Below are 56,261 nucleotides of genomic sequence, written 5' to 3'. Positions count from 1 at the left end.
TCGACCGGCTCACCGGCACGCTCGCCCGCATGGGGTACGTACGCCTCGACGGCCGGGACGTCTTTCTCGCGCCCCGGCTCATGGAGCTCGGCAACGCCTATCTCGCCGCCCTGCGCCTGCCCGGCCTGCTCGGTCCCCACGCCGACGCCCTCGCCGAGAAGCTCGACGAGTCGGTCTCGCTCGCGGTGGGGGACGGCGACGCCATCCGCTTCGTCCACCAGTCCACACGCCGACGCGCGATGTCCCTGAGCTTCCGCATCGGCGATCCGCTGCCCGCCGAACGCACCGCCCCCGGCGCCCTCCTCGCCGCCCGCTGGACCGCGGCCGACTGGGAGCGCTGGCGGGCACGCCGCCACAGGGGTCCCTCGGCCGCCGGACCGTCCGGGACCGGGCCGGGCAGCGGCCCGGACCGCCCGGAGCCACGAGGCGGGGACCGGGACCGCGAGGACTTCGCCGCCCGGGCGGCGCTCGCAGGGGAGCGGGGCTGGGCCCTCGACGACCAGCTCATCGAACCCGGCCTGGTCGCGCTCGCCCTGCCCGTACGGGACACCGACGGCGCCGTCGCCTGTGTGGCGAGCGTCGTGAGCCACACCAGCCGCCACACCGCCGCCTCCCTGCGGGACGCGATGCTGCCCCGGCTGAGCGCGGCGGTCTCCACCTGGGAGGAGCTGCTGCGGCAGCCGCCGTACCCGCGGGACGCGGCGCCGCCGCCGCGGCCCGTGGGTCTCGCGGCATGGACCCGCGCCTCCAAGCAGGAGGGCGGACGCGCCTTCGTCGAGTCGCTGGCCCGCGGACTCACGGTCCTGACCGCATTCGGAGAGGGCCGCGGGGCGCTGCCCCTGAGCACCGTCGCCGAGACCACCGGCCTCGCCCGCGCCACCGCCCGGCGCGCCCTGATCACCCTGGAACACCTCGGATACGTCCGGGCCGAGGGCCGCCTCTTCAGCCCCACCGCCCGGGTGCTGGCCCTCGGCTACCCCTCCCTGTCCCGTATGCCGCTGCCGCAGATCGCGGCCCCGCACCTGGCCGCGCTCTCCCGACGGGTGCACGACTCGGCCTCCCTGGCCGTCCTCGACGGAGCGGACATCCGCTACACCGCCCGGGTCGCCACCCGGCGCATCATGAGCGTCCACATCACCGTCGGCACCCGCTTCCCCGCCCACGCCACCTCCATGGGCCGGGTGATGCTGGCCGGCCTCCCCGCGGAGGAGCGCCAGGCCTGGCTGGCCGCCGGGGAACCGCGGGCCCTCACCCCGCACACGGTCACCGGGCGCCCGGAACTCGCCGCCCTGCTGGCACGCGTACGGGAACAGGGGTACGCCCTCGTCGACGAGGAGCTGGAACAGGGCCTCAGGTCGATCGCCGTACCGGTGCGCGACCGGGCAGGCGCGGTCGTGGCGGCGGTCAACGTGGCCATGCACAGCAGCCGGCGTACGGCCGAGGAGTGCGTCGGGGACGTCCTCCCCGAGCTGCGCGCCACCGCCGCGGGCATCGAGGAGGACCTGCGCACGGCGGGACGCTTCGCGCCCGTACCGGCGGTCTGACCGCGCCTGGAACCGGCGACCGCCCGTCGGGCCCCTCCGCGCGATGACAATCGCTCCCGCCCGCCGGGCCCCTCCGCGCGAGGACAATCGCTTCCGCTCGCCCGCCCCGGCGCGTTCCCGGCGTGCGCCGCGGGCACGGCGGGCGGAGCATGAACGTGGGGAGGAAGCGGTAAGCGGGGGCGGTGACCCTGGAGGGTGCCATGCCCGTCCCGGTAGGCGGCGACGCGCTTGTCGTCCTGAGCAACGTCGACAAGCACTTCGGCGCGCTCCACGTGCTCCAGTCCATCGATCTGACCGTCGGCCGCGGCGAGGTCGTCGTCGTCATCGGCCCCTCCGGCGGCGGCAAGTCCACGCTCTGCCGGGCCATCAACCGGCTGGAGACCATCGACTCCGGCGAGATCGTCATCGACGGCAAGCCCCTGCCCGCCGAGGGCCGGGAGCTGGCCGCGCTGCGCGCCGACGTCGGCATGGTGTTCCAGTCCTTCAACCTCTTCGCCCACAAGACCGTGCTCGAGAACGTCACTCTCGGCCAGATCAAGGTCCGCAAGAAGGACAAGAAGGAGGCCGATCGACGGGCCAGGGAACTCCTCGACCGGGTGGGCGTCGGCTCCCAGGCCGACAAGTACCCCGCCCAGCTCTCCGGCGGCCAGCAGCAGCGCGTGGCGATCGCGCGCGCCCTGGCCATGGAACCGAAGGTGATGCTCTTCGACGAGCCCACCTCGGCCCTCGACCCCGAGATGATCAACGAGGTGCTGGAGGTCATGCAGCAGCTCGCCAGGGACGGGATGACCATGGTCGTCGTCACCCACGAGATGGGCTTCGCCCGCTCCGCTGCGAACCGTGTGGTGTTCATGGCGGACGGCCGGATCGTGGAGGAGACGACACCGGACCAGTTCTTCAACAACCCGCGCAGCGACCGTGCCAAGGACTTCCTGTCGAAGATCCTGCACCACTGAGCCTCGGCTCGACCGGACCCGGACCGGACCACGGCACGACCGGGCCGCGGAACCACCACCGCGGCCGCCGCCCGCACAGGAGCCCCCAGGGGTGTGAAGGCCATGAACCCGCGCAAGCTCACCAAAGCCGCTCTCGCCGCCGCCGCGGCGGCCGTCCTCACCGTCACCGCCGCCGGCTGCGGCGACGACGGAGGGAACGGCGGATCCGGCTCCGCCGCCACCGACGACGAGAAGATCACCGTCGGCATCAAGTTCGACCAGCCCGGCGTCGGGCTGAAGACACCGGACGGGACCTACACCGGCTTCGACGTCGACGTGGCCACGTACGTCGCCAAGCAACTCGGCCACGATCCCGCCGACATCGAGTGGAAGGAAGCCAAGAGCGCCGACCGCGAGACGCTGCTCCAGCGCGGCGACGTCGACTTCATCGCCGCCTCGTACTCGATCAACAACGAACGCGCCAAGAAGGTCGACTTCGCCGGGCCGTACCTCCTGGCCCACCAGGACGTGCTGGTCCGGGCGGACGACGACTCCATCACCAAGCCGTCCGACCTCAACAACAAGAAGCTCTGCTCGGTGACCGGTTCCACCTCCGCGCAGAACGTCAAGACGAAGCTCGCCCCGCAGGCCCAGCTGCAGGAGTACGGCGGCTACTCCGAGTGCCTGACCGGTCTGGAGAACGGCGTCATCGACGCCGTCACCACCGACGACTCGATCCTCGCCGGCTACGCCGCGCAGGACGAGTTCAAGGACAAGTTCAAGCTCGCCGGCTTCAAGATGAGCAACGAGAACTACGGCATCGGCGTCCAGAAGGGCAGCGAACTCAAGGCGCAGATCAACACCGCGCTGGAGAAGATGGTCGCCGACGGCTCCTGGCAGGCGGCCGTGGACAAGAACTTCGGCCCGGCCGGCTACCAGAACGAACCAGCCCCGACGATCGGGACCGTCGTGAAGTGAGCGGGCCGCCGTGTTCGACTTCCTCGAAGGGTACGACCTGCTGGGAGCCTTCTGGGTGACGGTGCAGCTCACCGTCTACTCGGCGATCGGCTCCCTGATCTGGGGGACGCTGCTGGCCGCCATGCGCGTCAGCCCCGTCCCCCTGATGCGGGGCTTCGGCACCGCCTACGTCAACATCGTCCGGAACATCCCCCTCACCGTCATCATCGTCTTCACCTCGCTCGGCCTGTTCCAGACCCTCGGCGTCGACATGGGCGCCAAGGATTTCACCACCATCAACTTCCGGCTCGCCGTGCTCGGTCTGATCGCCTACACCTCGGCCTTCGTCTGCGAGGCGCTGCGCTCCGGCATCAACACCGTCCCCGTCGGCCAGGTCGAGGCCGCCCGAGCCCTCGGGCTCGGCTTCCCCCAGGTCCTGCGCCTCATCGTGCTGCCGCAGGCCTTCCGCTCGGTCGTCGGGCCGCTTGCCAACGTGCTGATCGCCCTCACCAAGAACACCACCGTGGCCGCCGCCATCGGCGTCGCCGAAGCGGCCCTGCTGATGCGGGAGATGATCGAGAACGAGGCCCAGCTGATCCTCATCTCGGCGATCTTCGCGGCCGGCTTCATCTGCCTCACGCTCCCCACCGGGCTCTTCCTCGGCTGGCTGGCCAAGAAGGTGGCGGTGAAGCGATGAAGCGCCCCGGCACCACCCCGTCCGCCGGCCCCACCACGGCACGGCGCACCACCACCGCCCGCCCGCCCGCAGTCCTGTACGACGTCCCGGGGCCCCGCGCCCGGCGCCGCAACGTCCTCTACACCGTCCTGTTCGTGCTGGCCCTCGCCGCGCTGGTCTGGTGGGTGGTCATGGCCCTCGCCGAGAAGAACCAGCTCACCGCCGCGAAGTGGGAGCCGTTCTTCACGGACTCCCGCACCTGGACGACGTACCTTCTGCCCGCCCTGGAGAACACCCTCATCGCCGCGGCGCTCTCCATGGCCATCGCCCTGCCCCTCGGCGCCCTGTTCGGCATCGCCCGGCTCTCCGACCACCGGTGGGTGCGGGGCGCGGCCGGAACGGTCGTGGAGTTCTTCCGCGCCATCCCGGTGCTGATCCTGATGCTCTTCGCCAACGCGGCCTACTCCGAGTTCACCGACATCAGCCCGGAGACCCGCCCGCTGTACGCCGTCGTCACCGGGCTCGTCCTCTACAACGCCTCCGTCCTCGCGGAGATCGTCCGGGCCGGCATCCTTGCCCTGCCCCGCGGCCAGACCGACGCCGCCCAGGCGATCGGCATGCGCAAAGGCCAGACGATGACGAACGTCCTGCTCCCGCAGTCCGTCACGGCCATGCTCCCCGCGCTCGTCAGCCAGCTCGTCGTCATCGTGAAGGACACCGCGCTCGGCGGCGCGATGCTCGGCTTCTCCGAACTCCTGGCCTCCGTCCGGCCCATGAGCGCCAACTACGGCGCCAACACCATCGCGAGCTTCACGATCGTCGCCGTGATCTTCGTGATCCTCAACTTCGCGCTCACCACCCTCGCCGGCCGGCTCGAACGCCGGCTGCGGCGCGCCAAGAAGTCGACGGGCGCGGTCGTCGGCGCCGAGGCGGTGGAGGAACTCGCCCGGCCCGGCGAGCACATCGGACCGGCCGACGGCCCGAAATGAGACGCTCTCCCGGGTGAATCGGCCCATCCACGAGGGCCGCGGTGCCGAAGGGAAGGACATGACCCCTTCCGATCCCCCGCGCGACCCCACCCGCACCGACCGTCTCCTGGCCGGACTCGGCGGACTCCTCGCCGGGTACGCCTCCCTCGGCGTCGCCGAACTCGCCGCCGCGGCGGTCCGCCCCGAGGCGGGGCCCGTCACGGCGGTCGGCGGCGCGGCCATCGACGTCACCCCCGCCGCGGTCAAGAACTGGGCCATCACCGCCTTCGGCGAGAGCGACAAGATCGTCCTCCAGCTGGGCATCCTCGCCGTGCTCGCCGCCCTGGCCGTGGCCCTCGGCCTGCTGGCCCTCAGCCACCGCCGGGCCGGTGCGGCCGGAGTACTCGCCTTCGGCGTCGTCGGCGCGCTCGCCGCCGTCACCCGGCCCGACTCGGACTCGGCCGCGGACGCACTGCCCTCCCTGGCCGGCGCCGTCGCGGGCGCCCTGCTCCTGTACGTCCTGATCGGCCGGCTCCTCACCGCCCGGACCGGGCCGGGACCCTCGGCCGTACCGGAGACGGCCGCCGCCGCGGGCCGCCGGAGCTTCCTGGTGATCGCCGGTGCGAGCGCCGTCGGCGCGACGGCAGCAGCGGTCCTCGGCCGCGCCCTCGGCGGCACCCGCGCCCAGGACGCCGTGGCCTCCAGGACGGCCCTGCGGCTGCCCCGCCCCGCGTCCCCCGCCCCCGCCGTACCCCCGGGGGCCCAGCTGCCGGTCCCCGGGATCAGCCCCTTCGTCACGCCGAACCGGGACTTCTACCGCGTCGACACGGCGCTCGTCGTCCCCAAGACCGACGCCACGACCTGGCGCCTGCGCCTGCACGGCCTCGGGGTCGCCCGGGAGCTGCGCCTCACCCTCGCCGACCTGATGGGCCGGGAGGTGGTCGAGCGGGACATCACGCTGGCCTGCGTCTCCAACGAGGTCGGCGGCCCGTACGTCGGCAACGCCCGGTGGCTCGGCGTACGGCTGGCCGACCTCTTGCGCGAGGCCGGGGTGGTCCCGCCGTCCGCCGGGGGACCGGCCGACCAGCTGGTCGCCCGGTCGGTGGACGGGATGACGATCGGCACCCCGGTCGAGCAGGTGATGGACGGCCGCGACGCCCTCCTCGCCTTCGGGATGAACGGCGAACCGCTCCCCTTCGACCACGGGTTCCCGGTCCGTATGCTCGTCCCCGGTCTGTACGGCTACGTCTCCGCCTGCAAGTGGATCGAGGAGATCGAGCTGACCACCTTCGACGCCTACGACGCCTACTGGGTCCCGCGCGGCTGGGCGGCCGAGGCGCCCGTGAAGACGCAGTCACGGATCGACACCCCCCGCTCGTTCGCCCGCCCCGGACCCGGCACCGTCATGATCGCCGGGGTGGCCTGGGCACAGCACCGGGGCGTCGCACGGGTCGAGGTGCGGATCGACGAGGGCCCGTGGCGGGAGGCCCGGCTGGGGGCCGAGGACGGCCGGGACACCTGGCGCCAGTGGATGTACCCCTGGCAGGCGACTCCCGGCCGCCACACGCTCACGGTCCGCGCCACCGACGGGACCGGCGAGGTCCAGACCGAGCGGCGTACGGACACGATGCCCGACGGGGCGAGCGGCCGGCACTCGGTGGTGGTGACGGTCGACTGACCGTCCGCCACCCGCGCCCGGCTACGCCAGATACGGCCCGGCGGCCCCGATCCGGCCGGGACCGTTCAGGACGTACGCCCAGGGAGGGGCCGTGCCCGACGCCCACCTGGCCGTGCGCCCGGCATGCTTGCCCGGGTCATCCCTCCAGATCCTCCGTCACGGGCAGGCACTCGGCGAGCAGGTCGACGATGTCGTGCCAGGCTCGCTGCGCGTGCCGTGGGTGGTAGCCGACGCCGGGGACCACGGGGTGGTCGACCGGCGGGTGGTGGAAGGCGTGCAAGGCGCCGCCGTAGACCACGAGCCGCCAGTCGACGCCTGCGGCCTGCATCTCGGCGGTGAACGCGTCCCGTTGCGCGGGCGGCATGATCGGATCTTCCGACCCGACCCCGGCCCACACCGGGCAGCGAATGCGCGCCGTCTCGCCCGGTCGGCCCGTGGCCAGGCCGTTGACTGTCCCGATCGCACGCAGGTCGACGCCGCCGCGCCCGAGTTCCAGCGCGATAGCGCCCCCGGTGCCGTAGCCGACGGCGGCGATCCGGTCCGGGTCGGTCCGCGGTTCGGCGTGCAACACGTCGAGCGCCGCACGGCCGATGCCCCGCATCCGGTCGGGGTCGCCGAGCAGCGGCATGCACCGGGCCAGCATCTCCTCGGGGTCACCCAGATAGCGCCCGCCGTGGAGGTCGAAGGCCAGCGCTACATATCCCAGCTCGGCGAGGGCATCGGCCCGGCGGCGCTCGACGTCGCTGAGCCCCATACCCTCCGGTCCGAGCAGCACCGCGGGCCGGCGGCCGACACCGGCCGGGAGTGCGAGGTGCCCGATCATCGTCAGACCGTCGGCCGCGTATTCCATCGTGCGCGTTGTCACCGTCGTCATGAGCCTGGACGGTAGTGATCGCCGGGCCCGCTCAGGCCGGTGTTCTGCTGCCAGCAGAAGGCAGGTCTCTGGCGTATCCCGGAGGCGGCGCGTGGAGGCGGCCAAAAATGCGGCCCTTGGGGCCACCGGGATTGACTGACTCTGGCTCCCCGGGTGCCAGCACAGATCGGTCGATGTCTCCGGCATTTCGCACGTGCGGGTAGCTCTCGCTCGTTCCGCAGACGCGCAGTGGTCGCGACGTGGAGGCCCGGTCCGTGCCGCTGCCGGCGGAGGTGACCGGCTTCCTCGACCAGCTGCGGCAGAGCCTGGAGCAGTTGGTCGACGACGCCCCGCTCGCCGCCGGTGAAGGCCGCAGGCCGACTGGAGGCGATGGCCGCCGCGATCGGGTCGCCGGCGGCGTATCCGCGGCCCGCGGTGCGGAGGTGTCCTGGCCACAGGTCGCCGAGGCCCTGGGCACCACCAAGAGGGAGGCCCGTTCCCGGCTCTTGCGCTATGAGTATCGCCGCTGAGCGTCCTCGGCTCGGTTCCCCGAGTCGTTTCCGGCTGATCCGCCTAGCCCTCTGGCCCCGGGACCGTCCGGGGCCAGAGGCGATGGAGGCTAACCCGCCGGGTGTCAGCCGCCCCGCGTACGGTCTGCGCATGGCTACGCATAATCTCTCTGGGCAACCGATAGGTGACTTCGCGACCTGGCAGCCCGTACTGGAGCTCCTGCGGGCCGCCAAGGCGGGCAAGGCCGGTGCCGAGTCCATAAGCGTGGCGGGTCGCATCGGGCGAAGCGGTTGGAGTCTGCCCCTCCCGCACCGGGCACCACCGCCCGGCCGAGCTCTCCAGACCGAGGACATACAGGACGAGCTCGACGCGGTAGAGCGGGTGCGGACCGCGATGACTGAGGTTGATCTCGACGACGTCTCCTTCTCGGCAAGGATCGAGCCGACCGGGGCGACCGTGCTTCGCTTGCTCGGCCCCAGCCCGGCGGTGGAACCTGGGATCGGAAATCCTCATCCCGGCGCACTCATCCTGGTCGAAGACTCTCTTCCCGAGCCCTGGCGCCGCCTCCCCGATCCGACGCACGAAGCGAGGCCGGCCTCCTCAGCGGACCCGGAGTTGCTGGAGCGGACGCTGCGGGAACGGCTACCCGACGCCATCGGCGCGACGGAGGAGGAGATCATCGCCGCCGAAGCACGCCTGGGAGTCTGCCTGCCCGAGGAACTCAAGGTGCTCTACCGGGTGACCCGGGCGCGCTGGGAGGACTGGGGCGACGACTACGCGGCGGCAGAGGGTGTTTTTGAAGCGGTGCGCTGCGAACTCTCCTCCGTGGCCGACCTGTACGCCGCCGAAGCCTCGACCCGCCGCTGCCGCTGGGAGTTCGCGGCCAAGGAGGCGGTCGTCACCCGGCCCGACGCAGCGGTACAAGGCGTCGTCGGATCACCCGGGTGGATCGTATTCGGTGAGAACGGCGGAGGAGACCAACTGGCGGTCGACCTGACACCCGGCCCGCGTGGACACACCGGGCAGATCATCCTCCTCAGCCACGAGGAGAGCGTCGGCGCCGCATTGCTGGCCGACTCGCTCACCGACTGGGTCCTGGACCGGGAGACGCACGAGCGCCGGCACAGCAGCGAGGAGCCACCGCTCGTGGCCCACGTCAACCACGCGAGCATCAAGAGCGTCCGGGAAGCCGCCCACCCCGGCCTGGAAGTCCTCTCGATCGGGGTGTGGGACGGCGCCCCGTTCAGCCTCGCTCCGGTGATCGGGTTGCCCCGCCTGCGCACCCTCGCCGCGTACACCGGTACGCTCGCCGACCCGCTGGAGATCGCCGAGCTCACCAGCCTGGAATTCCTGGAACTCGGCCCGCAGGATTGGCGTGTCCTTCTGGATGCCGGCGCCGTCCCCCGGAGCTTGTCGGCTGCGTCCATCACGGCGTACTACGACGACGACCCCCTGCCCATCGTGGCCATCGCCAACGAGATTCTGGCTCTCTGGGACCGGCCCCAGATCATCCAGACTGTCCTGGAAGGAAACCTCGGACCCTTTGCATAGGCCCGCAAAGGCAGGCTATGTGGCGCGTGTTCATCCTGCGAGGAGCGGTTGGGCTGGAAAAAGCCCGGTGTTGGCTTCGCGCTAGACGGAAGGTTCAATCGCCGGATGGCTGAGACTGACATTGACCTCGGAGTCGTGACGGCGCCGTCGGGAGTCCTCGTGTTGGGGATGGCGTCGTGGATCGACTACTGGCCGCAACTGGGCCGACCGCTGTCCGAGCGCGCAAGCGCCGCGGCATCGATCGGCGGCGGACACGTCCACGACTGGATGTGTGAGATGGCCGCAGTTCGCGCCGGCGATTGCAGGCCGTTGATGGTGCGGGCCAGTACGGCGGCGTCGCCCTTCGACGGAGGACCGACCATCGCGGTCCTTGAGATCGATCTCGGTCTCCCATGGGCCGGCACCGCAGGGGACGAGCCGATCACCCTTGGCGAGCTACCGGTCGACCGTTGCGGCATGGTGCTCGGCGACGCGCTTGCCCTGGACTCCTGGGCGGGGGATGGCCACCCATCAACCGACGGCCTTGCCGATGTCGCCTACTGGGGAGCGTATGCGCAGGCCGCCCATCGTCAGTTCGGCGGAGATCTGATCTTGCGACACGGCAGTCACGTGCGGGGGCGGCTCGATCTCCCGCTCGATGACGCCAAGAAACTCGGCGAAGCCCTCAACAACTGGGAAGGTGACGAACAGGGCCTGGGCGTCACGGTTGCAGTCGACGAGCACACCGACTTCCACCGCTTCAACCGCGCGAGTTGGACCCACCCACTTCGGATCGGCGCCATCGAGGTTGCTGACTGCCCCGTCCTGGGGATCAACTGGGACAGCGGCGACCACTCGATGAGACATCGCGGCGAACGTACCTTCGGACAGGTCTATCCCGTGACTCTTCAGTCTGGCCCCAAGGGCCAGACAACGATGCGCTGGACGATCCCGCCCTACGCGCCCACCACCGATCATTCAGGCTGACCAAACTGGAAACCGCCGGAGGACACGCGACACCTCAACATGCGGGCTTACCAGTCTCAAGCCCTTGACCCAGTCAGCCCATGCAGGAGTGCACCCCTTCCCTTGCCCGGCAGGTGAACCACGGACCGCCCAAGGTGACTTTCGCCGGCATGGGGGCGCCTGCCTTGCCGTCCGTCACGGTCTGGCAGGTGTACTGCGTCTTCCGCTCGATGGGGACGAGAACGGCCTTGGGAATGTTGTTGCAGCGCACGAGGTCGGGCACGTAGTACCCGTAGACGGCGTTGGCTGCACCGTCCCGCGTGAGGACGGCCATGCGGGGTTCAGCGCCCCATTTCAGGTCCTTCGGCGCGTCCCGCTTCGTGTACACGAGGATGTCCCACTCGATCTTCAAGCCCTCGTACGTGCTGACGCACACCGCCTGAGCACGGTCCTTCAGCTTGAGGGATGCAGGGCAGCGGGCTGTCGTCGCCCCGGCTGTGTTGGCCATGTCGAGGACCTTCTCCCGCAGGCCGGAGGCAACGACTTCATGAAATGCGGCCCCGGCCGGCGGCGACGGGTCAGGATCGCCCGTGGGCTCCGGTATCGGATCGACGATCCTCTGGGGTAGTTCGGCAAAGGCGGGCGTCTGCGCGGCATCGTCGTCCGCGCCGCCCCCGCAACCAGTGAGCAGCAGGCCGAGGGCCCATCCAGCCGCGATCATTTTCATGCGCATGACCGGAAACAGTAGTAGGGAGCCTCCCCTCCTTCGGAGGAGGACAGCCACACCCCGTGGCGGGCGCCGCCCCGCCGTGACGGCCGCGAAGACCGGTGACGTACGAATCGCCTACCTGGAAGGTCGCTCCATCGCCGCCCTCGCCCGCGACCACGGCGTCCGGAATACCTCGGCGGCCGAGATCTTCGCCGGTGCGGCGCGGAGGTCACGGACGCCGCCGGGAGGAGCCCGAGGGCAGCCGGTCGCGACGGCCGCGGCCGGGGCGCGTCCGCTCAGTCGGAAGGAGGCGGGAAGTCATCCGCCCCGGACGGGGGCGTCAAGGGTTCGCGCATGGTGGCGGAGGCCATGGGTACGGGCGGGACGAGGGCGGGCGGGCATCCCCTGCCGCCCCAGGCGGCCGGGCGGCCATCGCCTAGAGTCGACCCTGGTCCTGGCCCCCGTCGCCCGGGCCCCGCCGTGACCGTGACCCACCCCGAGGAGCACCCCGTGACCGACCCGGCGTCCATCGCCCTGCAGCAGCAGATCGCCCGGGAACTGGAGGTTTCCGAGACGTTCGACCCAAGCGCCGAGATCGAGCGCCGGGTGGCCTTCCTCGCCGAGCGCCTCACCTCCACGGGGTTGCGCTGCCTCGTGCTCGGGATCAGCGGCGGTGTGGACTCCACCACCGCGGGCCGGCTCTGCCAGCTGGCCGTGGAACGGGCGAGGGCCGCCGGTCACGACGCGACCTTCTACGCCATGCGGCTGCCGTACGGCGTGCAGGCCGACGAGAAGGACGCCCAGCTCGCGCTCGGCTTCATCGCCCCCGACCAGGTCCTCACCGTGGACATCAAGCCGGCGAGCGACGCCGCGCTGGAGGCGTGCGCCGCCGGGGGAGCGGTGTTCCGGGACGACCGCCACCAGGACTTCGTGCAGGGCAACATCAAGGCCCGGCAGCGGATGATCGTGCAGTACGCCGTCGCGGGCGCCCACGACGGCCTGGTCGTCGGCACCGACCACGCCGCCGAGGCGGTCTCCGGCTTCTTCACCAAGTACGGCGACGGCGCCGCCGACGTCGTCCCGCTGACGGGCCTGACCAAGCGCCGGGTCCGCACCGTTGCGGAGCTCCTCGGCGCCCCTTCCGAGCTGGTGTGGAAGGTTCCGACGGCCGACCTGGAGACCCTCGACCCGGGCAAGCCCGACGAGGACGCGCTGGGCGTGACGTACGACGACATCGACGACTTCCTGGAGGGCAAGCCGGTCGGCGAGGCCGCGTTCGCCTCGATCGTCCGCCGCTACGAACTCACCGACCACAAGCGCAAGCTGCCCCTCGCGCCCTGAGCGCGCCCCGGCCGCCGGGCGGGAAGGCGGTGCTGGTCGGGTGATGTGGCGCGACCATCCGGACGCCTCCGCGTGGCGCGCGTCCGGGTGGCCGGGCCCGTGGTGTGCCCTGGGGGGAGCGGAACACCGCCCCACCCCGGAAGGACGACCCCCATGCTCGGACAGTCGGCCGCGTTCAGCGGTTTCTCGGTCAACGATCTCGGCGCCGCCCGGCGTTTCTACGCCGACACGCTCGGCCTCCCCGTCGAGGAGAGCGGCGAGGGGGACATGCGGATGCTCACCCTCAGCCTCGGCAGCGGCGCCAAGGTGCTGGTGTACCCGAAGGACGACCACGCCCCGGCGAGCTTCACGATCCTCAACTTCCCCGTCGACGACGTCGACGCGACCGTCGAGGAGCTCACCCGTCGCGGGGTGACCTTCGAGAAGTACCCGCAGTTCGACGCGGACGAGAAGGGCGTCGTGCGGGGACAGGGTCCCACCATCGCGTGGTTCACCGACCCCGCGGGGAACGTCCTCTCCGTCCTCCAGGAGGACTGAGGCGACAGCTGAGGCCGCACGAGGTCGCCTCGGCGGATCCCCGCCGGGGGCGGGGACGGGCTGCTACTCTCCTACGCACCTATTCAACTAGTTGCTTATGGGGTGGGTCCGCGTGCATCCTTTCCGCAAGGCCGTCGAAGCCGACGACCACGCCGCCGTCGAGGCGCTCCTCGCGGAGGAGGTCGTCTTCACCAGCCCGGTCGCGTTCAAGCCGTACCGGGGCAAGGCGATCACCGCGGCGATCATCCGCGGGGTGAGCCGCGTCTTCACCGACTTCCGCTACGTCCGCGAGATCACCGGCGACGACGGCCGGGACCACGCTCTCGTCTTCACGGCGAAGGTCGGCGACAAGGAGATCAACGGCTGCGACTTCCTGCACATGGACGAGGAGGGCCGGATCGACGACTTCGTCGTCATGGTCCGGCCCCTCTCGGCGGCCATGGCCCTCTCCGAGGCGATGGGCGCGCAGTTCGACCGGATCGCACGCGAGGCGGCGGAGGCGGGGCAGGCCGGCTGACGCCCTGAGCTTGCGAGTACCCGACCCGTAGGCCCCGAGCTTGTTCGACCTGCTCCGGGACCCGCGGGCCCGGCCCTCAGAAGGCGGAGCGCAGCGCCGGCAGCAGTTCCCGTTCCGCCCACTCGATGTACGGCTCCTGGTGCTCGCCGCCGATCTGGACAAGGGCGATGTCGGTGAAACCGGCGTCGGCGTACGGCCGGACCGCCTCCACGAAGGCGTCGACGTCCGGTCCGCAGGGGATCGACTCGGCGACGTCCTCGGGCCGGACGAACTGCGTGGCGCCCGCGAAACCCTCGGGTCCGGGCAGCTCGGAGTTCACCTTCCAGCCGCCGCCGAACCAGCGGAACTGGTCGTGGGCGCGCTTGATCGCCGCGTCCCGGTCGGTGTCGAAGCAGACCGGCAGCTGGCCGATCCGGGGCTTGCCCGCGCCGCCGTGCCGGTCGTAGGCGTCGAGCAGCTCGCTCTTCGGCTCGACGGCGATCACGAGGTCGGCGAGCCGCCCGGCGATCTCGCAGGAGCGCCCGCCCGAGACCGCGACGCCGATCGGCGGTGGCTCGTCGGGCAGGTCCCACAGTCGGGCGTTCTCCACGTCGAAGTGTGTGCCGTGGTGGTTCACGTTGCCGCCCTCGAAGAGCGACCGGATGATGCCGAGGGCCTCCTCCAGCATCTCCAGGCGGACATGGGCCGCGGGCCAGCCCCCGCCCACCACGTGCTCGTTGAGGTTCTCGCCCGAGCCCAGGCCCAGCCGGAAGCGCCCCTCGCTCAGCAGCTGCATCGTCGCGGCCTTCTGCGCCACGACCGCCGGGTGGTACCGGACCGTCGGGCACGTCACGTACGTCATGAGCGGGATCCGCGAGGTGGCCTGCGCGGCCGCCCCGAGCACGCTCCAGGCATACGGTGCGTGACCCTGGCTCTCCAGCCACGGGAAGTAGTGGTCCGAGGTCACGGAGAAGTCGAACCCCGCCTCCTCGGCCCGCACCACGTGTTCCACCAGGTCACGGGGGCCGGCCTGCTCGGTCATCATCGTGTATCCGAAGTTCGCCATGCCCCGCGCGTTGCCGGTCGTCGCGGGAGGGAAACATCCCGGGCCCCGGTCCGCCGGTTTCTCCCCCGAACGGCGGGGGAAGCCGCCGGACGAGGAGGTGCGACGTGACCGGACGTGACGACAGCGCGCACGACCCCGACACGCGCGAGGGCGAAGGCGCCCACGCGCGCGCCGGCTACGAGCGCGACAAGGCCGAGAACCTGCTCCAGCAGGCCCGCCGGAGCACGGACCCCGCGGAGGCCGCCCGCCTGCGCGACCAGGGCGAACAGCTCAAGGGACGCAGCGAACGGGCCCTGCGAGAGGAACCGGCTCCCCCTGCCGACGACCTGCGTGAGGAGTACCCGGGCTAAGGCGTTTCCGGAACGCGGAACGCCTCGCGGCACGGCGCCCGCGGCGCCTCGGTCCGGGGGGCGACGGGCGCGGGGCCTCAGCCGCGGCGCCCCAGGAGTTCCGCGAGGCGGGCGAGTTCGTCGCCGCCGTGGCCGAGGCCGATGGCGCGGCGGGTCAGGCCCTCCGCCGCGCGGATCACGCTCGCGTCGATGCCGTGGGCCTCCGAGGTGTGCACGATGTGGGCCATCGTCGACGCCGCCGAGGTGAGCGGGTTGACCGTGGCCGCGTACCTGCCGGCGTCCACGTCCCGCGCCGCCTCCTCGAACGCGGGTGGCAGGATCTCGCCGATGCCCTTGGCGAACGGGGCCAGCTCCCGCGCGCTGATGCCCTCGGCCCGAGCGAGGGCCAAGGCGTGCATGTAACCGGTCATCGCGGTCCACCAGATGTCGAGCAGCGCGATGTCGTACGCGGCCGCCCGGCCGATGTCCTCGCCGAGGTGGGTGTGGCTGCCGCCGAGCGTGTCGAGCACCGGCTTGTGCTCGGCGTAGAGCTCCTTCGGGCCGCTGTGGAGGAAGACGCCGTGCGGCGTGCCGATGGTCGTGGTCGGCGTCATGATCGCGCCGTCCAGGTACCGGACGCCGTGCTCGCCCGCCCACGCCCCGGCGTCCCGGGCGCGGCCGGGAGTGTCGGCGGACAGGTTGACGACCGTTCGGCCCTTCAGCGCGGCGGTGACCTCAGGGCGTCGCAGTACGGCGTCCGAGGCGTCATAGTTGACCACGCAGACGACCGTCAACTCGCTCGCCAGGACGGCCTCTTCGGCCGATGCGGCGCTCACCGCGCCGCGTGCGACCAACTCCCGGTCTCGCCCCGGGGTGCGATTCCACACCGTGGTGGTCAGCCCGGCGTCCACGAAGGCGCCCGCGAGGGCTCGGCCCATCGGCCCGAGACCGATCACGGTGACGGCAGACTGGGGGGTGCGCTCAGTATGCGCGGACATGATGCAACTCCTGTGTACGAGTGGAAAATTGCGGACGAAGGGGATGGGGGCGACGATGCGGAGCCGGGCGCAGGACCCGAACGTGTGTGGGGTGACGGCCGCGATCGCGGTGATCGACGGCAAATGGAAGACCTATCTGCTCTGGATGCTCGAATCCGGCCCGCGTCGGCCGGGCGAACTGCGCCGTCTGCTGCCGGGCTTGACCGAGAAGGTGCTGACTCAGGCGCTGCGGGAGCTGGAGGCCGACGGCCTCGTCCACCGCGAGGTGCACGATGTGATGCCGCTGAAGACCGAGTACTCCTTGACGGAGTTCGGCCGCGACCTCTCCGAGGCGCTGGCCCCCCTCGCGCACTGGGGCCACCGCCGACTGGACATGCTCGCCGCGGAGCACTCCGTGCCGGCGCGCCCGGGCTCCTGACGCATCTCACCTCTCCTGTCCCGCCTGGATCATTCGGTTCTCGGACCGCGGCCGCGCACCACCAGATTCCCCCGCCCGCCTCCCGCCGCCAAGTACCCACAAAAAAGTGGCTACCGCTCAGGGGCGCCCGTGGCGTGCCGTCTCCCCTCCAGGTCGCGGCCGTCGCGGCCCGACCGACCGGCGAACGGGTGAAAGCGGCCCGGCCTTCGGGTGGATCGGCGCCTCGTACGCGTGTCCACCGCCGTGGAAAGGGCACCCGGGCCCCATGGCCCCCATGACACTCGACAGCACCGCCGCCCTGCTCCTCAAGGGGTACGCCTGGCTGCCCGACAGGCGTCGCCGCACCGGCGGAGCACCCGTGCGGACCCGGCTCCTCGGACAGCCCGTCATCGCGCTGCACGGGCCCGACGCCGTGCGCTTCTTCTACGACGAGGAACACATCCGGCGCCACGACGCCCTGCCCGGGCCCGTCCTGGACACCCTCTTCGGACGCGGCGCCGTCCACACCCTGGACGGCGAGGACCACCGGGTGCGCAAGGCGCTGTTCATGACCGAGCTGACCGGCCCCGCCGCCGTCGCCGAACTCGTCGACATGGTCCGTGCGGAGTGGCAGCGCGTCTTCGCCCCGCCGCACGGCCGCGAGGTCGTCCTCTTCGACGAGGCCGCCCTCGTCCTTGCCCGCGCCGTCTGCGCCTGGACCGGGCTGCCGCTGACCGACGAGCAGATCCTGCGGATGGCCGAGGACTGCGTCGCCATGGTCGACGGCTTCGCCGCCCCGGGGCCGCGCCACCTCAAGGCCAGGCGCGCCCGCGCCCGGCAGGAGGCGGTCCTGGCGGACCTGGTGGAGGAGACCCGGGCCGGTGCCACCCTCGCCCCGGGGACGCCGTTCGACGCGGTCGTGCGCCACCACGACGCGGACGGCACGATCCTGGACCCGCACACCGCGGCCGTCGAGCTGCTCAACATCGTCCGCCCCACCGTCGCCATCGCCTGGTTCGTCACCTTCGCCGCGCACGCGATGCACCGGTGGCCCGACCAGCGCTACCTGCTGCGCGAGGACGACGGCTCGTACGCGGAGCCGTACACCGAGACGTACGCCGAACCCTTCGCCCACGAGGTGCGGCGCTTCTACCCCTTCGCGCCCTTCGTCGGCGGCCTGGCCACCACCGACCTCCGGCTGGACGGCACGGACATCCGCGCCGGCACCCTCGTCCTGCTCGACGTCTACGGCCAGAACCACGACCCCGACCTCTTCGAGGACCCCTACCGCTTCGACCCCGAGCGCTTCCTGAGCCGGCCGCCGCACCGCGACGAGTTGATCCCGCAGGGCGGGGGAGACGCCAAGAACGGCCACCGGTGCCCGGGCGAGGACATCACCGTCGCCGTCCTCGCCGCGCTCTCCACCGAACTGGCCCGGCTCGACTACGCCGTCCCGTGGCAGGACCTGCGGATCCCCCTCCGCCGCGTGCCCACCCGCCCCCGCAGCGGCTTCCTCCTCGTCCCCCACCCGGCCTGAGCCACCGCCCGCGACGCCACCGCCCACCAGGCCACTCCGCCCGCGCCACCACGGCCCACCAGGCCACTCCCCGTGACGCCACCGCCCGCGACGCCACGGCCCGCGATGCCGTGGCGCGGCGGCGGCCCCCGAACGGCCCGGTCCCGCGTGCGTCCGCGTGGGGCCCGGCCTGGAATGGGGTGATGACCGCGCCCCCCGACGACTGCCTCGCGCGCAACGAGTGGATCTGCGGCGCCTATCTCTCCTCGCGGCGGGAGATCCTCACCGACGCCGTCCTCCAGCACCTGCAGCTGGCCTCGGTCTCCCTCGCCCTCGCCGTGCTGCTGGCCGTGCCCCTCGCCGTCGCCGCGCGCCGCTGGCGCTGGACCGCGGGGCCCGTGCTCGGCGTGACCACGATCCTCTACACGATCCCGTCGCTCGCCATGTTCTCGCTGCTCCTGCCGCTCTACGGGCTGAGCGCCTCCCTCGTCGTCGCCGGGCTCGTCCTCTACTCCCTCACCCTGCTCGTACGGAACATCCTCGCCGGGCTCCGCGCGGTCCCCGAGGACACCCGCCAGGCCGCCCGCGGCATGGGGTACGGCCCCGTGCGCCTGCTGCTCGCCGTCGAGCTGCCGCTCGCGCTGCCCGCCGCCATGGCGGGGCTACGGATCGCGACCGTCTCCGCCGTCTCCCTGGTCACGATCGGCGCGATCGTCGGATACGGCGGTCTGGGCAATCTCATCTACTCCGGGATGAACACCTACTTCAAGGCGCAGGTCCTCACCGCCTCCGTCCTGTGCGTGATCATCGCGGTCGTCGCCGATCTGCTGCTCCTGGGCCTGCAACGGCTCCTCACCCCGTGGACCGCGCCGGGCCGGGGGCGGGCCGCGTGAACACCCTCGCCGCCACCTGGGACTGGCTCACCGACGCCGCCAACTGGTCCGGCGAGAACGGTGTCGACCGCCGCCTCGTCGAACACGTCCTCCTCACCGTGGTCTGCCTCGCGATCAGCTGCGTGATCGCCCTGCCGGTCGCCCTGGTCCTCGGCCACCTCGGCAAGGGCGGGGCTCTCGCCGTCAACCTGTCCAACGTCGGCCGGGCGGTGCCCACCTTCGCCGTCCTGGTCCTCCTGCTGCTCAGCCCGATCGGCGGATACGGCTGGTGGCCCACGATCATCGCCCTGGTGCTGTTCGCCGTGCCCCCTCTGCTCACCAACGCGTACGTCGGGATGCGCGGCGTCGACGCCGACGTGGTCCGGGCCGCCCGTGGGATGGGGATGACGGGGAGCCAGACGCTCTTCCGCGTCGAACTCCCGCTCGCGCTGCCCCTCGTCCTCACCGGCGTGCGCATCGCCGCCGTGCAGCTCGTCGCCACCGCGACCGTCGCGGCGCTCGCCGGCGGCGGCGGGCTCGGCCGCATCATCACTGCCGGCTTCAACCTCGCCTCCACCCCGATGGTCGTCGCCGGGGCCGTCCTCGTCGCCCTCCTCGCGCTCCTCGTGGAGGGCGTCTTCGAGGTGACGCAGCGCCTGCTCGCCCCCGCGGGGGCGCGGGAGAGCGCCGGATGAGCCGCCGGAGGCCCGGCGTCCTCGCCGTCCTGACGGTCCTCACGGCCGCCCTGGGCGGCTGTGCCACCGGACCTTCCCTGGAGGACCGGGGCGCCCTCACCGCCCCGCCCGGCGACAGCCGCCACCTCACCATCGGCTCGGCGGGCTTCACCGAGAGCGATCTGCTCGCCCGGATGTACGCGCTGCTCCTGGAGGACGCCGGCTACAGCGCCGAGATCCTCTCCGTCACCAACCGGGAGCTGTACGAACCCGCCCTGGAGAGCGGCCAGATCGATGTCGTACCGGAGTACGCGGCGACGTTCGCCGACTGGCTCAACGCCAAGGTCAACGGCCCCGACGCACCGCCCGTCGGCTCGCCCGACCCGGCCGCCACCATGGCAGGCCTGCGCCGGCTCGCCGCCCCGCGCGGCCTGACCGTCCTCGACCCCGGACGGGCCGTCGACCAGAACGCCTTCGCCGTCACCTCCGCCTTCGCCGCCCGGCACCGGCTGAGGACGCTCAGCGACCTGGGGGCGGCGAAGGTGCCCGTACGGCTCGCGGCGGGCGACGAGTGCGTACGGCGGCCCTACTGCGCGCCCGGACTGAGGGAGACGTACGGGATCGACGTGACGGCCGTCGACCCGAAGGGGGTGGGCACCACCCAGGCCAAGCAGGCGGTGCAGAGCGGTCAGGACCAGATGGTCCTGACGACGACCACCGACGCCACCCTGGACGACTTCGGGCTCGTCCTGCTGGAGGACGACCGGCACCTGCAGAACGCCGACCTCATCGTGCCGGTCGTCAACCGCTCCCGGGCGGGCGGCGAGGGCGTCACCCGGGCCCTCGGCCGCCTCAACACGGTCCTCACCACCGCCGACCTGGCGCGCCTCAACGAAGAGGTGGACAGCTGGCGGCGGCTCCCGGAGGACGTGGCGAGGAACTACCTCCGGGAGAAGGGCCTCCTCCCGGCCGGCGACTGACAACGGGCGACGGCCCGGGTCCGTGTGGATGCCGGGACCTCACCCGCCCTCGCGCCTCCGCGCGGCCGGAGCCCGCTCACCCGCCGTCGCCCGCATGCTCCGGCGCCCTCACGCGCGCCGCGCGGGACCTGGCGAGCCCACGCTCGCCCGCACCACCTCTCCGCCCGCCCGTCCCGCCCCCTCATGCGTCCGCGATGGAGTCGAACTCGACCTCGTCGCGCCCGACGCCCCGGACGTCCGCGTCGACCGAGCGGCGCAGCGCCTCGTGGAGCTTGGCCGGGGTCAGGACGCCGAGGAAGCGCGGGCCGTCCAGGACGGCGACCCAGCCGGCGTCGTGTTGGAGCATCTCGCTGAAGGCCTGCTTCAGCGGCGCGCCGACCGGCACCCACGCCTCCATCCGGCGCGCCAGATCACCGACCGTTCCCTCCTCGCCGGCGAGCGCCAGCGCGTCGGCCGCCACCCATCCGTGCAGCTCCCCGTCGGCCCCGAGGACCACCGCCCAGCGCGCCCCCTCCGGCCGCAGCCGCGCCGCCGCGGCGGACGCAGCCTCGTCCAGGCGGGCGATCGGGGGCTGTTCGAGGTCGTCCGGTTCGATCGTGGTGACCGAGAGCCGTTTCAGGCCGCGGTCGGCGCCGACGAAGGTGGCGACGTACGGTGTGGCGGGTGCGCCGAGGACGGCCGCCGGGGTGTCGAACTGCTCCATGCGCCCCTGGCCGTAGACGGCGATCCGGTCGCCCATCCGGACGGCCTCCTCGATGTCGTGGGTGACCAGGAGGACGGTCTTGCGGACGGTGGCCTGGAGGCTCAGGAACTCGTTCTGCAGGTGCTCGCGGACCACCGGGTCCACCGCGCCGAACGGTTCGTCCATCAGCAGGACCGGCGGGTCGGCGGCGAGCGCCCGGGCCACCCCGACCCGCTGGCGCTGCCCGCCGGAGAGCTGAGCCGGGTACCGCCCGCCGTACGTCTTCGGGTCGAGACCGACGAGGTCGAGGAGTTCCGCCGCGCGGGCCCGGGCTCGGGCCCGCTTCCATCCGAGGAGCGCGGGGACGGTCGCGGTGTTCTCGAGGACCGTGCGGTGTGGGAAGAGCCCGACCTGCTGGATGACGAAGCCGATGCCCCGGCGCAGCGTGACCGGATCGACGGCCGAGATGTCGGCGCCGTTCACCAGGATGCGGCCGGAGGTGGGTTCGATGAGCCGGTTGACCATCATCATCGTGGTCGTCTTGCCGCAGCCGGACGGGCCGACGAGGGTGACCAGTTCGCCCTCGGCGACCTCGAACGACAGGTCGTCGACGGCCGTGGTGCCGTCGGGGTACACCTTGCCGACCTGCTCGAACCGGATCATGGACCCACGCTAGGAGGGGCGCGGCCACCGCGCACGGGGGCCGGGGCCGTCCGGAGGCCCCGGCCGCCCGCCCGCGAGGGCCGGCGCGGGGCGGGCGGGCGCCGGTGGACAGCCCGCTGAACAGCGTCTGTTGTCATGACCCTTGCGGGGCCGCCCGGTGGACTGCTATTCCTTCGTTAGGAAAGTTTCCTTCCAATCAATCGTTCCGTGGAGACCCCATGACATCGGCACGATCGGCACGTCCCCGCCCGCGCTCCCTCGGTGCCGCCGGCACCGCCGTCGCCGCCCTGCTCCTCGGCCTCGCCGCCGCGCCGCAGGCCGCGACCGCCACCCCCGCCCCGCCCCAGGCCCGCACCGCCGCCGCGTCGGCCGCGGCCGACGCCGGCGACCCGGCCGTGGTGAACGGACAGCTCACGGTCTGCGGCACCAAGCTCTGCAACCGCCACGGCAAGCCCGTCCAGCTGCGCGGCATGTCCAGCCACGGCACGCAGTGGTACGGCCAGTGCCTCACCGGCGGCTCGCTCGACGCCCTCGCCAAGGACTGGAAGGCCGACGTCCTGCGCGTCTCCACCTACGTCCAGGAGGGCGGCTACGAGACCGACCCGCGGAAGTACACCGACCTCGCCCACTCGCTCATCGAGCAGGCCACGGCCCGCGGGATGTACGTGATCGTCGACTGGCACATGCTCGACCCCGGCGACCCCCACCACAACCTCGCCCGCGCCAAGACCTTCTTCACCGAGATCGCGCAGCGCCACGGCGCCAAGACCAACCTCCTGTACGAGATCGCCAACGAGCCCAGCGGCGTCGCCTGGTCCCGTATCAAGAGCTACGCCGAGCAGCTCGTCCCCGTCATCCGCGCCAAGGACGCCGAGGCCCCGGTCCTTGTCGGCACGCGCGCGTGGTCCTCGTTCGGCGTCTCGGAGGGCGCGAACGAGTCCGAGGTCGTCACCAACCCGGTGCGGGCCTCCAACATCATGTACACCTTCCACTTCTACGCGTACTCCCACCGCGACGAGTACCTGAACACGCTCTCCCGCGCCGCCGACAAACTGCCCGTCTTCGTCACCGAGTTCGGCACCCAGAACTACGCCGGCGAAGGCGCCGACGACTTCGCCATGAGCCAGCGCTACCTCGACCTGATGGCCGCCAAGAAGATCAGCTGGGTCAACTGGAACTTCTCCGACGACCACCGCAGCGGCGCCGTCTTCCGCACCGGCACCTGCGCGAACAACGGCCCGTGGACCGGCACCAGCGCCCTCAAGCCCGCGGGGAAGTGGATACGGGACCGAATCAGGACCGCCGACGACTTCCCGACCTCCTGACACCCGCCTCCTGACACCGACCCATGGCGCCGGCCCCATGACCTCGTGACGCCGACCTCGTGACGCCGACCTCTGACGGGGCGTCCCTGACGCCCCTCGGCGCGCCCCCGCCCCACGCCCTGTGATCCACTGGGCGGGCGGGGGCGCATCGGAAGAGGAGCAGCGTTGACCAGTTACCGCCAGCCCGGCCTCGTCCTCACCGACCACCGCTTCAGCGTGCCGCTCGACCACGCCGATCCCGAGGGCGAGCGGATCGAGGTCTACGGCCGCGAGGCCGTCGCGAGCGACCAGGCCGGAGCGGACCTCCCCTGGCTGGTGTACCTGGAGGGCGGGCCGGGCTTCGGCGCCCGCCGTTTCGTCGGCCGGCAGGCCTGGCTCGGCCGGGCCGTCCAGGAGTTCCGCGTCCTCCTCCTCGACCAGCGCGGCACCGGCCACTCCACCCCCGCCAACCGCCAGACCCTGCCCCTGCGCGGCGGCCCGAGCCGCCAGGCCGACTACCTCGCCCACTTCCGCGCCGACTCCATCGTCAAGGACTGCGAGCTGATCCGGAAACGGCTCACCGGCGGCGCTCCCTGGACCGTCCTCGGCCAGAGCTTCGGCGGCTTCTGCGCCACCCACTACCTCTCGGCCGCCCCCGAGGGCCTGGCGGCCGTCCTCATCACCGGCGGCCTGCCCTCCCTGCACCACACCGCCGACGACGTCTACCGCGCCGCCTTCCCCCGCATGCGGCGGAAGAGCGAGGCCCACTACGCCCGCTACCCCCAGGACGTCGAGCGCGCCCGCCGGATCGCCGCCCACCTCGTCGAACGCCCGGTCGCCCTGCCCCACGGCGGGCCGCTCACCGCCGCCGCCTTCCAGTCCCTCGGCACCCTCCTCGGCGGCGGCGAGGGCACCCACCAGCTCCACCTCCTCCTGGAGGACGCGTTCGTCCCGACCGCCGAAGGCCCCGCCCTTTCGGACGGCTTCCTGGAGACCGTCCGGAGCCTCCTCTCGTACGCGGGGCACCCGCTGTACGCCGTGCTCCACGAGGCGATCTACGCCCAGGGCCAGGGCCCCACCGCCTGGGCCGCCGACCGGGTCCGCGCCGAGTTCCCCGCCTTCGACGCCGAGAAGGCCCTCGCCGGTGACGGGCCGCTCCTGCTCACCGGCGAGACCGTCCACCCCTGGCACTTCGACACCGACCCGGCGTTGCGCCCGCTGTGCGAGACCGCCCACTTCCTCGCCGAGCGCGCCGACTGGGCGCCCCTCTACGACCCGGCGCGGCTGGCGGCCAACGAGGTGCCCGTCGCCGCGGCCGTCTACCACGACGACCTGTACGTGGACACGGCCCACTCCCTGGAGACCGCCCGCGCCGTCCGGGGCCTGCGGACCTGGGTCACCGACGAGTTCGAGCACGACGGCGTGCGCGCGGGCGGCCCCCGCGTCCTCGACCGGCTCCTCGCCCTGGCGCGGGGCGAGCACTGACCGCCTAGGCCGCCCGGTTCGGGGGCGGGCCGGCCGGGCCCGGCGGCGCCGTGTCCGCTCACGCCCACGGACTCCCCGCCCCCTCTATCCTGCGCTCATGATCGACACCAACGCCCCGCTGCTCGAAGAGATGCCGGACGACTGGACGCGCGCCCTGGCCGTCGTCGCCCACCCCGACGACCTCGAATACGGCTGCGCCGCCGCGGTCGCCGGGTGGACGGACGCCGGCAAGGAGGTCACGTACGTCCTCGCCACCCGCGGCGAGGCCGGGATCGACGCGCTCGCCCCCGGGGTCTGCGGCCCGCTGCGCGAGCAGGAGCAGCGGGACAGCGCGGCCGTCGTCGGCGTGACGACGGTGGAGTTCCTGAACCACCGCGACGGGGTGATCGAGTACGGACCCGGTCTGCGCCGCGACATCGCGGCCGCCGTCCGCCGCCACCGCCCCGAGCTGGTCGTCACCCTCAACCACCGGGACACCTGGGGCCCGGCGGTGGGCGGCGCGTGGAACACCCCCGACCACGTCGCGGTCGGGCGGGCCACGCTCGACGCCGCCGGGGACGCGGGCAACCGCTGGGTCTTCCCCGAGCTGGTCGAGCAGGGCCTGGAGCCCTGGGACGGCGTCCGCTGGGTCGCGGTCGCCGGTACGGACACCCCGACCCACGCCGTCGACGCCACCCCCGGCCGCGAACGCGCCGTCCGGTCCCTGCTCGCCCACCGCGCCTATATCGAGGGGCTGACGGACGAGGACCCGGAGGCGTACGTCCGCGGCTTCCTCGCCGGCAACGACGAGCGCTTCGCCGCCCGGTTCGGCGGCCGTCCGGCCGTCGCGTTCGAGGTCTTCCCGCGCTAACCTGACGCTCCGTCAAATGAGCGGAGGCGCACGGTGATCGACACGCTCGACACGCGGATCCCGGAGGGCGGGGAACGGCTCTCGCTGCACGTCGGGGAGGACGGGATCGGCGTGCTGACCCTGTGCCGCCCCGAGAAGCTGAACGGCTGGAGCTGGGAGGCGAGCCGGCAGCTCGGGATCCTGGCCGACCGGATCCGCTTCGACGAACGGATACGGGTCGTGCTGCTGCGGGCCGAAGGACGGGCGTTCTGCGCCGGGATCGACGTCACCGCCCCCGGCGGCGCGATCACGGGCCGCTCGGCCGCCGAGCGGACCCAGCGCTACGCCGAGGGCATCCGCTGGGTCCACGAGCGTTTCGCGGTCTTCGCCGGGCTCCCGCAGCCCGTCGTGGCCGCCGTCCAGGGCTACTGCCTCGGCTTCGGCTTCGAACTGGCGCTGATGGCCGATGTCCGCATCGCCGCCGACGACGCCGTCTTCGCCCTCCCCGAGGCGGGCATCGGCGTCGCCGTCGACGCCGGCGGGGACCTGCGGATCGCCCGCGAGGCGGGCGCGGGCTGGGCGAAGTACCTCGCCCTCACCGGCGCGCGCCTCGACGCGGCCACCGCCGAACGCCTCGGCCTCGTCCAGCGCGTCACACCGCCCGGTGAACTGGACGCGGCGGCACGCGCGACGGCCGCCGTCATCGCCGCGGCCGCGCCCCTCGCCGTCCGCGCCGTCAAGCGGAACATCGACGCCTACGCCGACCAGGGCCTGGCGGCCGCCCTCGACCGGGCGGCCCTCGCCTCGGCGCTCACCCTCACCTCCGAGGACGCCCGCGAGGGCTACGCGGCGAAGGCGGCGCGCAGGCCCCCGCGGTTCGAAGGCCGCTGACCACCCGGCCTCCCCGGCTCTCCCGCGCGGGCAGGGCCCCGGCCGCGTCCCGTTCGGGCGTAAGCGGCCGGGGTGCGGGTCGGCCCGTGGGGCTACATCCCGGGTGCGGGCTTGAGGACGGCGAAGGCGGCGCCGAAGGGGTCCGCCAGCCACGCGATCCGCCCCACGTCCGGCACGTCCGCCGCCGGCATCAGGACCGATCCGCCGCTGCCCTGGGCCCGGGCGACCGTCTCGTCCGCGTCCGCCACGGCGAAGTACGGGATCCAGCGGGCCTTCTCCCCGCCGTCCTGGAGCGCGGCGACCCCGCCGAAGGAGGTGTCCTGCTGGTCGCCCTCGGCCGTGGACAGCACGCGGTAGGTCATGCCCGGCGCCTCCATGTCCTGCGAGCGCCAGCCGAACAGCGCGCCGTAGAAGTCCACGGCGGCCGCCGCGTCGGGAGCGTGCAGCTCGGCCCAGCACAGGGTGTTGTCCTCGGAGGTCTTCTCCAGACCTCCGAGCCCGGCCGCCTGCCGCACGGCGAACTCAGCGCCGCCCGGGTCGGTCAGCTGGGCGATCCGTCCCCCGTCCGGGAGGTCGAAGGGCTCGGCGCGCACCCGTCCGCCGCGCTGCCGGGTCGTCTTCGCCGCACCGTCCGCGTCGGGGGTCAGGAAGTAGAGGATCCAGGCGGAGTCCGCCCCCTCCTCGGTGAGCGCCCCGAGGGCCGCGACCGTCTTGCCGCCCAGCTGGAAGAAGCCGTAGTCGGCTCCGTCGGGGCCGGCCGGGGTGTGCTCCCAGCCGAAGACGCCGGAGTAGAAGGCGGCGGCGGCCGCCGTGTCGGGGCTGCCCAGGTCGAGCCAGATGGGGGAGCCCGTGGTGAAGTCCGTACCGAGCATGGGGGGTGCCCTGCCTTTCAGCTTCTGGAGGTCGTCCGGCCACCACAGCCGATCCTCGCCGCGCCGCAGGGGTGCCGCAGCCCCGATGCCCCCGGTTTCATCCGCACGGCCCAGCGCGCGGCGGGCCGGTTCCGCGGGGGTCGGAACTGCCACCGCTCGCCCCGGCCGCCGAACCGCCCGCGTCAGCCCGCGAACGGCCCCCGACCCAGTTGTTCGCGCACGGGGACCACCGGGGCGTTGACCACGGTCCTGCGCTGCCAGTTGGCCCCGTCGACCACGAGCGTGTGCCCGCTGACGAACCGGGCGTAGGGGGAGGCGAGGAAGGTGGCCGCCCAGCCCAGCTCGCGCGGCAGGCCGACCCGCAGCGCCGGCTGCCGCCCGGCGGGATCACCGGCCCGGTCGAGGCCGCCGCGGAGGTCGGCGGTCATCTCCTCGTGCGGCATCAGGCCCGGCACCAGGCCGTTGACCTGGATGCCGTACGGGCCCCACTCCACCGCCAGCGTCTCCACCAGGTTCTTCACCCCGGCCTTGGCCGCCGCCGAGTGGGCGAAGCCCGGGCCGCCGGTCCACGCGTACGAGGCGCCGACGTTGACGACGGAGCCCGGGGTCCCGGCGGCGAGATGGCGGCGGGCGAACTCCCGGGTCGTGAACCAGGTCCCGGTCAGTGTGATGTCGACGACGGCGCGCCAGCCGTTCGGCGACAACTCCTCGGCCGGTACGGGGAAGTTGGCGGCCGCGTTGTTCACCAGGACGTGCGGCCGGGAGCCGAGCGCCGCCTCGCAGGCGTCGAAGGCGGCCGTGACGGCCTCGGAATCGCGGATGTCGCAGACGGCGGCCGCCACCCGGGGCCCGCCCGCGCACCCCAGCTCCTCGCGGGCCGCCTCCAGTCGGGCGGCGGTCCGGCCGAGGAGCATCAGCTCCGCCCCGAGGCGGGCGAACTCGGCGGCGATCGCCTTGCCCAGCCCCGAGCCACCGCCGGTCACCAGGACGATCCGTCCGTCGTACGTCCCCGCCGGCAGCGCGCTCGCGCCGAGCGGGGGAGGGGCGGGGAGTCCGGGCGGGTCCGTCGTGTCGTCCGTCATGCCGCATCGATAGCGCGGAACCCCCGAGAACGGAACCCCGCGCCCACCGGGACGTCCCCGAGCCCCGCCGGGGGCTTCGCGCCGCGGAAGGCCCGCGCCCACCCGGATTCCGGGCACCCGGCCCGGTTCCGGCCCCCGGCCCGGCGCTGTACCCCGCCGCCCCCGGCCCCCGGCCTCACTCCCGGCCCCCGGCCTCACCCCCGGTCCAGGGCGGCGGCCTTTCGGTCCAGGTCGGTGAGGATCAGCTCCCCGTTGACCGCCGCACCGGCGCGGTATCCGCCGCTCGCCGCGTTGATCACCTGCTCGGCGGGTCCGACCGCGTTGCCCGCCGCCCAGACGCCCGGGACGCTGGTGCGCCCGGTCGCGTCCACCGTCACGAACGGGCCGAACGGCGTGTCCTGGGTCGCGGCGCCGAGCGCCGTCAGCAGGCCGTCCCGGGGCGAGAGGAGCGTCCCGGCGAAGAGCACCGCCCGCTCCACCACCCGCCCGTCGGCCATGCGTACCCCGGTCAGCCGGTCCTCCTCGACGACCAGGCCGGCCACCTCGCCTGTCACCACCGTGATGCCGGCCGCCGCCACCCGCGCGCGGTCCTCGGGGGACAGCGGCGCGGCCGTGTGGAGGAAGAGCGTCACGTCGTCGGACCACTGGGAGACCATCAGCGCCTGGTGCGCGCCCATCACCGGGTGCGCGAGCACCCCGAACGCCTGGTCGCGGACCTCCCAGCCGTGGCAGTACGGGCAGTGGAGGACGTCCTTCCCCCACCGTCGCGCCAGCCCCTCGACCGGGGGGAGCTCGTCCACCAGGCCCGTGGTCACGACCAGGCGGCGCGCGTGGACCGTGCGGCCGTCGTCCACGGTCACCACGAAGCCGTCGGCGCCGTCCGGGACCGCCTCCGTCACCCGGCCCGCCGTCCACTCCACGCCGTACGCGGCGATCTCGCGCCGCCCCGCCTCCAGGAACTCCGCCGGGGGCATCCCGTCCCGGGTGAGGTAGCCGTGCATGTGGGCGGCCGGGGCGTTGCGCGGCTCGCCGGCGTCGACGACCAGGGTCCGCCGTCTCGACCTGCCGAGGACCAGGGCCGCGCTGAGCCCGGCCGCGCCGCCCCCGACGACCACGACGTCGTACCGCTGCTCCAGGGTGCTGCTGTGTTCGCTCATGCCACGACCTTGGCTCCGCCCCGACGGGCTTGACAAATCTTCTTGCCGTTTCTGCAATGAACTCATGACCGACGAGGACGCACGCATCGACGAGGTACTGAACGAGGTCGGCCCGCGGCTGCGCCGCATCCGGCGCGAGCGCGGAGCCACCTTGGGAGATCTCTCTGCCTCCACCGGCATCTCCGTGAGCACGCTGTCCCGGCTGGAGTCGGGGCAGCGCAAGCCGAGTCTGGAGCTGCTGCTGCCCATCGCCCGCGCTCACCAGGTGGCGCTCGACGAGCTGGTCGGCGCGCCGCCCGTCGGCGATCCGCGGGTGCGCGCCAAGCCCATCGAGCGCCACGGCCGCACGATGTACCCCCTCACCCGTCAGCCCGGCGGCCTGCAGGCGTACAAGGTCGTGCAGAAGAAGCCGTACGAGAACCCCGACCCGCGCGTCCACGAGGGGTACGAATGGCTCTACGTCCTCTCGGGCAGGCTGCGGCTCGTCCTGGGCGAGCACGACGTCGTGCTGGGGACGGGGGAGGCGGCCGAGTTCGACACGCGCGTGCCGCACTGGTTCGGACCGGCCGACGACGGACCGGTGGAGTTCCTGAGCCTGTTCGGGCCGCAGGGCGAGCGGATGCACGTACGCGCCCGCCCCAAGAACGCCTGACCAACCGCGCCCGACCCGAGAACGCCTGACCAACTACGCCCGCCCCGAGGTCGCCTGGCCGACCGTGCCCGGTCTCGGGAACGCCCCAGGAACCCCATGCGGTCGCGCGCCGGCGTGCGGACACCCGCGAGAAAGTCCCGGCAGACGGTTCCTCCACGACAAGCGACCGCTTAGTATGCGACCGACCGGGCAGTACGGACGACGGCTGGTGGAGGAGCTCCATGCAGGCATGGCGAGTGCACGAGAACGGCGAACCGGGCGAGGTGATGCAGCGCGACGAGGTGGACCTGCCCACCCCGGGCGAGGGGCAGCTCCTCCTCAAGGTCCGCGCCGCGAACATCAACTTCCCCGACGCCCTGCTCTGCCGCGGGCAGTACCAGGTGCGGCCGCCCCTGCCCTTCACCCCGGGCGTGGAGATCTGCGGCGAGACCGAGGACGGCCGCCGGGTGATCGCCACCCCCGTCCTTCCCCACGGCGGCCTCGCGGAGTACGCCGTGGCGGACGCCGCCGCCGTACTCCCGGCCCCCGAGGCGCTGGACGACGCCGAGGCCGCCGCGCTCCACATCGGCTACCAGACGGGCTGGTTCGGCCTGCACCGCCGCGCCGCCCTGAAGGAGGGCGAGACGCTGCTCGTCCACGCCGCCGCCGGCGGGGTCGGCAGCGCGGCCGTCCAGCTCGGCAAGGCCGCGGGAGCCACGGTCATCGGTGTCGTCGGAGGCGCCGACAAGGCCGAGGTCGCCCGCGGGCTCGGCTGCGACGTCGTCGTCGACCGCCGCTCCGAGGACGTCGTCGCCGCCGTCAAGGAGGCCACCGGCGGCCGCGGCGCGGACGTGATCTACGACCCGGTCGGCGGCGACGCCTACGCCCAGTCCGCCAAGCTCGTCGCCTTCGAGGGCCGGATCGTCGTCGTCGGCTTCGCGAGCGGCTCCATCCCCTCGCCCGCCCTCAACCACGCCCTGGTGAAGAACTACGCGATCCTCGGGCTGCACTGGGGCCTGTACAACCTCAAGGACCCGGCCGCGATCCCGCGCTGCCACGAGACGCTCACCCAGTACGCCGCCAAGGGCCTGATCAAGCCGCTGGTCAGCGAGCGCGTCCCGTTCGCCGGCGCGGCGGACGCCGTGCAGCGGGTCGCCGAAGGCGTCACCACCGGCCGCCTCGTCGTCCTCCCGGAAGGAGTCCCGGCATGACGGACGCCGCCGAACTGCTCGACCGCACCAAGCGGTTGCTCGCCGAGCACCCGCCGGCCGCCACCGCGCGCGAGGACTTCCTCCGGGCCCGCTTCGACGCCGGACTGGCCTGGGTGCACTACCCCGTCGGCCTCGGCGGACTCGACGCGCCCCGCTCGCTCCAGGCCGTGGTCGACGCCGAACTCGCCGCCGCCGGAGCGCCCGACAACGACCCGCGCCGGATCGGCATCGGCCTCGGCATGGCCGCGCCGACCCTCCTCGCCTACGGCTCCGAAGAGGTCAAGCAGCGCTTCCTCAAGCCCCTCTGGGTGGGCGACGAGGTGTGGTGCCAGCTCTTCAGCGAACCGGGAGCCGGCTCCGACCTCGCCGCGCTCGGCACCCGGGCGGTCCGGGACGGCGACACCTGGGTCGTCAACGGACAGAAGGTGTGGACCTCCAGCGCCCATGTCGCGCGCTGGGCCATCCTCATCGCCCGCACCGACCCCGACCTGCCCAAGCACCGCGGGATCACCTACTTCGTCTGCGACATGTCGGACCCCGGCGTGGAGGTCCGGCCGCTGCGCCAGATCACCGGCGAGGCGGAGTTCAACGAGGTCTTCCTCACCGACGTCCGCATCCCCGACGCCCACCGCCTCGGTGACGTCGGCGACGGCTGGCGGGTCGCCCAGACCACCCTGATGAACGAACGCGTCTCCATCGGCGGGGCCCGCATCCCCCGCGAGGGCGGCATGATCGGCCCGGTCGCCGCGGCCTGGCGCGCACGCCCCGAGCTGCGCACCCACGCCCTGCACCGCCGACTGCTCGACCTCTGGGTGGACGCCGAGGTGGCCAGGCTCACCGGCGAGCGGCTGCGCCAGCAGCTCGTCGCCGGCCAGCCCGGCCCCGAGGGCAGCGCGATGAAGCTGGGCTTCGCCCGCCTCAACCAGGCCATCAGCGGCCTGGAGGTCGAACTCCTCGCCGACGAGGGGCTGTTGTACGGGGACTGGACCATGCGCCGCCCCGACCTCGTCGACTTCACCGGACGGGACGCCGGCTACCGCTATCTGCGCTCCAAGGGCAACTCGATCGAGGGCGGCACGACCGAGGTCCTGCTCAACATCGTCGCCGAACGCGTCCTCGGTCTGCCCGCCGAACCGCGCAACGACAAGGACGTCGCCTGGAAGGACCTCGCGCGATGACTGACCTCCTCTACTCCGACACGGAAGACGACCTGCGGTCCGCGGTCCGCTCCCTGCTCGCCGCCCGGGCCGGGACGCGGACCCTGCTCGACCGGGTCGAGAGCGGCGATCCGTACGTCCCCGGCCTGTGGAAGGCCCTCGCGGGCGACATCGGCGCGGCCGGACTGCTCGTCCCCGAGAAGCTGGGCGGCCAGGGCGCGAGCCACCGCGAGGCGGCCGTGGTCCTGGAGGAGCTGGGGCGAGCGGTGACCCCGGCGCCGTACCTCACCAGCGCGGTGATCGCGACCGAGACCCTGCTGGCCCTGGACACCGGCAACGCCCCCGTCGCCGAGCTGCTGTCGGGCCTGGCGAGCGGCCGTACGGTCGCCGTTCTCGCGCTGCCCCTGTCCACCGCCCCCGACGGGGAGCAGATCGTCACCGGCACCGCGAACGGCGTCGCCGACGCCGTCCTCGCCGACGTCCTCCTCGTGCCACGCCCCGACGGGCTGTACGCCGTCCCGGCGGCCGACGCCGCCGTCGAGCCGCAGACCCCGCTCGACCTGACCCGGCCGCTCGCGCGGGTCACCTCCGGCTCCGCCTCCGGTACCCGCCTCGCGGACGCCGGCCCGTCCCGCGCGGCGGTCCGGCGCGGACTGCTCACCGGCGCCGGACTGCTCGCCTCCGAGCAGCTCGGCCTCGCGGAGTGGTGCCTGGAGGAGACCGTCCGGCACACCCGCGAGCGGTACCAGTTCAACCGCCCGGTGGGCTCCTTCCAGGCGCTCAAGCACCGCATGGCGCAGCTCTGGCTGGAGATCGTGAACGCCCGCGCGGCGGCCCGGGCCGCCGCCGACGCGCTGGCCACCGAGAGCCCCGACACCGCGCTGACCGTCGCCGTCGCCCAGGCCTACTGCTCCAAGGTGGCCGTGCACGCGGCCGAGGAGTGTGTCCAACTCCACGGCGGCATCGGAATGACCTGGGAGCACCCGGCGCACCTGGCGCTCAAGCGGGCCAAGTCCGACCAGATCGCGCTCGGTTCGGCCGGTTCGCACCAGGACGCGATCGCGGAGCTGATGGACCTGCCGGCTCCGGCATGACCCGGCGGTTCCGGCCACAGTAAGGGGCCCATGTGCCCGCACCCCTTTACATACTGTTTAATTGCGAGCTGTTCGCAACAACGGTTGATCTTCAAGAGGGGTGTGGGCACCATGACCGCCCGATCCATACGCGGCGCGGCCGCCGTGACGCTGGCCGGCTCCCTGGCCCTCACCGCGGCTGCCTGCTCGAACCCCGGCGGCTCCGCCCAGGGCTCCGGCGGCCCCAAGGATTCCGCGGTCGTCGGCATCGCCTACGAGCCCGACACCCTCAGCCCGCTCCTCGGCTACGGCAAGGACGGCAACTCCAAGATCTTCGACGGGCTCCTCGCCTTCGACGACACCATGAAGCTGCGGCCCGCCCTCGCCGAGGCCCTTCCCCAGGTGAGCGCCGACGGACTGACCTACACCTACAAGCTCCGCAAGGGCGTGACCTTCAGCGACGGCCGGCCCTTCTCGGCCAAGGACGTCGTCTTCACCTACCGGACGATCCTCGACCCGAAGACGAACAACCCCTCCCGGACCGAACTGGACGCCCTCGAGGACGTCAAGGCCGTCGGCACGGACACCGTCGTCTTCACCCTGAAGTACCCCTACGCGCCCTTCGCCGAGCGGACCGTCCTCGCCATCGCCCCGGAGCACGTCGCCGGCCGCCAGGACGTCAACACCGGCCCCTTCACCACCCGGCCCGTCGGCACCGGCCCCTACGTCCTCACCGGCTGGTCCAAGGGCGAGAAGCTCAGCTTCAAGGCCAACCCCACCTACTGGGGCGGCGCCCCGCAGGTCAAGAAGTTCACCATGGCGATCATCAAGGACGACGACGTCCGCGCCACCCGGCTGCGCTCCGGCGACCTCGACGGCGCCATCCTGCCGCCCAACCTCGCCGCCGGCTTCAAGAACGACACCGGCAAGAAGACGTACGCCGCCACGACCTACGACTACCGCACGGTCACCCTGCCGACCCACCACAAGGTCACCGGCGACGTCGCCGTCCGGCGCGCCCTCGACATCGCCGTCGACCGCCAGACCATGGTCGACAAGATCCTCGAAGGCGCCGGGAAACCCGCCTACGGCCCCGTCCCCACCGACAGCGAGTGGTTCGCCAAGGGCACCGAGCGCCGCCACGACCTCGCCGGCGCCGTGAAGATCCTCGACGAGGCCGGCTGGAAGCCCGGCCCCGACGGCATCCGCGTCAAGAACGGCGTACGCGCCCAGTTCCCGCTCTGGTACCTCTCCGGCGACAAGCTCCGCCAGGACCACGCCCTCGCCTACGCCTCCGACGCCAAGAAGGCCGGCATCGACATCAGGACCCAGGGCGGCACCTGGGAGGTCATCGAGCCGCGGATGAAGACCGACGCCGTCCTCGCCGGCGGCGGCTCGCCCGGCGACCCCGACTTCGACCAGTACCTCCTCCTGAAGTCCACCCTCGGCGGCGACGGCTTCAACAACATGGCCTGGTACGACAACAAGGTCGTCGACCAGGCCCTGGAGAACGGCCGCCGCACCGACGACCTCACCAAGCGCCGGGCCGCGTACGACACCGTGCAGCGCGAACTGGTCAAGAACCCCGGCTACACCTTCCTCACCCACATCGACCACCTCTACGTCGTCGAGGACCGCTGGGACGGGCTCACCACCCAGACCGAACCGCACGACCACGGCCTCGCCGCCGGCCCCTGGTGGAACATCGAGGCCTGGAAGCCGAAGGACGCCGCGAAGTGAGCCGTCGCCTCCCCTGGGGGGCCATGGCCCGGATGACGGGACGGCGGGCCCTGTTCGCCGTCCCCGTCCTCCTCGCGGTCACCTTCGCGGTCTTCGCCGTCGCAGCCGCCTCCCCCTTCGACCCGGTCAAGGCGTACGCCGGCACCGCCGGACTCACCGCCTCGCAGGAGAACCTCGACCAGCTGCGCGCCAACCTCGGCGTCGACCGGCCGCTCGCCACCCGGTGGTGGGACTGGCTGACCGCCGCCCTCCGCGGCGACCTCGGCGACTCCAGCGTCATGCGGCAACCCGTCGCCGACGTCATCGCCGAGCGGATCGGCTGGTCCGCGCTCCTCGCCGTCACCGCCTTCCTCCTCGCCATCGCCCTCGGCACCGCCCTCGGCGTCCTCGCCGGGCGCCGCCGCGGCGGCTGGCTCGACCGGATCGTCAGCTCCGCCGCGTACACCCTCGAAGCCGCCCCCGCCTTCTGGCTGGGTCTGCTCGCCATCTGGTTCTTCGCGCTGAAACTCGGCGCGCTGCCGGCCGGCGGCCTCACCGACACCGCCAGCGACACGGTCACCTTCGACCAGGTCGCCGGCCACCTCGTGCTGCCCGCCGCCGTCCTCGGCATCGCCCAACTGCCGTGGTTCTTCCTGTACGTCAGGCAGGGCGTCGGCGACGCCCTGGAGGAGGACCCCGTCCGCGGGGCCCGCGCGCGCGGACTGCGAGAACGCACCGTCCTGCTCGGCCACGCCCTGCGCTCCGGCATGCTCCCCATGCTCACCCTCGTCGGCTCCCGCGTCCCCGAACTCATCACCGGAGCCCTGCTCGTGGAGACCGTCTTCAGCTGGCCCGGCATCGCCGCCGCCACCGTCCAGGCCGCCACCAGCGTGGACTTCCCGCTGCTCGCCGCCCTCACCGTGCTCGCCACCGCGGCGGTCCTCCTCGGCAACCTCCTGTCCGACCTGCTGTACGGCCTCGCCGACCCGAGGGTGGGCTTCGATGGCTGACCCCCGCACCCGGCGCGTCCGCTTCTGGTCCTCCGCCGTGATCGTCGGCGCGGTCGTCCTCGCCGTCCTCCTCGTGCCGCCCCTCGTCCAGCTCGACGAACAGGCCGTCGAACTGTCGCGCAAGCTGCTGCCGCCCTCCTGGGAGCACCCCTTCGGCACCGACGACGTCGGCCGCGACCTGCTGCTGCGCAGCGTCTACGGCCTGCGGATCTCACTCCTCGTCGGCCTGGTCGCAGCCCTCGTCGCCACCGTCATCGGCACGGCGGTCGGCGCCGCCGCCGGAGCGCTGGGCGGCTGGACCGACCGGTTCGTGATGCGGATCGTCGACGCCTTCTCCTCCGTGCCGCACCTGCTGCTCGGCATCTTCATCGTGGCGATGTTCCGGCCGGGCGTCTGGCCGGTCATCGTCTCGGTCGCCCTCACCCACTGGCTGTCGACGGCCCGGATCGTCCGCTCCGAGGTCCTCTCGCTGCGCTCGCGCCCCTACATCGACGCGGCGATCTCCGGCGGTGCCTCCCGGTGGCGCGTCGCCGCCCGCCATCTGCTGCCGGCGGTCCTCCCGCAGGCCGGACTCGCCGCCGTGCTGATGGTGCCGCACGCGATGTGGCACGAGTCGGCGCTGTCCTTCCTCGGCCTCGGCCTCCCCAGCCACCAGGCCAGCCTGGGCAACCTGGTGCAGAGCGCCCGCTCCTCGCTGCTCGCCGGCGACTGGTGGCCGACGCTCTTCCCCGGCCTCTTCCTGATCGTGCCGACACTGGCGGTCGCGGGGCTCGCCGGGGTGTGGCGCGACCGCCTCAATCCGCGCCGCCGATCGGAGCTGATGCTGTGAACCCGCGCGCTGTGAACCCGCGAGCGGGCGACACCCGGGCCGCCGACACCGGCACGGCGGACCCCGGGACAGAGGAAGGTCCCGCCGTGAACGTACGTGTCGTCCGCGCCCTGGAGGCGGTCGCCGCCGGGCGCGCCGACGACGCCGTGCTCAGCGTCAGGGGCCTGTCCGTGCGCTTCCGGATGCGCGGGGGACGACAGGTCGCCGCCGTCACCGACGCCGACTTCGACCTGGCCGCGGGGGAGTGCCTCGCGCTGGTCGGGGAGAGCGGCTGCGGCAAGTCCGTCCTCGCCTCCGCGCTCCTCGGCCTGCTCCCCGGCAACGCCGAGACCACCGGCACGGCCCACCTCGCCGGCGTCGACCTGCTCGCCGCCGACGAACGGACCCTGGCCCGCACGGTACGAGGACGGCGCGTCGGACTCGTACCGCAGAGCCCGGCCGCCCATCTGACCCCCGTCAGGACCGTGCGCTCCCAGCTGGAGGAGACGGTGCGCGAACTGACCGGGGCGGCGCGGCGGGAGCGGCGCGCGGCGGCCGAGGCGGCCGCCGAACGGGCCGCCTTCCCGGCCGGCCACCTGGACCGTCACCCCCACCAACTCTCCGGCGGCCTCGCCCAGCGCGCGGCGACCGCCCTCGCGCTCATCGGCGACGCACCGCTGCTCCTCGCCGACGAGCCGACCACCGGCCTCGACCGCGACCTCGTCGAGCGGACCGTCGACGAACTGCGCCGCCACGCCGACGAGGGCCGGGCCCTGCTGCTGATCACCCACGACCTGGAGGCGGCGCGGCGGATCGCCGACCGGGTGGCCGTGATGTACGCGGGCCGCATCGTCGAGACCACCCCGGCGCACCGCTTCTTCGGCGAACCCGGGCCCCGCCACCCGTACGCCCGCGGCCTCCTCGACGCCCTGCCGGACCGCGCCTTCACCCCCATTCCGGGCATGCCACCCGAACTGACCGACCTCCCGCCCGGCTGCGCGTTCGCGCCCCGGTGCACGCGGGCCACCGAGGTCTGCGCCACCCTCCCGACGCCGGTGGCGGGCGTCGCCTGCCATCACCCGGTCCGAGGCGACGCCGATGCGTGACGACGACACCGCGCGCCCGGCGGGACGTCTGGGACACGACCTGGCGCCGACGGCCGGTTCCGCGCCCCGCCCCGGCGCCGTACCCACCGCCACCCGTGGCCCCGCCCCCAGCCCTGCCCCCGCCTCCGCTTCCGTCCCGCCCGGAGGGCCCCGTGCTTGAACTCGACGCCATCACCGCCGGTTACGACCGCCGCGCGCCGGTCTTCCGAGGGGCGTCGCTGGCCCTCGCGGCCGGTGCGTCCGTCGGGCTGCTCGGGCCCAGCGGTTGCGGGAAGTCGACGCTCGCCCGGGTCGCCGCCCTGCTCCACCGGCCCGACGCGGGCCGATTGGTGATCGACGGGACACCGGTGCGCGGCTGGCGGCACGGCGCTCCGCGGGCGCTGCGGACCTCGGTCGGGGTGGTCTTCCAGCAGCCCCGCCTCTCCGCCGACCCGAGGCTCCGCCTCGCCGATCTGATCATCGAACCCCTCCGCGCCACCGGCAGGCGGTCCGACGCCGAGGACCGGCTCGCCGAACTGGCCCCGGACGTCGGCCTCACCGCCGACCTCCTCGCCCGCCGCCCGCACGAGGTCAGCGACGGTCAGCTCCAACGCGCCTGCCTGGCCAGGGCACTGGTGCTGCGCCCACGCTGGCTGATCTGCGACGAGATGACGGCCATGCTCGACGCGTCGACCACCGCCGCCCTGGTCGCGGCGGTCGAGGCCTACCGCGCCCGCACCGGCGCGGGGCTGCTGGCCGTGGGGCACGACCGCGTCCTGCTGGAGCGCTGGTGCGAGCGCACGGTCGACTGGCAGGACTGCCTGAACGAGAAGGGCTGACGACCCCGGGCCCCAACGTCACCCGTTCGGCAGGCATGCCGTACCGCCGGACGGCGCTCCCGCTGCGCCACACTGGCCGCCGGACGCCGCAATTCCGGTGCGGCGCAAGGAGGGTATGGCGATGGCCGTTTCCATTTCCGTGGTGCTGCTTCTGCTGGTGCTGGCCGTGATCTTCCTCCGCAGCGGCGGTCTGAAGCTCTCCCACGCCCTGGTCTGCGCCCTGCTCGGCTTCTTCCTCGCCGGTACGAGCATGGCACCCACCATCGCCAACGGCGTCGCCGCCACCGCCAACGTGGTGAGCAGCCTCAAGCCCTAGGGATGATCCTGCGGCGTCACGTTGCACGTACATGAAGTGCCCGTGAAACACAGGGCGGTTGCATGTACAAGTCGACAACTCGGGCCTAACGTCGGCCGCCGGCGCGACCGACGCAACGCATCCGAGGAGCCGCCTTGACCACGCCCCCCAGACGAGCCCGCGCGCTCGCGCTGATCGCCGCGGTGTGCGCGACCGCGCTCGCGTTCGCCACCCCCGTCGCCCTCGCCGACGAGATACCGCTCGCGCCCGGCCACCGGCTGGTGGACCACTACCAGGGCGCGCCCGCCACCCCCCGGCCCGTCCCGGGCGAGCCGCCGGAGCGGCACCCGTACCTCGCGCCCAACGGACGCAGCGGGATGCACGCCGACGGGGCCGGCAGCGGGACCCACCCCTTCCCCGGGCCGCTCGGCCGCGACCCCCAGGTCACCAGTGAGAAGATCGCGCCGCTCGGCGGCGAGTGCGCCACCGTCACCTTCGACTCGGCGGGCCGCCTGCTCACCGTCTGCGGCACGTTCTCCGGCTTCCTGCTCAAGCTGCTCGACCCGCGCACCCTGGACACCCTCGCGGAGTACCGCCTCCCGCAGCGCTCCTCGACCGTCGAGGCCATCACCCGCCTCGACTTCGAGAGGATCTTCAAGAAGTCCTCGCCCTTATCGCGCTGACCTGCACGGATGGCCGTGCGAGGTGTGCTGGCCTCCGACTTTGTAGCTTTCCAAGGCTTTCATGATGACGCCGTCTTAGCCGGTCGATTCTCCCCAGCCGCTCCCCAGGGCGCCTTCGTTCTCCCCAGATTCTCCCCAGCAGCAGCCAGTTCGGGGCGACATCACCGCTGGTGAGCTGACTTCCTCGTGCCTGCGAGACCGCTACCCATCGTCATCGGCCCGAGCGCGTGCGTGGGTCCTGGGCATGGATGCCCCCGGGCCGGCAGAAGCAGGGTGGTCAGGGCCCAAGCGGTCCTACGATCTCAGGCACGCTGGCAGCTCGTACTGGCTGTACTCCGGTGTGGACCCGGCCGAATGCGCTCGCCGCGCGGGTCAGAGCTTCGAGGTCCTCTTCCGCCACTACGCCAAGATGCTGTGACGGCGTCCGAGAGCAGGTCAGCCGCCTCATCGAGTAGTCCACGGAGGAGTGGGACCGCGTCAGCCGGGGTGAGGCGCCTCTATTCATGCCCCTAGAAGAACCCGAGCATCTTCGGCGAGTGACTGACCAGCAGGTTCTTCGTCTGCTGGTGGTAAGGCAGTCGTCCACGTACTGACCAGCGGAAACGACAGTTGGTGCGCTTCTTTGGCTTGGCTTGGACCGGAAATGGTCCGGATCTTGGTCGGAGCATCCTGACACGGAGGGGATGGGCGTGGGCTGGGAGGTTCCGCGGATGATCAGGAGCGACCTGGCTATCGGATGTGGGCATGATCCGCCCATGAGCGGCGTGCGGCCGTCAGATGTGAACCCGAGCCGGCTGCCGCTCCAGGTCCGATTAGCGCCGTCCGTGGGTCGGATCGTTGGGGACGACGAACTAGGTTCTAGCAGTGTCGTGAGATGCGGCGGGTGGAAGTGCCTGTGGTCGCGGGTGCACGAGTCCATGAGCCACCTGGGGCTCTGGACCGCTACCTCCAGCAGGTCCAGGCATTCGGTCAGGGCCGGGTGATCGCCCACGCGATTTATGACACCTGCTACCAAGGTGTGGTGCGCGTGCTCCGGACGCACCGACAGCCGCCACCTCGCCGAATCCGTATTCGTCGTGCGGCGCGACGCCACCGTCGTCTACAGCAACCGTCTCGACGGGCAGGGCGCGTGGGTCACCCAACCTGGCGCCCCGGCCGCGGTGACGGGAGAGCGCGCCCGGCGCTGGAGCAGGAGTCTCGCGTGTTCGCCTCCAGCACGGGACGTACCCTCCAGGCGATCGAGACTCTCCCTGCCGAGGTGCGGGACGCAGCCCGAAACGAACTCGGCGCCATCGCCGCCCTCGCGCGACCCCTGCTTCACCCAGCGGCCGACACCGCGGTGCGCACGTCCCTCGGGGCACTGTGGCCGGCCGGACCTCTGCCCGCCGTTCGCGCGAGCGCGGCCCGAGCACGCTCCACCACGACCAGCGCCAGGCCCAAGGCTGCCGCAACGAGGATCGAGGACGCGCCGCGGACCAGCAGTCCGCAACCCCAGCGGTCGCGCGGCTTGAACCGCTGAGCAGCCACGAGGGGCCTGACGCACCGAAAGCCTGGTGTCGGCGTACACCCGAATGATGCGCCCCGGTCGGTACGGATGAGAGTGCACCACCCATCTGCCCCTTCGAGCAGATGGGCGCGCCGGGGCCACCCGAGGCATCAGGGTGCGGGACAGCCACTGCCGTCACTCAGCGCGCTCGTGATGGTTCCCTCGTCGAGTGGCTTTCCCCGAACGGGGCGACAGTCGAATGTTCGGGCGAAAGAACCCGGCTACGGCTACAGCCACTACGCCCTACGTTCGCCAGCTCGGGGGAGGGGCCACCGCCACCTTGACCCCGGACCCGATCAACCCCCACCGGACGGCCGTCAAGGTCGAGCATCCGAAGGAGGGTTGAGGTGGAGTACTGCGGCGAGTGCGGCTGGTGGACGAAGCCCTGCTGCGGACACTGATGAGTTGACGGGATCAGCCCCACGCGGGCTGATCCCGTCGGCATGATTACCCGCATGTCAGTCATGCGGGATCTGATCAGCCCGGAGATGCTTTCTGGGCTCCTGGGTGCGATCATCGGCGGCGCGTTCACCCTTTGAGGCGCCACGCGGCAGACCAAGGCCACGGATCGAAGCAACCTGGAGATGCTTGCCAAGAACTCGGCCCAGGAGGCGTACCACACCCTGTTCGAACTGCGGGTCCACATGGAGGACCACGCCAGGCCCCCAGACACCCAAAGGCAGTGGAACGACGAACTGTGGACAGCGCTCAGCCGGGTCAAGAACAACACCAACCTGCTCCCGAAGAGCCAGGAAGTCCGACGCAAGCGGGTCGCCGAGGCCCTGGCATTCGCCCACAAGGGCTGGATCGGGGACATCCGCTGGGAGGACTGCGCCGTCACTCTCAACCTGGCGATCAGCTACGCCCGGGAGAACCTCGGCACGTTCGTACGAGACGACGACCTCCCGGCGGAGCGTGATCTCAAAGCCGAGGCCCGGACCTACTTGGCCAAGGCCAAGCGTCAGCACAAGATCAACCGGCTTCACTATTTGGAGCAGATGGGTGAGCACGGTATGGATCTCGAACCGGATGAGATTGAGGAGGCGGAGCGTCTACAGCAGCAGCTCGGCATCAGGCAGACACGGACGACCTGCACCAGGGAGACGCGGCTCAGATCTCGTCGTGAAGCCTGTCAGGCCCAGCGCTCGACACGCTGTTTTCCTGAGCCGGTTAGACGGACTTGACGGGTTCGCGCCTACGGCCCGCCCCCTGTCGGCATGATGATCGTCATGCAACCAGAAGTACTCTCCGGTCTGATCGGTTTCGGCGGCGCCCTCGTGGGCGGCGCAGCGTCCTTCGGCGGCGTGTGGCTCACCCTGTCCCACCAGAGGAAGCAGGCCCGAGAGGCCCGCCTCCTGGAGATCGGCCAGGTGGCGGCGGATAAGGCCCTGAACGAGCTGATCACGCTCGGCGAGTTCCTGGGGTCGGTCCAGGGCGACGTCGTCACGATGCATACGGACGAACGGGCGTCCTACCTGGACACCGTGTTCGGCCACATGGAGAACATCGAGAGGGCCGTGGCCCGCATCCCGAACCGGGAACTACGCGGTCGAGTGAAATCCCTGATGGTCGTTATGAGGCGATTCAGAGCCGCCGGCGTCCGGCATTTCTTCGCGGTGAGCTGGCTCGCGGAGCTGACGGACGAGTTGACCGACCTCCTGTCGGCCTACATCCGTTCCGATCCCCTTCCGCCCCTCTCCTCGCGGACGGAGGAAAAGCAACGGAGGGCCACCCAACACGAGCTGGATCAGCGGCGTCGCTTCGAGCTGTTGCAGGACCCCGATCCCGCCAACGTCGACCCGCGCGAAGAGGATGCCTTGAACAACGGAAGTCCGGCGTCATGACGCCCGTCAGAACGGGTGCTTGCGCTTTGTGCTAGGCCGTGTATCGAAAGTGCATCTTGGGCTGTGGATGATCAGGTTCATGGGTCGGGGAGATCTCACGGACGAGCAGTGGGCGGTGCTGGAGCCGTTGTTGCCGAAGGGCGCCAGGGCAGGGCGGCCGCCCGTCTAGCCCCGGCGGCGACTGATCGACGGCATACGGTTCCGGGTCCGGACCGGTGTTCCGTGGCGGGACGTCCCCGTCGAGTACGGACCTTGGAGCCGGGTCTATGCCCTGTTCCGCCGGTGGCAGCGGGACGGAACCTGGCACAGGGTCCTCACCCGGCTCCAGTCCCTGGCCGACGCGAAGGGGGCGATCACTTGGCACCTAAGCGTCGACTCCACAGTCTGCCGCGCCCACCAGCACGCGGCCGGAGCCCGCAAGCAGGGCGACCTGCAGAAGGAACCACCAGGTGGCGTCTTCACCGAGCCCCGTGATCACGGGCTGGGACGCTCGCGCGGCGGGTTCACCACCAAGCTGCACCTGGCCGTCGAGCAGGGTCAGAAGCCCATGTCGATCGTGATCACGGCAGGACAGCGCGGGGACTCACCGCAGTTCGAACCCGTGCTGGCAAAGGTCCGCGTGCCTCGCATTGGGCGGGCCGGCCACGTGTCCGTCCCGATCGAGTGCGTGCTGACAAGGCGTACGCCTCCCGAAGGAACCGCGCCTACCTGCGCCGCCGCGGGATCCGATGCACCATCCCGGACAAGGCCGACCAGGCGCGCAACCGCCGAAAACTCGGCTCCCGCGGCGGTCGGCCGCCGCACTTCGACCCGGCCGACTACCGCCAGCGCCACGCGGTCGAGTGCGGGATCAACCGCCTAAAGGGACACCGCGCCGTCGCCACGCGATACGACAAGCTCGCCGGCCGCTACGAGGCGACCGTGCTGATCGCAGCTCTCAACGAATGGCTCTGATCGGAGGCGGCCTTCCCGCCGTCGTTCACCAGTCCCGGCCGGAGGTCAGCTCCTCCGCATCCGTGTCCATGAACCCGTATGCCGACGCGACAAAGCGAAACTCGTCACAGATCCACTCCCGCTCCACCGTCTCGATCTCGCTCCCGGCCGCCACGAATTCCCTGTCCAGGTTGAACTCCTCCGTCGCAGCCTGGGTGAGTGCATACAGGCTCGCCAGATCCAACGGCTGCTCGGCCTCAACGCGTTCGCACAGCCGCAGCAGGATCGCCTTCCCCTGATCGACCACACGATCAGGGAAGTACGAGTCGTCATACATCTGCCACAGGAACGCGTGTCCCGTTACCTGCTGGTTTGTGATCGGCATGGTGCTTCCCTACCTCCGTGAAAAGCTGACGCGCCGATCATGCACAGCACCACCGACAATGACCCCCCCCAGTGGGCGCCAGACCCCACGCGACCAGGACATTCACAACAGGCTCTAGCTCGTCGTGGGGGTCTGCGCAGCGCCCGCTCGCATCGCTTTCGCGTAGAGGGTGCAAGAGGGTGAAGTTCCATGCTTTCAGCCATGTGCCACATGTTCCACGGCCGCTGGAGGGGGAGAGTTGACGCTGACTGTGAGCGCAACATCCGGGAGTGGACCCCATGATCCGTGAAACCATTCAATGGATTCTGAACGAAGAAGTCCGAACGGCTGCTATTTCAAGCCTCGGTCTCAAGAAGGCCTTTCCTGACGCCCTGGTGACGGACCGCTGGGTCCTGTCGCGGTACATGAAGGCCTTGGTGATTCAGGCCGTCGAACGCGACGCCCCCGAGGGCGTCGTTGAAGATATGATGCCGGTTGTGCGCCGCATGACGAGGAAGGCCGAAAGGATCGACGAGTATGGGCTGAGTGTTCTGGCTCGCCTGGAGGGCCTGCGAGACGCTGACGAGATCATCCCGGTGCTCGAGAAGGGCCGGGACGAGGCTCCGGACACTGTGAGGAGAGAGCGGATTGAGCGTGTCCTTGAGAGGGTGCGGCAGCCCCCACGGAGACTCGAAGACTTGCTCGCTCTCAGCGATGAGGAGCTAGCGGAGGTACGGGCAGACAGTTGCGATCACTGCTGCATCTACGGGTGCACCCATTGCTGGGCGCATTGCCTCATCTGCTGCGCCGCGTCGTGCTACTGCTGTGAAGGCGGTTGCTAAGAATCCGCCAACTGTGATCATTCACAGCTCAAGATCCATTTTCGATACACGGCCTAGTGCAAACGCGTGATCGTGATCAGTAGGAGCGCTGCGTCCTCATGCAGGCCCCGACTCCTCTGGAGGTACGGGCCTTTCGCATGTTCGGGAGGGCTTCATTGGAGGACGAGATCTGGCTGACGGCCCGAGAAGCCGCCGAGCTCGGGCGTCAGCATCGTGACGGTCTACTCGTGGGTCCGCCGAGACCATCTGAAAGTCGAGAGTCTCGATCACCGAGGCCAGAAGCGCTTGCGTCATCTCGACGTCGCAAGGGCTGAGATGAGGACCCGGAGGATCGCGAAGCGCGCGCTGGCCCCTGCGGCGTGCCCGAGTTACTCCGCCCCGTGCACCAGACCGATGAGGCGCAAGAACGCGCCCACGCGGTACTCCTCCAGCTCGACCAAAGCAGCATCCAGCTCGTAGCCGAAGTAGCCCTGCAAGTCCCTCAGGCACATCTCCATCGACGCCATCACGACCGTGATCGCGGTCAGCACCGTGGCCGCCTCGCCGACGAGGTCGCCGTCCTTCGACTGGGTCCGCGCGCGATCGGTCATCCAAGGCCGACTGTGGGCCGCGCCTGATAGAAGGCCGTAGGGCATCGGGATCCATGAGGGCAGGCGGCTCCTAGCCCGGTCCGTGATGTTGAAATCGAGGCCGGAGACCTCGCCGTCGACTGTGTACCCAGTGAGCTTGTCCTTGTCGTTTCGGCGACCAACGATGTTGCACTCTTCCAGAGCCCTCGTGACATACGCGTCTACCTCCGTCACCTCCTCCTCTCGTTCCAAGACTCTTGCGAGATTGGCTCTGTGGTCCGTGTCCTTACGCCAGAGCCCGGCGCACCTGGCCAGCCGAAGTGCGCCAGAGATCGAAGGATCAAAGAGGTAGTCGAAGAAGAGGCAACTCTCCAAGGCCGCGCGCGCCATGACGAGTGTCGACCAGACCGGCGGAGGCTTCCGGACTATGTCGTGCTCCAGAGCCTTCACGTGGTCAAGAGCGGTGTCGAAGGACAGACCCGCGATCTCCAGCAGCATCCCGTGGAGTGATCCTCGTGCCGTACCGATCGGGTCGGGAGTGCTGTTGTTAGTGGCGACCTCTGCCAGGAACAGGGACTCCGCGTGGGGCTCGAGATGTGTGACGCTCCTGCCGACCAACTCTCGATACTCCCGAAGGACCTCGGCCGCGGCCTGTGCGAAGGCGTCGGTGATCGGCACGGCCAGGAGGCGAACCTCTGTACCTTCCGGCATCTCGTCAACTCTCATGGTCTGAGCGTACGGACACCCACCGACATGACGGGCGTCATTTCGTGACCGCCTCCCGTCACCACGCGCGTGTGAGGGGCTAGCCGGCCACAACCTCGGCCACTTCGGCATGACCATGCCTTGGTCCGTCACGTAGTAGTCCCTGTGCAGGTCGGAAAGGCCGAGCTGTCCCCAGCAGGCCCGAGCATCTTGGACGACGTGCAGAACTTGAGCCCCGACGCCTACCCGTTCGCCTTGGACCAGCAGCAGCTGGCGGCCTGGGCCGTCTTCCACACGATGCGCTGCTGGGCGCACTCGGAACCCGATGACGGCCGCGCCCGGTTGGCCGACCGTCTGGACGAGCTGAGCCGACGGACCCTGCACCTCACCCTTGCCGCTCAGCGCTGAGCGTAGCCGCCCTGACTCCACTCCAGATCGAGTGGCATTCCCATCAGCAGGAAACGATCCTGAGTTAACTGGGAAGCGATCTTCAACCGCTTCTGTCCCGCCTGGCCAGCGGTACTCGCGAACACCCCGCAACGCGGCGAACTGGGAAGGGACCGAGGGACTGTCGAGCCGCCCCACATGACCCGAGGTGCCGCTCCCCGCCACCCGAGCGGAGCACGATCGTTGTCCGCCACACTCGGGTCCCTTCTCAGGCACAGCCGGCTCATCGCGGGTACGGATCCTCACCCTCGCTCATCGGGACGGGAAGGAGTAGTCATTACGGCAGTGACCGATGTCCCTCCTGCAGGAGAGCCCTGAGGATCTGCATCGCTTCGTCGGCATCAGCGACGTTCAGCTCACGGCGGGCTCCGCCCGAACTCAGGTCCAGACGTTCGACGATGCCCCTCCTCAGCAGACGGGCCAGGAGGTCCGCAACGTGTTGTACCCGGTGCTCGGGGAGTACCACGGCGATGGCGTCGCGGTTCGGAACGAAGGAAACCGTCGTGGCGACGCCTTCGTCGAGCAGCATGCGGGACAGCCGCCAGAGGACGATCGGGGCCGCGTCCTCGATGATCAATGGCTGGCGCACATCGTCCGGCGAGGTGATCAGCATGCCCGGCTCCGCTGGCCTCGGCGCCAACACGGCGTCGGCAGCAAGGCCGTACCTCCCTGGGGCTGAGGGCGCACGACCCAGCGCACGCCACTGGATCCGCAGATCATGGGCGTCTCCGTCCACCCGGAACGGCAGCGGTCTGTCGGCCCCCGCCCCCTTCGCGGACCGGACCTCCGGCTCTTCCGGGTGGACTGCGGTGAACGAGGTCAGGGATGACGGCAGTGCTGCCCCTAGGTAGGGGCCCAACCTCCGGCGCAGGGCTTCCGTCCGCTTTCTCGTGAGCGAGTCACCGGTGGGGCGGGCCAGTTCGGCAGCGAGCACGTCCACGCCTTCCGCTGCCAGCGGAGCACCTCGTGTATCGATGAGGCGTTCCAGCACGGTGGCGAGATGGCGCCACTCGCCTCGGCGCCGGGCGAGCCATGCGTCGACCACCAGGACGTCAACCGCTGCGGGCCCGGTGGCGTGGCGGTTGTGCGTCTCCTGCCACCATCGCTCGGCCTGTTCCAGGTCGCCGCGCCGGCAGGCGGCGTAGGCGACGGCGAGATCGAAGAGCGGTGTGCCACGGACGCCGGGGTCATCCCACCAGACCTGCTCCGTCAGACCCGCCCACGTCCATTCTCCAAGTCGCAGCGCCTCCAGCAGAGTGAAGCCCGAGTCGGCGACGGGGCGGACATTCACCTGGTCCTGCGGTCGGTCGGTGGGCTGCAGGGTGAACAGGGAGTGCTCCGGTACCAGCGTGCACACGGGGCGCCGTCTGCTGCCACCGACCTGCAGGATGGCTGGGCCGCCCGGCGGGCTGGCCACGGTGGAGGTTCCCACGCCGGTTGCCATGTCCGTCGGGTCTCGCACGGTCCACCGGCTGTCTGTGTCCTGGCCCCACAACTGGACCCATCCGCTCGCTCCTCGGTGCTGCTGCTCTCGAGCTGCCGTGCCCGGGTTCGCGCGGCGTGCGGAGAGCACGACCCGCCGACTGCTACCGCCGGTCACCATGAGGGACTGGAGCGACAGGTACGGCGACCAGGCGTGCACCAGGCAGCGCTCGTCGCGGGGGATGTCGACAGGAGTGGACATCCCGGCGCGCAATGCGACGCGTGCGAGCCGGCGGTTGCCGTGATCCAGTACTTCGGCGGCTCCGATGACGGTGCCTTCCGGGGCATCGGGAAGCGCGGGGGACACGATGTCGATGTGTTCCGTCGTGACGCTCACAGCTCCTGCACCTCTACGATCCGGGCACGGCAAGGTGCCTGCATCCACACGTCGTCGCCGCGTCCCAGGAAGCGGCCGTCGCCGAACGACACCTCGAGGCGGGCCAGGCCGACGGGGCCGTGCCCGGTCCAGGCCTCCGGCATCGGTGGGCGGGAGGCGTACCGCCGGTGGTCCCGGTCCAGGAGAGCCCAGTGTGCGTGGGGGAGCGACTCCCCTGGGGCGGTCTTGAAGTGGAAGGGGACTGGAGGAGCGGTGTCGAACGAGAACAGGACCCCGCCCTGGCTGGTGCTCAGCGAGGAGAAGTCGCAGTGCTGGTCGGGCGTGGTACCGGCGTCCGCCCGTAGGCCGGGCCAGTCCATGAGTTCGCGCACGAATTTCCCGATCGTCTCCGTCGTGACCACCCAGGATTCGCCGTCGGAATCGGACTCCGGGGTCATCAGCGCACGCAACACGGCGTCGGTGAAGCGGGTGACCCCGCCCAGCGGGCCATGTGCCCTGGCGCCGGCGCGGGTTGAGTGGATGACGATCCGGTCTCGGGCGCGTGGGCGACGCGGAGGTACCAGAAGTTGTGTGGCGCGAAGGTCGCCCTTCTCGAACAGCTCTTCTGGGGCGAAGCGACATGCGTCGATGAAGAAGCACTGGATCAGGGCACGATTCTGCTCCATGCCCTCGACCAGCGAGTGGAGATCCACCGCGTTGCGGAAGTAGTCGCGTACGTTCTCTCCGGTGTCCTGGAGGAGCAGGGCTTGGGGGCCGCGACCAACCTGAACCCCATGGCCGCAGAAGAAGAGCAGGGCCACGTTGTCCGGGTGGCTGTCACACCGCTCGTACCAGGCCTCGAATGCTTCCTCGACTCCATCGAGAGTGGCCGGTCCGAGCGTGATCCCAGCGCCGTCGTCGCCTTTGAGGACGATCTCCTCCTCGGCTGACACCGCCGCCTCGAGGCTACCGAGGGACATCCCGCCAGACAGACCGCGAAACCGATCGAGGAGTCCTTCGCACAACGCACGGGCAGACGCGGGGGGCGAGGTCAGCTGGGTGAACTCCTTGGAGATCCGGTCGCCCTTGCGCCGCGCATGCCGCTGTCCTTGGGGAAACCAGTCGTATCGACCTACGCCGATCACGAACGCGTGCGCCGCGGGTCCTTCGAGGCCGCTCTCCCACACCGTGGTCATGCAGGCATCCTCACTCGGCCTGCCAGCCGCGCGTGGAAGTCGCAGGAAGTCAGATAGGCCCCGTGCGCCCACCAGGCACCGGTACGGAAGACCAGGTCCTCCGCGCCCTCGAAGACAGGGCCGGCGGCGAACGCCAACGGGTCAGATCGGTCCAGGACATTGAGCCAGCGGCCCACGTTCGGCAAGGCCGGCACTTTGAGCTGCCGATGGTTGGGCAGCTTGGGGTCGCTGGAAGCGAAGAGTTTCAGCTCTTCGAAGAGGCCCACCTGAGTGCCGACCGTCACGAGCAGGTCCACACGTATGTCTGGACGGAAATGCGACAGCACGTCGTAAACGATGTTCCCGCCCATGCTGTGCGCGAGGACCACCAACGGCTCTCCCCGCACGGCAGCGTCCCGTGCCGCCTCGTCGAGAGAGGCGGTGATCCGTTCGACGATCGGTCCGGGTGTCACCACGGTGCCGCGCTCGGCGAAGTACCCCATGACATCGCCCATCAGGCGGGCCGCCGGGCGGGCACCCCAACGCCGGATGCCCGCGGCCACCGGGCGGGTCCGGCCGGCGATGATCAGGGCGCGCAGCCGGTACACCGCGCGGACAGCACGGCCGGGCAGGCCGCCGGCGACGCCGAAGCTCTCCCATGCTCCGGGAGCCACCTGGACCGACCTCGGGTGCGTGCGCTGCTCCCAGTCGGCGACCTCCTCGTGAAGGCGGTCGAGGAATTCCTCATCCTCTTCGACGTCCCGGAGCCAAGCGAAGAACTCCGTTCCATCACCGAGGGATCCCTCTGCCGTTTGGGCGGCCCAGTACGCTCTGGCCCGGGCGCAGAAAGCTACCAACTCCGCGAGTGCGCCCGGCTCGGCCTCGTCGTCGCCCTCACCTGCCAGCGCGAGAAGATCGATGGCCCGTTGGAGGGAGACGCGGGCTGTGGACATCAGGGCGTGCTCAGCCTCAACCTGGTTCGGGCCCACGAAGGCGTCCGCCAGGACGTCCGCCATGGCCGTCTCAAGAGAGTCTTCGCCTTCGCCACCCAAGGACTCCACTTCGTCCGGAGCCAGCGAAGCCCATCCCCAGGCGGGTTCCGCGACGAGCTCACCCCACCAGGGGCTGGACAGGAGAGCACCGGTTGAGTGACCGGTCGCCGGCAGAAGATGACACCGCAACAGTTCGTCGCGCAGAGCCGCGGAGTGTCCTCCGGCCACCTCTGCCTTCCGGTTACCAATGCCATGAACGTGAACCAGTGCCACTGCGCCCCCTGACGCCCACCAACCGAGCCTTCATTGTGCGGCACGTGAGGTTCGACAGGTGAATGTTCAGCAGTGTGGCAGATCCTGCGACCCAGGATCTGGGCGACGAAGCGACGTGATCGCACCGGTCCCCAGGCCTTGCACCGGCGCTGCGGCCTCGCTGGCGAGGATGGCGACGGCGAACCATGCGGCGACGCGGTCCTGGAAGTCAAAGCCGCCAGCTCCGGCGCTACCACCCGCGTCCGAGCGTGCTGACGAGTTCTCGTTCACAGGCCACTCCCCGATCTGTTTCACGCGGAGCGTCGACTCAATCTCCGCCGCCAGACGATCTATCCGGGGCCAGCGTCGAAGGTCGGCATGTGCCGCTTCGAGGTACCCCGGCCGTGGGAGGGCCAGGACCCCGTGTCGGACCGTCAGGGTCAAGGGCGGGAGGCGACTTCGGTGAGGCGGTCGGCCGCGTCGACGGCGGCCTGTGCGAGCTGCGCGCCAGGGTGCCGGGTAAGACGTTGGATCGGGCCGGTGACCGTGACGGCGGCGACGACCCGGTCGGACGGGTCGCGAACGGGCGCCGAAACGGAGGCTGTGCCAGGTTCGCCCTCGCCGATCGACTGGGCCCAGCCTCGGCGCCGCACGCCGCTGAGGGTGGCGGCTGTGAAGCGAGCGCCCTGCAGGCCCTGGTGGAAGCGTTCGGGTTCTTCCCAGGCGAGAAGGATCTGGGCGGCGGAGCCGGCCTTCATGGAGAGTGCGGATCCGACCGGCACGATGTCGCGCAGGCCGGTGGTCCGTTCGGCGGTGGCGATGCAGAGGCGCATCTCCCCGTGGCGGCGGTAGAGCTGGGTGGTTTCGCCGGTGGTGTCCCGCAGGGAGTTGAGGACCGGGCCGGCTGCGGCCAGCAGGTGGTCCTCGCCTGCGGCGGCCGAGAGTTCGGCGAGTCGAGGGCCGAGAACGAAGCGGCCCCGTGCGTCCCTGGCGACAAGGTGATGGCGTTCGAGTGCGATGGTGAGCCGGTAGGCCGTGGCCCGTGGAAAACCGGTGACGGCGACCAGTTCCGCCAGAGCAGATGGGCCCGAGGCCAGCGTGCCTAACGAGCTCGTGCACGGTAAGCGGTGAGACGTCGAAGGCTTTGGTGGGCCTCGTGCTCATCCCTGTCGTCGTGGGTTCAGGTCTGCGGTCTGCTGGTGGGAGAGCAGGCCAGCGACGGCCTGAACCATGTCGTTGATGTGGTCGCGGCGGCCGAGGTGGCGGGCCAGTGCCCGCCAGTTCTTCAGATGGGCGATGCCGTGCTCGACCCGGATACGGCGTGAGGAGTGTGCCTTGCGCTGTCGCTCATGCGTCTCCTCGTACCAGCCGGGGGCGTTCTTCTTGAACTTGCGGTGCGGTGGTGTCACCACGCGTCCACCGGTCTGTGCTCCGAGGCCCTGGTATCCGGCGTCTGCGAGGATCTCGACCGCTGGTCCATCGGCCAGGAGCTTGACCAGCCCTAATTGCCGGGCGTGGGTGATGTCCGCGCAGTTGCCTGGTGTGGCCGGGCTGCTGAACAGCACCCTTCCGTTTTGGTCGGTGAGGACCATGGCCTTGACGGCGTTCTGCTTGTTCTTGCCGGAGATGAATTTGTCTCGGTCCTTGCGTTCGGCGACCGGGCGGCGGACCCGGATCTCGGTGCCGTCGATGATGCCGGTCTGCCCGGGGGAGCCGAGGTGGTCGATCACTTCGGCCAGGGTCCGCAGCCGGACGCCAGGACTGATCGTGCACCCCTGCTCGGCGAGCAACGGCCGCACCTCACCGATGGCCCGGGTGATGGTGGAACGGTCGACATCGAACCAGCAGGCCAGTACGTCATGGGTGACTCCGTGACGGAGATGGATGAGCGTGGCCTGGAGCCGGTCGACGAACACCAGCTGGTGCTTCGCGCCAGCACCCACACCCCGCTTCCGCGGCCGAGAGGTCAGCTTGGCCTGGTGACGCTCATGCCACAACGGGCCTAGTTCCGAGATGAGTTCAGCGATCACATCGGCCGACGGGCCCGTGATCCGATGGCTGCTGTCGATCGCTGCACGAGTCACGGTCCTGACCACCCATCCATGATCGCCCACCCGTGGTTCGACGTCTCACCGCTCACCGTGCACGAGCTCGTTAGCTTGGGTTTTACCGTCGGTCTACTGGGTTGTTGCTTTGTAGGCTGCGAGTTCCTCGGGGGTGCCCACGAAGGCGGGACCGCAACCTGCCTCGAAGGCCCATCCGCGGCGCCGCCCCGCAACGGCCGTGGCATCGCTGGCAGTTCTGGCAAGCCCCGTGTCAGATGGGCGTCATGAAGGCAGCTCGCGCTCCCAGGGATTCAGCAGGAGGCGCCGCTCGATCTCCGTCAATGCGCGTACCTGGTTGCGAGCCATCTCGACGGCCCTCGCACCATCAGCTGCATCGAGGGGGCCCGCCGCCTTGATACGCAGGGCGACTGGAGCCCGGTCGTGTTGCAGGCCGATGAGGAGCGGGACCTGCATGGAGCAGGCGATGGTGCCGGTCGCTCCCAGCGCCATGTTCAACCCCGCGGCCGTGACCTGGGCTGTCGCAGTGCTCCAGATCTCGTCACCGATAGCGTAGGCCTTGATGTCCTCGATCGATTCGACCTGCACGAATGGAGCGAACTTTCAATTGTGCAACCAGGTCCATGATCGCTCGCCTCCGGTTATGTCGAACAGGGACGCCTCGAATCCGGCCTGTGCACTGTCAGCCAGAAGGTCGTGGACCTGCCGGCCAAGAGCCCGCTCGGACCCCTTCACGAGGACAGCGGCCTTGACGTCCTCGGGGTCCACCTGGACCTCACGAGTGAATCGCTCGACGACCTGGTCCAGAGACGTGAGGAGCGCAAACCGGTCGCCTAGCTCTTCCACATCCTCGAACATCGGATACTCGTACACGGTCCCGTTGCCGAAGTCCTTTGTGTTGGAGCTGACGAAGTAGACCGTTTCCTCGGGGTTGTTCCTCGCGTATTCGACGGCGGACAGCCAGATGGCCGCGTCCCGTCCTCCCGTCTTGCCCTGCTTCTCGGCCTTGGCTGGCGGGAGGCCGCTTATCTCGCGGCGCATCGCTTCCCGGAGGGCGGCCTCGCTCGTGGGGATCGTCCCGACGAAGTCGGCGTACTTCTTCCGCCAATACCCCCGGACTTCCTCCGGCGTGCACGCTTCCAACACGGGCTCCATCTGGACGCCGTGACGCTGCGGAGCGAGTCGAGGGCCTGAGCGGCCGCGGCGTGCTGCTTCAGGTACTTCGCGACCTGCTGGCCGGCGAGCTCCTCAACCACCATCCACGGCGCGGCGACCCCGACCCCGGACTCTCTGATCGCCCGCAGGAGATCAGCACTGCTGCTTTCAAGGCCGCATCCGCGCAGGATGCACGTGTCGAAGATGATCACGGGTGATGCTCCGTCTCCCGGTTCTGAGGCGTACGGGCATACCCTTTCAAGATCAGACCCTTTGGCGCATCGGGATTCCACGGAACCCGTCACCGCTGGAAGGGGACGACGAGGAAGAAGGCTTCTGACATCTACTCGCTGGTCATCCCGGCGCTTCCGCGGCAACGCCCGGCTGCGGCCGGGTCCGCGTAACCCAGCGGGCAAGAGATGGTCCGGCGGCCGCCCGCCATGTCCGAGAAAAAACAATGGAGCTTCCCGTGAGCGACTTCCTGCCCGACTCCCAGCCTGACACGTACGCGGCAGCCGAAGTGGCTGCCACCGCGCTTCGCGCCCGTACTGGTGGTGGAGATCATGACGTTGCTGTGGTGATGGGTTCCGGCTGGGCGCCGGCCGTCGCGGAATTCGGAGCGCCGGAGTACGACCTACCGATCACCGAGATCCCCGGCACCTCGTCCGCAAGCGTCCGCCGACTTCGGGCCCGGGGGTGCGGGGGTTGGCCGCGGGGGCGGATCAGGTCGTCGGGGATCCGGCGGCGGATCGTGGAGAGGTGCCCGCCCGCCTGTCGACTCGGCTGAACCACAGTTCCCGACGGTGGGTGGGTCCCAGGACTGCAGCTGCAGGATCCGCGCCACCTGTCGGCACAAATTCCTCTCCAGGGGCGCCTGCTGAGGTCGGCCCCCTCACCGGCCCGGCCCGCTGTCACTCACGGTGATTTGCCGCGACATCGACAAGCCGTCCAGAGGGTGGCGAACCGTCCGGCGAACGGGCTTGATGGCGTAGGTGCGCGGTGCTGCTGACGGCTCCGTTCTCCCCGGATCCTCCCCAGCGCTTCCGGATCCCCAAAAGGCCAGCTCAGAGGGCCTGTGGAGGGGAGGGCGAGGAGATCACCCGCATCACTTCTCCCCAGGGACTCCCCAGCGCCCTATATGGGAGGTTCGCGATGGGATTGCGTGCGTAAACAGTGTGCAGCACGTGCCTGGCTCAGGTGCCCCCTACAGCCAGTTCCGACGCCTGAAAATCACGTACAAACAGATGTATACCACCCCCATCAAGCCGATGGCGAAGGGGTATCCCAAGCCCCACTGCAGCTCCGGCATGGAGTCGAAGTTCATGCCACCCACGAGTGTGGGTGCGAAGAGGATGGTGGCCCACAAGAAGATCTTCAAGAAGTTGTCTACCTGGTGGCGCTGACCTGCATCGATGCCGCTGTACCCACTCCTGACCTGCACGGATAAGTCTTTCAGCGTCTTTCGGGATCGTGCTGCGTTACGCGGTCGATTCTCCCCACGCGCTCCCCAGGACCGTCGATACTCCCCAGATTCTCCCCAGGAAGTGCCGTTGCGGCGGGCCGCGGTG

Annotated in this window: 54 protein-coding genes and 2 pseudogenes (2 of these 56 cut by a window edge); 38 read left to right on the top strand and 18 right to left on the bottom strand. The window is 71.1% G+C overall.

Annotated features, from left to right (window positions below; genetic code table 11):
• From ACZ6RC_RS23725 to ACZ6RC_RS23700, 6 genes are all read left to right on the top strand, one after another.
• Nucleotides 1–1,544 carry the 3' portion of an IclR family transcriptional regulator domain-containing protein gene (locus ACZ6RC_RS23725; protein ID WP_469586540.1) on the top strand. It extends 178 nt beyond the left edge of the window, so only the last 1,544 of its 1,722 coding nucleotides appear in the window; the start codon falls outside the window, past its left edge; its stop codon occupies nt 1,542–1,544.
• Nucleotides 1,545–1,744: 200 nt separating this feature from the next.
• The gene (locus tag ACZ6RC_RS23720) at nt 1,745–2,500 is read left to right on the top strand and encodes an amino acid ABC transporter ATP-binding protein (RefSeq protein WP_469586536.1); all 756 of its coding nucleotides are present in this window, start codon (nt 1,745–1,747) and stop codon (nt 2,498–2,500) included.
• A 102-nt stretch (nt 2,501–2,602) separates the two neighbouring features.
• A complete protein-coding gene (locus ACZ6RC_RS23715) occupies nt 2,603–3,457 on the top strand; it encodes a glutamate ABC transporter substrate-binding protein (RefSeq protein ID WP_469586533.1) in 855 nt (284 codons plus the stop codon).
• Nucleotides 3,458–3,467: 10 nt separating this feature from the next.
• Nucleotides 3,468–4,133: an amino acid ABC transporter permease gene (locus ACZ6RC_RS23710; protein WP_391133866.1), complete on the top strand. Its 666-nt coding sequence runs from the start codon at nt 3,468–3,470 to the stop codon at nt 4,131–4,133.
• On the top strand, nt 4,130–5,101 hold the full coding sequence (locus ACZ6RC_RS23705; protein ID WP_469586529.1) for an amino acid ABC transporter permease: 972 nt from the start codon (nt 4,130–4,132) through the stop codon (nt 5,099–5,101). The genes ACZ6RC_RS23710 and ACZ6RC_RS23705 overlap by 4 nt, the downstream gene beginning before the upstream one ends.
• A 58-nt stretch (nt 5,102–5,159) precedes the next feature.
• A complete protein-coding gene (locus ACZ6RC_RS23700; protein WP_469586526.1) occupies nt 5,160–6,758 on the top strand; it encodes a molybdopterin-dependent oxidoreductase in 1,599 nt (532 codons plus the stop codon).
• Between the two features lie 136 nt (nt 6,759–6,894).
• Here the strand turns inward: ACZ6RC_RS23700 and ACZ6RC_RS23695 are convergent, their stop codons facing one another.
• A complete protein-coding gene (locus ACZ6RC_RS23695) occupies nt 6,895–7,632 on the bottom strand; it encodes a dienelactone hydrolase family protein (protein WP_469586523.1) in 738 nt (245 codons plus the stop codon).
• A gap of 254 nt (nt 7,633–7,886) precedes the next feature.
• On the opposite strand from ACZ6RC_RS23695, the gene ACZ6RC_RS23690 reads away from it, so the two are divergent.
• The 3 genes from ACZ6RC_RS23690 (at nt 7,887) to ACZ6RC_RS23680 (ending at nt 10,638) form a co-directional block, all read left to right on the top strand.
• Complete coding sequence (locus ACZ6RC_RS23690) at nt 7,887–8,141, top strand: hypothetical protein (protein ID WP_469586521.1); 255 nt, start codon at nt 7,887–7,889, stop codon at nt 8,139–8,141.
• A 130-nt stretch (nt 8,142–8,271) separates the two neighbouring features.
• A complete protein-coding gene (locus ACZ6RC_RS23685; RefSeq protein ID WP_469586518.1) occupies nt 8,272–9,672 on the top strand; it encodes an SMI1/KNR4 family protein in 1,401 nt (466 codons plus the stop codon).
• 105 nt (nt 9,673–9,777) lie between these two features.
• Nucleotides 9,778–10,638 (top strand): hypothetical protein, encoded by an 861-nt coding sequence (locus ACZ6RC_RS23680; protein ID WP_469586515.1) that lies wholly within the window; start codon nt 9,778–9,780, stop codon nt 10,636–10,638.
• A 73-nt stretch (nt 10,639–10,711) separates the two neighbouring features.
• On the opposite strand, the gene ACZ6RC_RS23675 is transcribed toward ACZ6RC_RS23680, so the two are convergent.
• Entirely contained in the window at nt 10,712–11,350 is a 639-nt protein-coding gene (locus ACZ6RC_RS23675) for a hypothetical protein (RefSeq protein ID WP_469586512.1), read from the bottom strand.
• A gap of 486 nt (nt 11,351–11,836) precedes the next feature.
• Here ACZ6RC_RS23675 and nadE point away from each other — a divergent pair, with 486 nt between their 5' ends.
• The 3 genes from nadE (at nt 11,837) to ACZ6RC_RS23660 (ending at nt 13,721) form a co-directional block, all read left to right on the top strand.
• A complete protein-coding gene (gene nadE / locus ACZ6RC_RS23670) occupies nt 11,837–12,667 on the top strand; it encodes an ammonia-dependent NAD(+) synthetase (RefSeq protein ID WP_453610577.1) in 831 nt (276 codons plus the stop codon).
• A gap of 153 nt (nt 12,668–12,820) precedes the next feature.
• Complete coding sequence (locus ACZ6RC_RS23665; protein WP_391133836.1) at nt 12,821–13,204, top strand: VOC family protein; 384 nt, start codon at nt 12,821–12,823, stop codon at nt 13,202–13,204.
• Between the two features lie 112 nt (nt 13,205–13,316).
• On the top strand, nt 13,317–13,721 hold the full coding sequence (locus ACZ6RC_RS23660; RefSeq protein WP_453610573.1) for a nuclear transport factor 2 family protein: 405 nt from the start codon (nt 13,317–13,319) through the stop codon (nt 13,719–13,721).
• A 76-nt stretch (nt 13,722–13,797) separates the two neighbouring features.
• Here the strand turns inward: ACZ6RC_RS23660 and ACZ6RC_RS23655 are convergent, their stop codons facing one another.
• Nucleotides 13,798–14,766, bottom strand: coding sequence for an LLM class F420-dependent oxidoreductase (locus ACZ6RC_RS23655; protein WP_453610571.1), 969 nt, complete (start codon nt 14,764–14,766; stop codon nt 13,798–13,800).
• A 104-nt stretch (nt 14,767–14,870) separates the two neighbouring features.
• On the opposite strand from ACZ6RC_RS23655, the gene ACZ6RC_RS23650 reads away from it, so the two are divergent.
• Entirely contained in the window at nt 14,871–15,116 is a 246-nt protein-coding gene (locus tag ACZ6RC_RS23650) for a DUF6381 family protein (RefSeq protein WP_469586505.1), read from the top strand.
• A 77-nt stretch (nt 15,117–15,193) separates the two neighbouring features.
• On the opposite strand, the gene ACZ6RC_RS23645 is transcribed toward ACZ6RC_RS23650, so the two are convergent.
• On the bottom strand, nt 15,194–16,093 hold the full coding sequence (locus tag ACZ6RC_RS23645; protein ID WP_469586502.1) for an NAD(P)-dependent oxidoreductase: 900 nt from the start codon (nt 16,091–16,093) through the stop codon (nt 15,194–15,196).
• A gap of 55 nt (nt 16,094–16,148) precedes the next feature.
• On the opposite strand from ACZ6RC_RS23645, the gene ACZ6RC_RS23640 reads away from it, so the two are divergent.
• The 5 genes from ACZ6RC_RS23640 to ACZ6RC_RS23620 all read left to right on the top strand — a co-directional run bounded on the left by ACZ6RC_RS23640 (nt 16,149) and on the right by ACZ6RC_RS23620 (nt 20,532).
• A complete protein-coding gene (locus ACZ6RC_RS23640; RefSeq protein WP_469586770.1) occupies nt 16,149–16,511 on the top strand; it encodes a winged helix-turn-helix transcriptional regulator in 363 nt (120 codons plus the stop codon).
• Between the two features lie 265 nt (nt 16,512–16,776).
• Nucleotides 16,777–18,027, top strand: coding sequence for a cytochrome P450 (locus tag ACZ6RC_RS23635; RefSeq protein ID WP_469586498.1), 1,251 nt, complete (start codon nt 16,777–16,779; stop codon nt 18,025–18,027).
• Nucleotides 18,028–18,209: 182 nt separating this feature from the next.
• Entirely contained in the window at nt 18,210–18,899 is a 690-nt protein-coding gene (locus ACZ6RC_RS23630; protein ID WP_453610566.1) for an ABC transporter permease, read from the top strand.
• Nucleotides 18,896–19,573: an ABC transporter permease gene (locus ACZ6RC_RS23625; RefSeq protein WP_391133814.1), complete on the top strand. Its 678-nt coding sequence runs from the start codon at nt 18,896–18,898 to the stop codon at nt 19,571–19,573. Before ACZ6RC_RS23630 ends, ACZ6RC_RS23625 begins: the two co-directional genes overlap by 4 nt.
• On the top strand, nt 19,570–20,532 hold the full coding sequence (locus ACZ6RC_RS23620; RefSeq protein ID WP_469586493.1) for an ABC transporter substrate-binding protein: 963 nt from the start codon (nt 19,570–19,572) through the stop codon (nt 20,530–20,532). The genes ACZ6RC_RS23625 and ACZ6RC_RS23620 overlap by 4 nt, the downstream gene beginning before the upstream one ends.
• Nucleotides 20,533–20,713: 181 nt before the next feature.
• On the opposite strand, the gene ACZ6RC_RS23615 is transcribed toward ACZ6RC_RS23620, so the two are convergent.
• Nucleotides 20,714–21,877: an ABC transporter ATP-binding protein gene (locus ACZ6RC_RS23615; RefSeq protein WP_469586489.1), complete on the bottom strand. Its 1,164-nt coding sequence runs from the start codon at nt 21,875–21,877 to the stop codon at nt 20,714–20,716.
• Nucleotides 21,878–22,095: 218 nt separating this feature from the next.
• Here ACZ6RC_RS23615 and ACZ6RC_RS23610 point away from each other — a divergent pair, with 218 nt between their 5' ends.
• From ACZ6RC_RS23610 to ACZ6RC_RS23595, 4 genes are all read left to right on the top strand, one after another.
• Nucleotides 22,096–23,202: a glycoside hydrolase family 5 protein gene (locus tag ACZ6RC_RS23610; protein ID WP_469586486.1), complete on the top strand. Its 1,107-nt coding sequence runs from the start codon at nt 22,096–22,098 to the stop codon at nt 23,200–23,202.
• 165 nt (nt 23,203–23,367) lie between these two features.
• Nucleotides 23,368–24,666 (top strand): alpha/beta fold hydrolase, encoded by a 1,299-nt coding sequence (locus ACZ6RC_RS23605; RefSeq protein WP_469586483.1) that lies wholly within the window; start codon nt 23,368–23,370, stop codon nt 24,664–24,666.
• 97 nt (nt 24,667–24,763) lie between these two features.
• Nucleotides 24,764–25,516, top strand: a complete 753-nt coding sequence (locus ACZ6RC_RS23600) for a PIG-L deacetylase family protein (protein WP_469586481.1) — start codon at nt 24,764–24,766, stop codon at nt 25,514–25,516.
• Nucleotides 25,517–25,549: 33 nt separating this feature from the next.
• Entirely contained in the window at nt 25,550–26,386 is an 837-nt protein-coding gene (locus ACZ6RC_RS23595; protein WP_391133796.1) for an enoyl-CoA hydratase/isomerase family protein, read from the top strand.
• 92 nt (nt 26,387–26,478) lie between these two features.
• Here ACZ6RC_RS23595 and ACZ6RC_RS23590 read toward each other — a convergent pair whose 3' ends face one another.
• From ACZ6RC_RS23590 to ACZ6RC_RS23580, 3 genes are all read right to left on the bottom strand, one after another.
• Complete coding sequence (locus tag ACZ6RC_RS23590; RefSeq protein ID WP_391133793.1) at nt 26,479–27,258, bottom strand: VOC family protein; 780 nt, start codon at nt 27,256–27,258, stop codon at nt 26,479–26,481.
• A 182-nt stretch (nt 27,259–27,440) separates the two neighbouring features.
• The gene (locus tag ACZ6RC_RS23585; protein WP_469586476.1) at nt 27,441–28,340 is read right to left on the bottom strand and encodes an SDR family oxidoreductase; all 900 of its coding nucleotides are present in this window, start codon (nt 28,338–28,340) and stop codon (nt 27,441–27,443) included.
• Between the two features lie 194 nt (nt 28,341–28,534).
• A complete protein-coding gene (locus ACZ6RC_RS23580) occupies nt 28,535–29,497 on the bottom strand; it encodes an NAD(P)/FAD-dependent oxidoreductase (RefSeq protein WP_469586473.1) in 963 nt (320 codons plus the stop codon).
• Nucleotides 29,498–29,561: 64 nt separating this feature from the next.
• Between ACZ6RC_RS23580 and ACZ6RC_RS23575 the strand changes: the two genes are divergently transcribed.
• The 14 genes and pseudogenes from ACZ6RC_RS23575 (at nt 29,562) to ACZ6RC_RS23510 (ending at nt 44,352) form a co-directional block, all read left to right on the top strand.
• A complete protein-coding gene (locus ACZ6RC_RS23575) occupies nt 29,562–30,149 on the top strand; it encodes a helix-turn-helix domain-containing protein (protein ID WP_391133784.1) in 588 nt (195 codons plus the stop codon).
• Between the two features lie 221 nt (nt 30,150–30,370).
• Complete coding sequence (locus ACZ6RC_RS23570) at nt 30,371–31,339, top strand: NADPH:quinone oxidoreductase family protein (protein ID WP_391133781.1); 969 nt, start codon at nt 30,371–30,373, stop codon at nt 31,337–31,339.
• A complete protein-coding gene (locus ACZ6RC_RS23565) occupies nt 31,336–32,517 on the top strand; it encodes an acyl-CoA dehydrogenase family protein (protein ID WP_391133778.1) in 1,182 nt (393 codons plus the stop codon). The genes ACZ6RC_RS23570 and ACZ6RC_RS23565 overlap by 4 nt, the downstream gene beginning before the upstream one ends.
• Nucleotides 32,514–33,590, top strand: coding sequence for an acyl-CoA dehydrogenase family protein (locus ACZ6RC_RS23560; protein ID WP_469586468.1), 1,077 nt, complete (start codon nt 32,514–32,516; stop codon nt 33,588–33,590). Before ACZ6RC_RS23565 ends, ACZ6RC_RS23560 begins: the two co-directional genes overlap by 4 nt.
• Before the next feature lie 111 nt (nt 33,591–33,701).
• Complete coding sequence (locus ACZ6RC_RS23555) at nt 33,702–35,309, top strand: ABC transporter substrate-binding protein (protein ID WP_469586465.1); 1,608 nt, start codon at nt 33,702–33,704, stop codon at nt 35,307–35,309.
• A gap of 23 nt (nt 35,310–35,332) precedes the next feature.
• Complete coding sequence (locus ACZ6RC_RS23550; protein WP_391135884.1) at nt 35,333–36,298, top strand: ABC transporter permease; 966 nt, start codon at nt 35,333–35,335, stop codon at nt 36,296–36,298.
• Nucleotides 36,291–37,127, top strand: a complete 837-nt coding sequence (locus ACZ6RC_RS23545; RefSeq protein ID WP_469586462.1) for an ABC transporter permease — start codon at nt 36,291–36,293, stop codon at nt 37,125–37,127. The genes ACZ6RC_RS23550 and ACZ6RC_RS23545 overlap by 8 nt, the downstream gene beginning before the upstream one ends.
• A 182-nt stretch (nt 37,128–37,309) precedes the next feature.
• Nucleotides 37,310–38,212, top strand: coding sequence for an ABC transporter ATP-binding protein (locus ACZ6RC_RS23540; RefSeq protein ID WP_469586767.1), 903 nt, complete (start codon nt 37,310–37,312; stop codon nt 38,210–38,212).
• Nucleotides 38,213–38,364: 152 nt separating this feature from the next.
• Nucleotides 38,365–39,030 (top strand): ABC transporter ATP-binding protein, encoded by a 666-nt coding sequence (locus tag ACZ6RC_RS23535; RefSeq protein ID WP_453610537.1) that lies wholly within the window; start codon nt 38,365–38,367, stop codon nt 39,028–39,030.
• A 121-nt stretch (nt 39,031–39,151) separates the two neighbouring features.
• Nucleotides 39,152–39,346 carry a hypothetical protein gene (locus ACZ6RC_RS23530; protein ID WP_391133763.1) on the top strand — a complete coding sequence of 65 codons (195 nt, stop codon included), beginning with the start codon at nt 39,152–39,154 and terminating at the stop codon, nt 39,344–39,346.
• A gap of 134 nt (nt 39,347–39,480) precedes the next feature.
• Nucleotides 39,481–39,993 (top strand): annotated as a pseudogene (locus ACZ6RC_RS23525) (hypothetical protein); the annotation flags it as partial.
• Nucleotides 39,994–42,138: 2,145 nt separating this feature from the next.
• On the top strand, nt 42,139–42,738 hold the full coding sequence (locus ACZ6RC_RS23520; RefSeq protein ID WP_469586457.1) for a hypothetical protein: 600 nt from the start codon (nt 42,139–42,141) through the stop codon (nt 42,736–42,738).
• Nucleotides 42,739–42,771: 33 nt separating this feature from the next.
• Nucleotides 42,772–43,398: a hypothetical protein gene (locus ACZ6RC_RS23515; RefSeq protein WP_469586454.1), complete on the top strand. Its 627-nt coding sequence runs from the start codon at nt 42,772–42,774 to the stop codon at nt 43,396–43,398.
• A 79-nt stretch (nt 43,399–43,477) separates the two neighbouring features.
• Nucleotides 43,478–44,352: pseudogene (locus ACZ6RC_RS23510) on the top strand (IS5 family transposase).
• A 25-nt stretch (nt 44,353–44,377) separates the two neighbouring features.
• On the opposite strand, the gene ACZ6RC_RS23505 reads toward ACZ6RC_RS23510, so the two are convergent.
• A complete protein-coding gene (locus tag ACZ6RC_RS23505; protein WP_469586451.1) occupies nt 44,378–44,716 on the bottom strand; it encodes a DUF5713 family protein in 339 nt (112 codons plus the stop codon).
• Between the two features lie 269 nt (nt 44,717–44,985).
• On the opposite strand from ACZ6RC_RS23505, the gene ACZ6RC_RS23500 reads away from it, so the two are divergent.
• Nucleotides 44,986–45,537 carry a hypothetical protein gene (locus ACZ6RC_RS23500; protein WP_469586446.1) on the top strand — a complete coding sequence of 184 codons (552 nt, stop codon included), beginning with the start codon at nt 44,986–44,988 and terminating at the stop codon, nt 45,535–45,537.
• A 368-nt stretch (nt 45,538–45,905) separates the two neighbouring features.
• Here ACZ6RC_RS23500 and ACZ6RC_RS23495 read toward each other — a convergent pair whose 3' ends face one another.
• Nucleotides 45,906–46,832 (bottom strand): hypothetical protein, encoded by a 927-nt coding sequence (locus tag ACZ6RC_RS23495; protein WP_469586444.1) that lies wholly within the window; start codon nt 46,830–46,832, stop codon nt 45,906–45,908.
• 198 nt (nt 46,833–47,030) lie between these two features.
• Between ACZ6RC_RS23495 and ACZ6RC_RS23490 the strand changes: the two genes are divergently transcribed.
• On the top strand, nt 47,031–47,219 hold the full coding sequence (locus tag ACZ6RC_RS23490; RefSeq protein WP_469586441.1) for a hypothetical protein: 189 nt from the start codon (nt 47,031–47,033) through the stop codon (nt 47,217–47,219).
• A 316-nt stretch (nt 47,220–47,535) separates the two neighbouring features.
• Here the strand turns inward: ACZ6RC_RS23490 and ACZ6RC_RS23485 are convergent, their stop codons facing one another.
• The 8 genes from ACZ6RC_RS23485 to ACZ6RC_RS23450 form a co-directional block, all read right to left on the bottom strand.
• Nucleotides 47,536–49,077 carry a hypothetical protein gene (locus tag ACZ6RC_RS23485; protein ID WP_469586438.1) on the bottom strand — a complete coding sequence of 514 codons (1,542 nt, stop codon included), beginning with the start codon at nt 49,075–49,077 and terminating at the stop codon, nt 47,536–47,538.
• Entirely contained in the window at nt 49,074–50,252 is a 1,179-nt protein-coding gene (locus ACZ6RC_RS23480) for a caspase family protein (protein ID WP_469586434.1), read from the bottom strand. Before ACZ6RC_RS23480 ends, ACZ6RC_RS23485 begins: the two co-directional genes overlap by 4 nt.
• Complete coding sequence (locus ACZ6RC_RS23475) at nt 50,249–51,496, bottom strand: lipase family protein (protein ID WP_469586431.1); 1,248 nt, start codon at nt 51,494–51,496, stop codon at nt 50,249–50,251. Before ACZ6RC_RS23475 ends, ACZ6RC_RS23480 begins: the two co-directional genes overlap by 4 nt.
• Nucleotides 51,497–51,915: 419 nt before the next feature.
• The gene (locus ACZ6RC_RS23470) at nt 51,916–52,572 is read right to left on the bottom strand and encodes an IclR family transcriptional regulator (RefSeq protein WP_469586763.1); all 657 of its coding nucleotides are present in this window, start codon (nt 52,570–52,572) and stop codon (nt 51,916–51,918) included.
• A gap of 63 nt (nt 52,573–52,635) precedes the next feature.
• Nucleotides 52,636–53,418 (bottom strand): transposase, encoded by a 783-nt coding sequence (locus ACZ6RC_RS23465; RefSeq protein WP_469586428.1) that lies wholly within the window; start codon nt 53,416–53,418, stop codon nt 52,636–52,638.
• Between the two features lie 384 nt (nt 53,419–53,802).
• The gene (locus tag ACZ6RC_RS23460) at nt 53,803–54,126 is read right to left on the bottom strand and encodes a hypothetical protein (protein WP_469586424.1); all 324 of its coding nucleotides are present in this window, start codon (nt 54,124–54,126) and stop codon (nt 53,803–53,805) included.
• A gap of 15 nt (nt 54,127–54,141) precedes the next feature.
• On the bottom strand, nt 54,142–54,693 hold the full coding sequence (locus ACZ6RC_RS23455; RefSeq protein WP_469586421.1) for a PIN domain-containing protein: 552 nt from the start codon (nt 54,691–54,693) through the stop codon (nt 54,142–54,144).
• Nucleotides 54,694–55,897: 1,204 nt separating this feature from the next.
• Nucleotides 55,898–56,261, bottom strand: the 3' portion of a protein-coding gene (locus ACZ6RC_RS23450; RefSeq protein ID WP_469586419.1) for a CorA family divalent cation transporter. Its footprint extends 14 nt past the window's final position; 364 of the gene's 378 nt are visible here — the last part of the coding sequence; the start codon falls outside the window, past its right edge; its stop codon occupies nt 55,898–55,900.

This window comes from Streptomyces sp. NPDC048353 (assembly GCF_055587165.1).
This window is presented reverse-complemented; position numbering and strand designations above follow the sequence as displayed.

Bases quoted from the DNA above. Each gene is read 5' to 3' on its own strand.
- ACZ6RC_RS23720 (WP_469586536.1), top strand. From the start codon at position 1,745: ATGCCCGTCCCGGTAGGCGGCGACGCGCTTGTCGTCCTGAGCAACGTC.
- ACZ6RC_RS23715 (WP_469586533.1), top strand. From the start codon at position 2,603: ATGAACCCGCGCAAGCTCACCAAAGCCGCTCTCGCCGCCGCCGCGGCG.
- ACZ6RC_RS23705 (WP_469586529.1), top strand. From the start codon at position 4,130: ATGAAGCGCCCCGGCACCACCCCGTCCGCCGGCCCCACCACGGCACGG.
- ACZ6RC_RS23700 (WP_469586526.1), top strand. From the start codon at position 5,160: ATGACCCCTTCCGATCCCCCGCGCGACCCCACCCGCACCGACCGTCTC.
- ACZ6RC_RS23695 (WP_469586523.1), bottom strand. From the start codon at position 7,632: ATGACGACGGTGACAACGCGCACGATGGAATACGCGGCCGACGGTCTG.
- ACZ6RC_RS23685 (WP_469586518.1), top strand. From the start codon at position 8,272: ATGGCTACGCATAATCTCTCTGGGCAACCGATAGGTGACTTCGCGACC.
- ACZ6RC_RS23680 (WP_469586515.1), top strand. From the start codon at position 9,778: ATGGCTGAGACTGACATTGACCTCGGAGTCGTGACGGCGCCGTCGGGA.
- ACZ6RC_RS23675 (WP_469586512.1), bottom strand. From the start codon at position 11,350: ATGCGCATGAAAATGATCGCGGCTGGATGGGCCCTCGGCCTGCTGCTC.
- ACZ6RC_RS23665 (WP_391133836.1), top strand. From the start codon at position 12,821: ATGCTCGGACAGTCGGCCGCGTTCAGCGGTTTCTCGGTCAACGATCTC.
- ACZ6RC_RS23655 (WP_453610571.1), bottom strand. From the start codon at position 14,766: ATGGCGAACTTCGGATACACGATGATGACCGAGCAGGCCGGCCCCCGT.
- ACZ6RC_RS23645 (WP_469586502.1), bottom strand. From the start codon at position 16,093: ATGTCCGCGCATACTGAGCGCACCCCCCAGTCTGCCGTCACCGTGATC.
- ACZ6RC_RS23640 (WP_469586770.1), top strand. From the start codon at position 16,149: ATGCGGAGCCGGGCGCAGGACCCGAACGTGTGTGGGGTGACGGCCGCG.
- ACZ6RC_RS23635 (WP_469586498.1), top strand. From the start codon at position 16,777: ATGGCCCCCATGACACTCGACAGCACCGCCGCCCTGCTCCTCAAGGGG.
- ACZ6RC_RS23630 (WP_453610566.1), top strand. From the start codon at position 18,210: ATGACCGCGCCCCCCGACGACTGCCTCGCGCGCAACGAGTGGATCTGC.
- ACZ6RC_RS23620 (WP_469586493.1), top strand. From the start codon at position 19,570: ATGAGCCGCCGGAGGCCCGGCGTCCTCGCCGTCCTGACGGTCCTCACG.
- ACZ6RC_RS23615 (WP_469586489.1), bottom strand. From the start codon at position 21,877: ATGATCCGGTTCGAGCAGGTCGGCAAGGTGTACCCCGACGGCACCACG.
- ACZ6RC_RS23610 (WP_469586486.1), top strand. From the start codon at position 22,096: ATGACATCGGCACGATCGGCACGTCCCCGCCCGCGCTCCCTCGGTGCC.
- ACZ6RC_RS23600 (WP_469586481.1), top strand. From the start codon at position 24,764: ATGATCGACACCAACGCCCCGCTGCTCGAAGAGATGCCGGACGACTGG.
- ACZ6RC_RS23590 (WP_391133793.1), bottom strand. From the start codon at position 27,258: ATGCTCGGTACGGACTTCACCACGGGCTCCCCCATCTGGCTCGACCTG.
- ACZ6RC_RS23585 (WP_469586476.1), bottom strand. From the start codon at position 28,340: ATGACGGACGACACGACGGACCCGCCCGGACTCCCCGCCCCTCCCCCG.
- ACZ6RC_RS23580 (WP_469586473.1), bottom strand. From the start codon at position 29,497: ATGAGCGAACACAGCAGCACCCTGGAGCAGCGGTACGACGTCGTGGTC.
- ACZ6RC_RS23575 (WP_391133784.1), top strand. From the start codon at position 29,562: ATGACCGACGAGGACGCACGCATCGACGAGGTACTGAACGAGGTCGGC.
- ACZ6RC_RS23570 (WP_391133781.1), top strand. From the start codon at position 30,371: ATGCAGGCATGGCGAGTGCACGAGAACGGCGAACCGGGCGAGGTGATG.
- ACZ6RC_RS23565 (WP_391133778.1), top strand. From the start codon at position 31,336: ATGACGGACGCCGCCGAACTGCTCGACCGCACCAAGCGGTTGCTCGCC.
- ACZ6RC_RS23560 (WP_469586468.1), top strand. From the start codon at position 32,514: ATGACTGACCTCCTCTACTCCGACACGGAAGACGACCTGCGGTCCGCG.
- ACZ6RC_RS23555 (WP_469586465.1), top strand. From the start codon at position 33,702: ATGACCGCCCGATCCATACGCGGCGCGGCCGCCGTGACGCTGGCCGGC.
- ACZ6RC_RS23550 (WP_391135884.1), top strand. From the start codon at position 35,333: ATGGCCCGGATGACGGGACGGCGGGCCCTGTTCGCCGTCCCCGTCCTC.
- ACZ6RC_RS23545 (WP_469586462.1), top strand. From the start codon at position 36,291: ATGGCTGACCCCCGCACCCGGCGCGTCCGCTTCTGGTCCTCCGCCGTG.
- ACZ6RC_RS23540 (WP_469586767.1), top strand. From the start codon at position 37,310: ATGCGCGGGGGACGACAGGTCGCCGCCGTCACCGACGCCGACTTCGAC.
- ACZ6RC_RS23530 (WP_391133763.1), top strand. From the start codon at position 39,152: ATGGCCGTTTCCATTTCCGTGGTGCTGCTTCTGCTGGTGCTGGCCGTG.
- ACZ6RC_RS23520 (WP_469586457.1), top strand. From the start codon at position 42,139: ATGCTTGCCAAGAACTCGGCCCAGGAGGCGTACCACACCCTGTTCGAA.
- ACZ6RC_RS23515 (WP_469586454.1), top strand. From the start codon at position 42,772: ATGATGATCGTCATGCAACCAGAAGTACTCTCCGGTCTGATCGGTTTC.
- ACZ6RC_RS23505 (WP_469586451.1), bottom strand. From the start codon at position 44,716: ATGCCGATCACAAACCAGCAGGTAACGGGACACGCGTTCCTGTGGCAG.
- ACZ6RC_RS23495 (WP_469586444.1), bottom strand. From the start codon at position 46,832: ATGAGAGTTGACGAGATGCCGGAAGGTACAGAGGTTCGCCTCCTGGCC.
- ACZ6RC_RS23480 (WP_469586434.1), bottom strand. From the start codon at position 50,252: ATGACCACGGTGTGGGAGAGCGGCCTCGAAGGACCCGCGGCGCACGCG.
- ACZ6RC_RS23455 (WP_469586421.1), bottom strand. From the start codon at position 54,693: ATGGAGCCCGTGTTGGAAGCGTGCACGCCGGAGGAAGTCCGGGGGTAT.